Origin of the sequence: Nonomuraea sp. NPDC050227, from assembly GCF_044459705.1 — a bacterium.
GTDB lineage: Bacteria > Actinomycetota > Actinomycetes > Streptosporangiales > Streptosporangiaceae > Nonomuraea.
The window spans coordinates 388,062-444,863 of sequence record NZ_JBITJF010000010.1; the positions used below are offsets into that span (position 1 = coordinate 388,062).

A 56,802-nucleotide genomic window follows, 5' to 3' on the forward strand; every position below is an offset into this window, starting at 1 on the left:
GGAGCGGGCAGGCGAGGACGGGCCGGCCTCTCGCGCGCGGCGCCGGGTTCTGCTTCATGATCCGGCTGGAGATCCTGGACCCGGACGACCTCGCGCTGTGCGAGCGGTTCGTCCGCCTGCACCGCAGCCCGGCGCTGGACGACGACATGGGCCCGGCTTCCCCGCCGCCGTCATCACCGGGAACGCGCTCGCCCTCGACTGCCGGGCCACCGAGCTGAGCCGCCGCCGGCGCGGTCAGCGCCCGGCGTCCCGGGCGACGATGCCGTGCGCCAGCCGGGCCAGGGCGGCGGTGATCTGCTCGGGGGTGAGCCCGCGCCTGCGCTGCTCGGCGTAGACGTCGGGGCCCAGCGGGGCGAGGAGGATGTCGGCCAGCGCCTCGGTCTCCGGGACGCCCGCCTCGCCCAGCAGCACCCGTACGTGCGCCCGCCAGAACCCGTAGGCGCCGGTGGCGTAGCGCAACGCGCCCTGCTCGGCGCCCAGGACGAGCGAGATGTGCTCGTCCAGCAGGCCGACCATCGCGGCGTAGAAGGCGGCGAGCCGGTCGGCGGGGGGCGCGCCGGGGCCGAGCGGCGGGTCGCCGCGCAGCAGGCGTTCCTGCAGCTCGCGCTCGTGCTCGTCCAGCAGGGCCTGCGCGATCGAGACGGTGTCGGGATAGCGGCGGTAGAGCGTGCCCCGCCCGACGCCGGCGGCCTTGGCGATGTCGTCCATGGTCACGCCGCGCGGGTCGCGGGTGGCGAACAGCTCGGCCGCGGCGGCGAGCACCTTGGCGCGGTTGCGGGCGGCGTCGGCGCGCTCGCGCGGGCGGCCCGCCTCCGCCACGGGACGCCCGGTCAGCAACTCGGTACGGGACTCCATGGCGGCGACTCTAACCCACCCCGACATAAGTGGACAACGTGCCCGCTTAGTTGCTACGGTCACCTCGACCGCAAAACGGACGTCATGTCCACTTATTTCGAGGAGCCCCTCCCATGGCCGTTCTGCTGCACCTGGACGCCAGCGCCCGACGCCGTTCGATCAGCCGCGAGCTCGGCGACGCCTTCGCCGAGGCGTGGCGGTCCGCCCACCCCGAGGGCACCTACGTCCACCGCGACCTGGCCGCCGAGCCGGTGCCGCACATCGGGGAGGCGTGGACCGAGCTGTGCGACTACGTCATGGCCAACCAGATCACCGACATCTCCCGCTACCACGAGGCCGCCCGCACCCCGGAGCAGGCCGCCGCCTGGGCGATCGTCGAGCCGCTGCTGTCGCAGCTGGTGGCCGCGGACGTGGTGCTGATCGCCACCCCGATGTACAACTACTCGATCCCGTCGGCGCTCAAGGCCTGGCTCGACCAGGTGACCTTCCCCAAGATGTCCCTGGCCGGGCGGCGTTTCGTGGTCACCACCGCGCGCGGCGGGGCCTACTCGCCCGGCGCCCCCAAGGCCAGGTTCGACTACCAGGAGCGCTACCTGCGTGACTTCTTCGCCGGCCACTTCGCCGTCGAGGACACCACCGTCGTCGCCGCCGAGCTGGCCAACTCCCGCGTCGACCCCGGCCTGTTCCACCTGCGCGCCCAGCACGACGAGCTGTACGCCGCCGCGCTGCGCGGCGCCCGCGACCTGGGGAAGGAGTTCTGACGATGAACTGGCTCATCCTCGGGCTGGCCGGGCTGGTCGAGATCGCCTGGGCGCAGAGCATCAAGCCCACCCAGGGCTTCACCAGGCCGCTGCCCACGCTGATCTGCTTCGTCCTCATGGTGGCCGCGGTCTGGCTGCTGTCGTACTCGATGAAGACCCTCCCGGTCGGCACCGCGTACGCGGTCTTCACCGGCATCGGGGCGGTCGGCGCGATCGCCCTGGGCGTCGTCGTGCACAAGGACCCGATGTCGATCGGCCGGATGGCGGCGCTGGCGCTGATCGTCGGCGGCATCGTGCTGGCCCGCCTCACCAGCCCGGAGTGACCCCTCCCCGTCCGGACGGACGGCCCGGCTCAGCTCGGGCCGAACCAGCGGGCGAGGGCGGCCCTGAGGCCGTCGGGGCCCGCGCCCGCCCAGGCGACGTAGCCGTCGGGCCGGACGAGCAGCGCCGGGGCGGGAGCGTCGGCGGCGGTGGCGGCGGTGGCGGCCACGTGGCGCACCCGGCCGAGCCAGGGCGCGGCGGCGGCGGCCAGGGCGTCGCCGCCGGTCAGGTCCAGGAGCAGGGGGCGGGCGTCGCGCATCAGCTCGGCCAGGCGCCGCGGCCGCCCGTCGCCGGTGGTCAGCGCCAGGGACGGCGCGAACCAGCCGGTGGGCCCGGCGGGCCGCTCCTCCCCCATGTCGTGGCGGACGTCGCCGCCCGCCATCAGCTCGGCGATCATGCGCAGGTTCTCCGTACGGCCCAGGAGCTCGGCGAACAGCCGTCGTAGCGCGGTGACCTCGGCGCCGGGCGCCAGCAGGGCGGTCGCGGCCAGGGTCTGGGTGACCACGCGTTCCGCGCACGCGCGGCGCTCGGTCTCGTAGCTGTCCAGGAGCCCTTCCGGGGCCTGCCCCCGGAGCGTGGCGGCGAGTTTCCAGGCCAGGTTGGCGGCGTCCTGGAGCGCCAGGTTCAGGGTGGGCCCGTGGCTCACCTGGGCGGCGTCGCCGGCGATGAAGACGCGTCCGGCGCGGTAGCGGTCGGCGAGCCGGGTGTTGCGCCCGCACAGCCGGCGCAGCATGACCGGCGCTCCCTCGGGCGGCGGGCTCAGCGGCAGGCGCACCCCGAGGACGCGTTCGACGCTCTTCTCCATCTCGGCCAGCGTCATCGGCGCGCCCGGCCCCGGGAAGCCGCCCGCCGGATGCTCCTCCCACTCGGCGGTGTTGATCAGCGGCCGCCGCGGGTCGTGGGCCAGGAGGGTGAAGACGCCGCGATCGGTGCGGTGGAAGTGGGCGGGGATCTCGCCGAGCCCCTCGATCAGGACGCGCCCGCCGGGCAGGATCCGGACGTGCTCGCTCGGGCCGATGAGGGCCGAGCGGTCCACGACGTGGTCGTCGCTGACGCCGGGGAAGCCGATGCCCGCCGCCTTCCTGACCATGCTGTGGCCGCCGTCGCAGCCGACCAGGTAGCGGGCGGTGAGGGTGGTCTCGGCGCCGCCGGGGCCGCGGGTCACGACCTCGACCCGGTCGGCGTCCTGGCCGAAGGAGATCACCTCCTGGCCGCGCCGCACCTCCGCGCCCAGTTCGGCCGCGCGCGCGGCGAGCACCCGTTCGAGGTCGCGCTGGTCGCAGGGCAGCAGGTACATCGGGTTGGCCTCGCCGAGCGTGTGCAGCGGCAACGGCATCCCGCCGAAGAAGTGGCCCGGCGCCGGCGCCGGGACGCCCCGGCCGCCGCAGCGTTCGAACAGGCCGCGGTGGTCCAGCAGCCGGACGACCTGCCCGGCCAGGCCGTGGGCCTTGTCCGACAGGTCGGGCTCCGGCCGTCGTTCCAGCACCAGCGGCCGCACGCCGGCCAGGCGCAGCTCACAGGCGAGGAAGAGGCCGGCGGGCCCGGCGCCGACGACGATGACGTCGAACATCATGGACGGTCCTTTGGGTACAGGGCTGTATCTAATTCCGGCCACCGTAGAGCGCCGGGATAAGATACGCAAGTGAATCTCAAGCACCCTGCCCCCGGTGGCGCGTCCCGCCGTCGCGGCCCCGCGCTGGAGGAGGCGATCCTCGACGCCGCCTGGCAGGTGCTGGTCGAGCACGGCTACCACGGCTTCACCTTCGAGGCCGTCGCCGCCCGCGCCGGCACCAGCCGCCCGGTGCTCTACCGGCGCTGGCCCCGGCGCGACGACCTGCTGCTGGCCACCCTCGCCAAGTTCTGGCGGCTGATCGACGTGCCCGACACCGGCAGCCTGCGCGAGGACGCCGTCGGGTTCCTGCGCAACGCCGGCGACGACCGCGCGGGCATGCTGACGCTGATGAGCGTGCAGCTCGCCGACTACTTCCGGGAGGCCGGCACCAGCCTCACCGAGCTGCGCGACACCCTGCTGCCGCCCGGCCGGGCGACCGCGTTCGAGACGATCGTGGGCCGGGCGGTCGAGCGCGGCGAGCTGCCCGACGTGCCGCGTTCGTCCAGGGTGGTGAACCTGCCGCTGGACCTGCTCCGGCACGACATGCTCGTCACGATGCGCCGGGTGCCGGAGGAGTCGATCGCCGAGATCGTGGACGAGGTGTGGCTGCCCCTGCTGGGCGCGTCCTCCGGCTGACCGGCGGCCACCAGGGGACGGCCTCCCCGTGGCGGCGAGCCGGTCAGCTCCCGTAGTAGTCGCGGATCTCCCAGAACCTGGACGGGTGCCCGTCACAGGTGTACTGGACGGCCTCCAGGTTGTTGGCGGTGCTGACCCCGCCGGCGATGGTCAGGCACTTGGCGGTCTGCACGTTGCGGAACTCGACGTACTGGCCGACGCGGTTGCCGAGCGCCCAGTAGCGCGAGGGGTGGGTGTCGCAGGTGTACTGCAGGGCGACGACGTTGTTCTCGGTGCTGACGCCGCCGGCGATGGTCAGGCACTTGCCGGTCTGCCGGTTCCTGACCTGCAGGGCCGCGCTGGAGTAGCCCCACACGTCCCAGCGGCGGGAGGGGTGGCTGTCGCAGTCGTACTGGACGGCGTGCACGTTGTTCTCCGTGCTGACGCCCCCGGCGATGGTCAGGCACTTGCCGGTCTGCCGGTTGACGAGCTGGACGTTGGAGGCGGCCCAGACGGACGAGGCCGACGCGGGCGCCGGGGCGGCGGTGAGCGCGAGGACGAGCAGCGGGGCGGCGACGGCCGCCGGGCGAAGGAGGTGTGTCTTCATGCGACCAAGCGTGCGACGGCCGGGCTCGTACGGCCTGAGTAGCGCGTACTCAATGTGCGCCGGCGGGGTTGTGCGCCTGGACGATCATGAATGAGGATCGTGCACATGACAACACAACGGATTCAAGGAAGGGTCTTCGGCGAGGTCGCCGACGAGTACGACAGGGTCCGGCCCGGCTACCCGGCGAAGCTGGCCGCGGACGTGCTGGCCTACGCCGGAGGGCCCGCGCTGGAGGTGGGCGCGGGCACGGGGAAGGCGACGGAGCTGTTCGCGGCGACCGGCGTCGAGGTCGTGGCCACCGAGCCGGATCCGGCCATGGCCGCCGTGCTGGCCCGGCGGACCGCCGGCCGGCCGAACGTGACGGTCACCGTCTCGGCGTTCGAGGAGTACGTCCCGGAGCGGGCGTTCGGCCTGCTGTACTGCGCCCAGGCGTGGCACTGGGTCGACAAGGAGGTGCGCTGGCAGCGGGCCGCCGCGGCGCTGGCCCCGGGCGGCGGGCTCGCCCTGTTCTGGAACGTCGACTGGCCCGCCGACGAGGGGGTGACCGCGCGGCTGCTGGCCGCGCACGAGCGGTTCGCCCCGCACATCAGGCCCAACACCGGCCCGATCGGCAGGCCCATCGGCGAGGAGGCCGGAGCCCGCGAGTGGGCCCGGGAGATGGGGCTGCCGCCCGAGTTCGGCGACCTCGGCACCCGCCTCTACCGGTCGGGACGCACGGTCTCGGCCGCCGACTACGTCGCCCTGCTGTCCACCCAGTCGTCCTACCGCATCCTGGCCGAGGACGTGCGCGAGAACCTGTTCGGCACGCTCCTCGACACGCTCGGCGAGCAGGTCGCCCTGAACGTCGAGACGGCCCTCTACCTGGCCCGCCACCTCCCCTGACCGGCGGCACGGCACGGACGGGCGCACCCCGTCACGGCTGGGCCCTGCCGGTCGCCCACGCCCATCCCGCGATCATCACGCGGTTCCTCGCGCCGATCTTGCGCTGGACCGCGGCGACATGGTTCTTCACCGTCCCCGGGGACAGGAAGAGCTCGGCGGCGATCTCCGCGTTGGTCCGCCCCTGAGCCACCAGGGCCACGATCTCGTCCTCCCGCTCGGTCAGCACCACGTCCGAGACCTCCCGTTCCGGGCCGGTGCCGCGCAGCAGCCGGACGGTGAGCTGGGGGCTGATGAGCATGTCGCCGTTCACCGCCGCCCGGACGGCCTCCACGAGCAGCGCGGGGCCCGAACGTTTCAGCACGAACCCGGCCGCGCCGTGCCTGAGCGCCGCCTGCACGTACTCCTCCAGCCCGAACGTGGTGACGACCACCACGTGGATGCCGGTGCCGGCCAGGGCGCGGGTCACCTCGATGCCGTCGGCGCCGGGCATGCGGATGTCGGCGAGGACCACGTCCGGCCGGACGGCGAGGGCGGTGTCGATCGCGGTGCGGCCGTCGGCCGCCTCGGCCACCACGCTCAGGTCGGGCTGGGCGTCGAGGATCAGGCGGAAGGCGTCGCGGATGCCCTCCTGGTCGTCGGCGACGAGGATGCGGATGCTCACCCGGGAGATTGTCGCAGCGGCAGCCGCGCCGCCAGCGACCACCCGTCCGGCACGGCCCCCGCGACCAGCTCGCCCCCTTGTTCGGCGACGAGCGCGGCCAGGCCGGGCAGGCCCGAGCCGCCGCGCCGGCGGCCCGCCGCGCCGGACGTCCCGTCGTTGGTCAGGGTGATCTCCAGGACGTCGCCCGGCGTCGTGACGGACAGCTCGACGCGGCCGGCCCGCGGCGCGTGCCGCCGGATGTTGGTCAGCCCTTCGATCACGATCCGGTAGGCCAGCGCCGCCGTCTCCGCCGGGACGGCCGCCGCGCGGTCGATCCGCACGCCGACGTGCGCGGATCCGGCGGCGGAGAAGCGCGCGGCGGCCTCGGCGACGCCGTCCAGGTCGCCGGACGGGCCGAGGGGCCGGTCGTGGTGGAGCATGTCGAGCGTGCGGTCGAGCGTGGACAGGGCCCGTTGACCGGCCGCCTCGACGCGTCGCAGGGCCCGCAGCGGATCGCCCGCGACGGCGCCCGCCTGGGCGTGCGCGACCATCTCGCTGATGTCGTGGGCGAGGAAGTCGTGCAGGTCGCCGGCCAGCCGCAGCCGCAGGACGGTGCGGGTGTCGGCCACCGCGCGCCGCTGCCGTACGTCGAGCAGGCGCAGGTAGGCGCCCACGGCGGCGCCCGCCAGCACGCCCGCCCCCCAGAACGCGCACGCCCCCACCGCCTCCAGCGCGGAGGCCGGCGTGAAGACCCGCGGCAGCCAGGTGGCCGCGGCGAGCCCCGCCAGCAGCGCCGCGGGCACGGCCCGGCGGACCGGCGCGTACCGGACGACCAGCCCGGCCGCGACCGTCAGCGCCGCGCTCTCGGCCATGCCCAGCGCGCCGACCCCCGGCGTGGACGGCCCCGCGGCGACCCGCCACAGGGCCGTGACCGCCAGGGACGCGCCCGCGGCCGGCAGGACCAGCCAGGCGAGCCACCCGGCCCTGCTCCCGGTCAGGAACAACCCGATCGCCGCCACGGCGACGGCGACCGCCGCCGGCAGCGCGGCGGCGGCCATCCACAGCACGTTCACCCGGGACACGATATGCGCCCGCGCCGCGCGCCCCCACGTGCCGAACGGCACTGCCGCGGCCCGCGGGAGGTGCCGAACGGCATCTGCCCGTCGTGCGCCCGCGCTGGAAGGCTCGTCGGCATGACGATCTTCACTTCCGGCCGGTACGGGTACGCGGCGGCGCTGTGGGCGGTCGCCTACGGCCTGCTCGGCGCGGCGTGGGCGCTCGGGGCGCCCGGCTACCCCTGGGGGGCCGACGATCCCGACCCCGACGGCGCGCTGTCGATCCTGGCCGGCACGGCGCCGCCGTTCGGCTGGTGGATCGCGGCGTTCTCGGCCCTGGTGGCCGCGACGGCACTGGCCCTGACCCGCCGCAACGACGCCCACCCGGCGAACGCCCCCGGACCGAACGACCCTCCGCCGCTCCGGCCCGGACCGCCGCGCCGACCCGGGACGAGCCCCCGGGGTGGTGAGCGCCCGGCGAAGGGGGTGTGGGGGCGGGTGCCGGTCCTGGCCTGGCCGATCGCCGCGTTGCTGGTGCTGGTGGTTCCGGACTCGCGGCTGATGATGGGCGTCGCCTACACGCCGTTGCTCCTGGCCGCGCCCCTGTTCGGCTGGGGGCTGGGCGGCGCGACGTTCGCCGACGCCTGGCCGTGGCCGGTGCTCAACCAGCTCGTGTGCGTGCTGGGCGGCCTGCTGCTGGCCGCCGCCGCGCGGGACCACGGGCGCGGGCGCGGGAACTGGTTCACCCCGGCGCGCGGGCGGATCGCGGTGTACGTGGCGGTCGCGGTGCCGCTGGTCTACTGCGCCACCCGGTGGGCCTGGGCGCTGGGCATCCCGCTCGGCGTGAGCACGGAGTTCCTGGCCGCGGGCGAGGACGGGCTGTGGCTGGCGGGGGCGTACCTGGCGACGTTCGGGGCGCTGGGCGGCGTGCTGACCCTCGGGCTGGTCCAGCGGTGGGGCGAGGTGTTCCCGCGGTGGATCCCTGGGCTGCGCGGCCGGCGGGTGCCGCCGCTGCTGGCGGTCGTCCCGGCCGGGTTCGTCTCGATCATCGTCACGGTGGCCGGGCTCACCTACATCCGCTGGACCGTGGCCGGCCGGTTCGCCCTGGAGGAGTGGGGAGCCTGGCTGCCGGAGTGCTTCTGGCCGGTGTGGGGCGCCGCGCTGGCCACCGCCACTGTCTGCTACCACCGGCGCCGCCGGGCGAGCCCGCCTCCGGTGGCGGAGGTCAGCCCGCGCTCTGCCGGTCGGGCTCGATGAGCAGGACGACCCGTTCCTCCGCGCGCGAGTAGGGGCCGCCGATGTACTTCGCGGCGATCCGGTCGACGATCTCCCAGCCCGCCGCGCCCTCGACCCACTCCACGACCCTGCCCCGGACGAGCACCGGCCGGAACGGGTCGCCGGGCGGCGTCAGGGAGAGCGCGACCCGCGGGTCGCGCCGCAGGTTGAGCGCCTTGCGGGAGCGCGGGCCGGTGAGGACGGCGACATGGTCGCCGTGCGTGCCGATCCAGACCGGGACGGAATGGGGGGCGCCGTCGGGCAGGACGGTGGCGAGGTGGGCGATCGGGGTGCCGTCGAGCACGCCGCGCACGTCGGGGTCGAGTTTCATGGGTTCTCTCCGGATTCTGGAGTTCCTTGAGGAGACTCCGTAACCGTAGCACCGAGAGTTCCTTCAGGGAACCCCGAAAGGTAGGGTGGGTCCATGCAGCGCACGAACTTCGCGGAGATGGCCTGCTCCATCGCCCGCACCCTCGACGTGATCGGCGAGCCGTGGTCGCCGCTGATCCTGCGGGACGTGTGGGCCGGAGTGCGGCGGTTCGACCAGCTCCAGGCCGATCTCGGCATCTCCCGTAAGGTGCTGACCGAACGGCTCGCCCACCTCGTCGACCACGGCGTCCTCGAACGGCGCCCCTACGACCGGCGGCCGCGCCACGAATACCACCTGACGGCCAAGGGCGCCGAGCTGGTCGACCTGCTCATGGTCATGGCCGGATGGGGTGACCGGTGGCTCGCGGGCCAGGCCGGGCCGCCCGTGCTCTACCGCCACCACGCCTGCGGCGAGATCAGCGCCGTGGAGCTGCGCTGCGCCCACTGCGGCGCGCCGATGCACGCCGGCGACGTCGACCTGCTGTCCGGTCCCGGCGCGGCTGTCGTCCCGGATGAGTCGGCGGTCGGCGGCGCGACCGGCGGGCCCGGGTAAATCGGTGGCCGGGGCCGCGGACGGCCTGGGAGCCTGAGTCATGCCTCCCACGGAACCGGGCCCGTACCGAGCCGGCGGAACGGCGCTCGTGGTCGCGATCCCCGAAGCGGAGCCGCTGGTCGGCCCCTGGCGCTCCCGGCTGGACGCCGCCGCCGCCGACGGCGTCCCCGCGCACGTGACGATCCTCTACCCGTTCCTCGATCGCGACCGTCTCGACGAAGGGGCGCTCGACCGGCTGATCGGCGCGCATCCCGCCTTCGACGTGCGGTTCACCGGATGCGGCAGGTTCCCCGGGGTGCTCTACCTCTCCCCCGACCCCGAGCGGCCGTTCCGGGAGCTGACGGAGGCGGTCGCCGCCCGGTGGCCCGAGGCCCCGCCCTACGGCGGCCGGTTCGCCTCGATCGTCCCCCATCTCACGGTCGCCGACCAGCAGGAGCCGGAGCTCCTCGACCACGTGGAGGCCGAGCTGGCCGCGGGGCTGCCGCTGGCCGCCCGGGTCCGCGAGGTGCGCCTGCTGGTCACCGACGGCCGCCGCTGGCACGCGGACCGGACCTTCGCGCTCGGGCGCCACTTCTGAGCGCCTGACAGGCTTTCGTCACTTACCGTGTCTTTGCCATTCCTTGGCGTTACGATCAGGGCAGATTCCCGTCCCTGATCGATCACGGAGTGCCGCATGGAGCGAACGGTTCTGGCCGCCGTCACCGAACACCCCGACGCCGACTCGGCGCTCGCCGAGCAGATCCGCCGGGTGTGCGCCGAGATGGGCGAGCTCGGCCTCCAGGTGCGCTGGACCCGCCGCACGGCCGACGCCCTGGCGGTGGTCGGGTCCGACGCCTCGCTCACCGCGATCCTGGCGGCCTGGGACGCGCCCGGCGCCGAAGACCTGCTGGCCGCCGTGGCCAAGCGCTTCCGCGGCCTGCCGGTCTTCCTGATCACCCAGGACCAGGAGCTGCCGCTGTGGGTGTACGAGGTCATCCAGGGTTACGTCTTCCCGCTGGAGGACACCCCGCAGTTCATCGCCGGGCGCATCGCGCACGCCGCCGACCAGTACGCCGACCAGATCCTCCCGCCGTTCTTCCGCGCGCTGCTGCACCTGGAGGACCACCACCCCTACTCCTGGCACACCCCGGCGCACGCGGGCGGCGTGGCGTTCCTGAAGTCGCCCGTGGGCCGGGCGTTCTTCGACTTCTACGGCGAGCGGCTGCTGCGCACCGACCTGTCGATCTCCGTCGGGGAGCTGGGCTCGCCGCTCGACCACACCGGCCCGATCGGCGAGGCCGAGCACAACGCGGCCCGCGTCTTCGGCGCCGAGCGCACGTTCTTCGTGGTCAACGGCAACTCCACCGCCAACCGCATCGTCGGGCACCACGCGATCGCCCGCGACGACACCGTCCTGGTCGACCGCAACTGCCACAAGTCGATCCAGCACGCGCTGGCCATCAGCGGCGCGCGGCCGGTCTACCTGGTTCCCGAGCGCAACGGGCTGGGGCTGGCCGGGCCGATCCCGGCCGCCGCGCTGGAGGCGTCCGCCGTCCGGGCGCGGGTGGCCGGCCATCCGCTCGCGGCGGGCGACCCCGCGTACGCGGTCGTCACGAACTCCACCTACGACGGCGTCTGCTACGACGCGGTCCGGGTCGCCGAGCTGCTGGGCGCCACCGTGCCGCGGCTGCACTTCGACGAGGCGTGGTTCGCCTACGGCCGGTTCAACCCGCTCTACTCCCGCCGGTACGCCATGTCGGTCGACGAGCGCACGCTGCCCGGCCCGGGGCGTCCCACCGTGTTCGCCACGCAGTCCACGCACAAGTTGCTGGCCGCGTTGTCGCAGGCGGCGATGTTGCACGTCCGGCCCGCGCCGCGGGCGCCGGTCGACTTCGACGCGTTCAACGAGACGTACCTGATGCACGCCTCGACCTCGCCGCTGTACCCGATGATCGCCTCCCTCGACGTGGCCGCGGCGATGATGGACGGCCCCTCCGGGTCGTTCCTGACCGGCGAGGCGATCGTCGAGGCGGTCCGGTTCCGGCAGGCGATGACCCGGCTGGCCGCCCGCATCCGCGAGGACGGCCGGCGGCCCGGCTGGTTCTTCGGCCTCTGGCAGCCGCCCTCGGTGCTCGACCCGCACACCGGCCGGGCCGTGCCCTTCGCCGACGCCGACCCGGCGCTGCTGAGCTCGGAGCCGCGCTGCTGGGTGCTGGAGCCCGGCGCCGCCTGGCACGGCTTCGACGGCATGCGCGACGACTACGCCCTGCTCGACCCGGTCAAGGTGACGATCACCTGCCCCGGCGCGGACGCGGCCGAGGGCACGCTGGAGTGGGGCATCCCGGCCAAGGTCGTGGCCGCCTACCTGCAGCGGCGCGGCATCGTGGTGGAGAAGACCGGCGACCACACCCTGCTGGTGCTGTTCTCGATGGGCATCACCAAGGGCAAGTGGGGCACGCTGATCGACGCGCTCACCGACTTCAAGAACGCCTACGACGACGACAGGGCGCTGGCGGACGTGCTGCCCGGGTTCGGGCCGTCCGGCGTGTCGTTGCGGGCGTTCTGCGGCGAGGTGCACGCCAAGCTGCGCGACTCGGGCGTGGGCGCGCTGCTCGACCAGGTCTTCACCGCGCTGCCCGAGCCGGTCTCCACGCCCGCCGACGTCTACCAGGCCATGATCCGCTCCCGTACCGAGCGGGTCCCGCTGGCCCGGCTGGCCGGGCGGGTGGTGGCGGCGACCGTGGTGGTCACCCCGCCCGGGATCCCCATGCTGATGCCGGGCGAGGCGACCGGCGCGGCCGACGGCCCGCTGATGCACTACCTGCGCGCCCTGGAGGACTTCGACCGGACCTTCCCCGACCTGGCCACCGACATCCACGGCGCCCACCGCGACGGCGAGGGCCGCTACTGGGTGGAGGTCCTCCGCGCCTGACGGCCGCCCCCGAAGGGCCGTCAGAGCAGGGCCGGCGCGGCGGGCCGGTTCAGGGCAGGGCCGGCACGGCGGGCCGGGCGTCGGTCCGGCCGACCTCGGCCAGGGGGACGGGCTGCCGCACGGTCCCCACGTGGCCTTGGCCGGCTCGGTGGACAGCCGCACGGTCTTCCCGTCGACCGACTCGCTCCGAAGGGTTGTCCGCCGCCTTCCCCCGCTCTCGCGGGCAACCGCCGCCGGCGCCCAGGCGTATAAGGAAGCGTGAAATCGGACAGACAGCCGTGAGCGCCACGGAACACGACTTCGGCGCATTCGTGGCCGCACGCGCCACGAGCCTGCTACGGGTCGCCTACCTCGCCTGCGGTGACGAGGCGGAGGCGGAGGACCTGCTGCAGACCGCGCTGGAGCGCACCTATCGGAACTGGGACCGGGTCCGCCACGCCAGCCCCGAGCCGTACGTGCGCCGCGTCATCGTCAACGCCGCCATCAGCCGGGCCCGCCGCCGGGCGATCCTCAGGATCATCCCGATGCACACCCCGCCGGACACTCCGGACCGGGCGACGGACACCGACCTGCGCCAGGTGCTCATGGACGCGCTGCGCGCCCTGCCGCCCCGGCAGCGGGCGGTGATCGTCCTGCGGTACTGGGAGGACCTCAGCGAGGCACAGACCGCCGAGGTGCTCGGTTGCTCGGTCGGCACGGTCAAGAGCCAGGCGTCGAAGGCGACGGCCAAACTCCGTTCGGCCCTCGGACGGGAGACAGTGGAAGGAGTGATCAGGAATGCCCACGCTTGAGGAGGAGCTCCGCCGGCTCATGACGGAGGAGACCGCCCGGCTGCACGCCGCGCCCGACCTGGTGGAACGGGTGGTGCGCGGGTCCCGGCGCAGGCGGGTGAGGGGCCGGATCGCAGCGTTGTCGGCGTCCGTGGCGGTCGTGGCCGCGCCCGTGGCGTACCTGGGCGCGAGCACGACGACCGCGACGGGCGGCCAGGTGACGATCTCCGTGACGCCGGAGCCGCCCGCCATCGACGACACCCCGCCCCAGCCGTCGGAGCCGCCGAGCCTCGGCGACCTGGGCGACGGGATGAAGTTCGGGCACGTCAAGGTGGGATACCTGCCCGAGCGGCTGAAGTGGTCCGGCTGGTCGGTGGACTTCGGCGACAAGTACACGACCGCCTACATCTACGAGGGCGACGACCCGGGCTCCTACCGGGTGCAGATCTACATGTACGAGGAGGGGGCCGTCCAGGAGCTCGGCGACCGGATCGCGGCCTACCGCGACGAGGGGGACGGCGAGGAGGTGACCGTCGGCGACCGCGGCGGCTACCTGGTCGTCCAGAACGTCGGTGAGGACGGCATGGCGGGCACCCCCACCCTCTTCCTCCGCATGGGCGACAAGCAGTGGGCCGAGATCATGTTCAGCCCGACGTACGCCAAGGAGTTCCGCGACGCCGCGGCCGTGTCCGCCGAGCTGAAGAAGATCGCCGAAGGGCTCGCCCCCAACCCGTGACCGCCTCCTCCTCCACCGCGCCCCCGCGGACGTGCGCGGCACCATACCTCGGGGGGTATATTGGCAGTGGAGGTGGAGCGAATGGACATGAACGCGGCCGTCCTGGCCGAGGCGCTCACCCGGCTCAAGCGGGCCCACGGCCAGCTCGGCGGGGTGATCGCCATGATCGAGAACGGTGACGACTGCGAGCGGGTGCTGACCCAGCTCGCGGCGGTGTCCAAGGCCCTGGACCGGGCTGGATTCAAGATCATCTCCACCGGCCTGCAGCAGTGCCAGGCGGCGCGCGAGCGCGGCGAGGAGCCGGCCATCACGCCGGAGCGGCTGGAGAAGCTGTTCCTGGCCCTGTCCTGATGCGGCACTGATCTCCCCACGGGCATCCGAAGGCGACGAACGAACTAGCACGCCCTCGCATGCCCGTCTTTTTACCTGCTCTATACCCCCCAGGGTATCAATGGGTAGGACGGTCCCTGACCCGGAAACCGGCCGGACCGCGACTGCGACGACACGAAGGCGGCGAAGAAGATGAGCACGATCCACATCGAGGTGGTGGAGACCTCTTCCCTGGGCGACCGCAGCTACCTCGCCCACGACGGCCAGGTCGCCCTGGTCGTCGACCCGCAGCGGGACATCGACCGGATCCTCGCCCTGGCCGGACGTCTCGGCGTGCGCATCACCCACGTGGCCGAGACCCACCTGCACAACGACTACGTCTCGGGCGGCCTGGCCCTGGCCCGGGTGACCGGCGCCGCCTACCTGGTCGCCGCCGACGAGACCGTGCGGTTCGACCGCCGGCCGGTCTCCGACGGCGACGAGGTCACGCTGTCCGGCGCCATGAGCGTCCAGGCGGTGGCCACGCCGGGCCACACCTTCCATCACCTGTCGTACATCCTGACCGGCCCGGACGGCCCCGAAGGCGTCTTCACCGGCGGCTCCCTGCTCTTCGGCACCACCGGCCGCACCGACCTGCTCGGCGCCGAGCACACCCACGACCTGGCCCACCGCCAGCACACCTCGGCGCACCGCCTGGCCGACCTGCTGCCCGACGGCGCCCACGTGTGGCCCACCCACGGCTTCGGCAGCTTCTGCTCGGCGACGCAGGCCGACGCCCCGGCCTCCACGATCGGCCGCGAGCGGCAGGCCAACCCGGCGCTGCGCCTGGAGGCCGACGACTTCGTCGCCCAGACCCTCGCCGGTCTCGACGCCTACCCCGCCTACTACGCCCACATGGGCCCGCGCAACTCCGAGGGCGGCGGCCCGATCGACCTCACCCCCGTACGGACCGCCGACCCCGAGGAGCTCGGGAAGCGGATCGCGGCCGGGGAATGGGTGGTGGACCTGCGCTCCCGCAAGGCGTTCGCCAGCCGCCACCTGACCGGCACCCTCAGCTTCGGCCTGGACGGCCCGATGTCCACCTGGCTCGCCTGGATGGCCCCGTGGGGCGCGCCGATCACCCTGCTGGGCGAGGACGCCGCGCAGGTCGCCGCCGCCCAGCGCGAACTGGCCCGCATCGGCGTCGACCGCCCGGCCGCCGCCGCGACCGGCGACCCCAACCGGTGGGCCGGCGGCCACGACGACCGGCTGGGCGAGCTGGCGGTGGCCACGTTCGCCGACCTGGCCGCCGTCCGCGCCGGGCGCGCGCCCGCCCACCTGCCCGCCCCGGACGTCGTGCTGGACGTGCGCATGACCAACGAATGGCGGGCCGGCCACGTCGCGGGCGCCACCCACATCCCGCTGCCCGACCTGCCGCACCGCCTGGCCGACGTCCCGGCCGGCACGGTGTGGACGCACTGCGGCTCCGGCTACCGGGCGGCCGCCGCCACCAGCCTGCTCGCCCGCGCCGGACGCCGCGTGGTGCACATCGACGACGCCTACGCGGCGGCCGCCGAGGCGGGCCTGACCATCACCGACGACTGACCCGGCGAGCTCGCCGCCGCGCACGTCCCGGGCTCCCGCAACGTGCCGGTCGACCTGCCGCGCGCGCACCACACCACCCCGGCGCCCGGACGCGCGCCTACGGTCAGGAGCCGGCGTGGCGGTCGAGGCCGAGGGTGGAGATCAGGTCCTCGTGCAGCTCGAACCAGACGCGGTGACAGGAGTCGACGTCGGTGCGGTCGACCCAGGCGCCCTCCCCGTTGCGGGCGCGGGCCAGGGCCGCGGCGAAACGCGTGTCGTACCCGCCGAACCGGGCCAGGACGCCGGTCAGCCGGTCGGCGAGCGGCTGGAGGGCGCGGCCGACGACGGTGAGCTCGTGCAGGATCCGGGCGTCCCAGGCGGGGTCGGAGTGGTCGTTGGCGGCGAGCCGGTCGCGGCCGTCCGGGCGCAGCTGCCAGTCGGTGCACGCCTTGAGCAGCAGGGCGTTCAGCGGGAGGAACTCGCGGTGGACGTCGCGGACCTCCTCGGCGCCGCCGGCCTGGTCGAGCTCGGCGGCCAGGCGCCGCTCGTCCTCGGCCCGGCCCGTCTCGGTGAGCGACCAGCCGCCGGTGCCGGCGAACTCGGAGCGGCTCACCCAGCCGCGCGCCTCGGCGTCGAGCAGCTCCTCCTCCGTCTCGGCCACGCCCAGCTCGTACCGGCGGGCGAGCACCGGGGTGTCGGCGAAGCCGGTGACGCGTACGGCGTGCAGCGCCAGCAGGCCGGGCGCGGACTGCCAGGTCATGAGCCGGCCTCCTGACGGATGGTCAGGCGGGTGTAGTGCTGCTGGCACGCCTGCGGCGAGTTGAACCCCATCGCCTCCGCCATCTGCGCCCAGGTCAGCCCGGCGCTGCGGGCGGTGAACAGCAGGGCGGACTCGATCGCCTCGACCTCGGCGCGCGCGGCGGGCAGCAGGGCCAGCGCCCCCAGGATGTCCGCCGGCTCCAGGCCGGCGTTGCGCCAGACGGCGAACCGCGTCAGGTCGACCGCCGACGGCGGGACGGGCGGGGGTTGCCACGGGCGCGGGTCGAGCAGGTCGGCGCCCAGGGCCATGAGCCGCCGGCGGGCCTCCGTCTCGCGCTGGGCGTGGAGCTGGTCCGCGTTCGGGACGGGGTCGTGGTTGCGTTGCATGCGGGCCATGATTCACAATCGGCGGGACATCGTCAACATTTTGTTGAAGGGCGGGCGGATGATCGTACCCCTTGAGGAGGCCGCGGCCGACACCTGCGGGGGCAAGGGCGGCGCGCTCGGCGCGCTGCTGCGGGCCGGGCTGCCGGTCCCGGACGGCTTCGTGGTGCCGTTCGCCGCCTACCTCGCCGCAGTCCGCGGTCTGGACCTCGGGCGGCACACCGCCGGACCGGACGACCTGGCCGCGGCGCGGCGGGCGATCGAGGCGCTCACGCTCGACGCCGGGCTGGCCGCGGCGCTGGCTCGGGGGCTCGGCGCGCTCGGCGACCCGCCCGTCGCCGTGCGGTCGTCGGCGGCCGACGAGGACACCGGCCTGAGCTCGGCCGCCGGCCGGTACGAGAGCTTCCTCGCCGTGCGCGGCGCGGGCGGGGTGGCCGAGGCGGTGCGCGCCTGCTGGGCCTCGCTGTTCTCGCCGCGCGCCGCCGCCGGCCGCGGGTCCGGCGACGGCAACGGCGACGGCGGGTCCGGCGACGGCGGCGGGTCCGGCGACGGCCCGGCGATGGCCGTGGTCGTCCAGCGCCACCTGGACGCCGAGGCGTCCGGGGTCATGTTCACCCCCGGCGGGCCGGACGAGCCCACCGGGATCGAGGCGTCGTGGGGGCTCGGGCCCAGCGTCGTGGGCGGCACGGTCACCCCCGACTCCTACCGGGTCGCCGCGGACGGATCGGTCGTGCGCGCCGTGGCCGACAAACGCACCCGCCTCGACCGGGAGGGCGCGCGGCTCGTCGTGCGGAACGTGCCCGACGACGTCCGGGAGCGGGCGGCGATCGACGACGCGACCGCCGTGCGGCTGGCCGGGCTGGGCGCGCGGATCGCGGCCCTGCGCGGCGGGCCGCAGGACGTCGAGTGGGCCGTCGCGGGCGGCCGCGTCTGGATCCTGCAGGCCCGCCCGATCACCGCCGCTCCCCCGCCCGCCGGCCCGCCCGCCCCGGCGGCGGACGTGCCTGCCGGGGCGCTCGTCGGGACGCCGGGCAGCCGCGGAGCCGTGACCGGCACCGCGCGGATCGTGCGCGGGCCGCGCGACTTCGCCCGCGTGCTCCCGGGCGACGTGCTCGTCTGCCCCTTCACCGACCCGGCGTGGACGCCGCTGCTGCGCATCGTCGCCGGGGTCGTCACCGAGACCGGCGGCGTGCTGTCCCACGCCGCGATCGTGGCCCGCGAGCACGCCATCCCCGCCGTCCTCGGCGTCCCGGACGTGACCAGCAGGCTCCGGGACGGCGCGCTCGTCACCGTCGACGGCACCGCCGGTACCGTCACCGCCACCTGACCCTGGGAAAGGAGAGGGGAGCGGCCTGCGACACGCCGCTCCCCGACCACCTATGTCGCTACGACGCCTCTACCTGGCCCGCCACGGCGCGGCCGACGCGTTCGGGCAGCTCACCGACGCCGGGCGGCAGCAGGCGGCCCTGCTCGGCGAACGGCTGGCCAGGATGCCGGTCGGCGCGGTGTGGCACTCGCCGCTGCCGCGTGCCGCCGAGAGCGCGCGCGAGCTCGCCCGGCGTCTGCCCGGCGTGCCGGTGGCCGCGGCCGACGAGCTCGTCGACCATGTGCCGTACGTGCCCGCTCCCGCCGAGACGCCCGCGTCCTGGGCCGGCTACTTCGACGGCTTCGACCAGGCGGAGGCGGAGGCGGGCCGCGCGCTCGCCGACGCCCTGGTCGCCCGGTTCGCGAAGGTCCCCGACGAACCCGCGTCCGACGTGCACGAGGTGCTGGTGACGCACGCCGGTCAGATCGCCTGGCTGGTGCGGCACGCGCTGGACGCGCCGCCGCCGCGGTGGCTCGGCCTGAACAGCGCCAACACCGGCCTGACGATCATCGAGTACCGCACCGGCCTGCCGCCCACGATGGTCATGTTCAACGACCTGAGCCACCTCCCGTCCGGCCTGCGCTGGACCGGGTTCCCGCAGGACATGTGGCCGTGAGCGGCGGGCCGGGCGCGTCAGGAGGTGACGTCAGGGGATGCCGCGTCAGGAGATGCTGCGTCCCTCCACCGCGTCGAGCACCAGGGGGCTCGGGCCGGGGTCGCCGCGCACGCCGAAGCCGTAGCGGTAACCGGCCCTGACCTCGGGGTCCGACAACGCCGGCAGGTGTTCCAGCGTGGCCGCGGTCACCAGTTCCCAGCCGGAGCCGGTGTCGGCGTACATGGCGGCCCGCTCGCCCACCAGCGACAGCGCGAAGCGGCCGCCGTCGGGGACGGTGACGCCCTGCTTGACGCCGAAGACCGCGATCCCGCCCGGCACCTGCGGGCCGCGCACCTCGAACCCGGCGAACCTGTGGCTGTTGACGTAGAACGCCGCCACGTCCGTGCTGCCGTCCTTGACCAGGCCCGTGTAGACGGTGTCCATGTCGGTGGAGTCGCCCTGGAACCTCCTGATCGTGATCGCCGTGGCGAACGCCGGGTTGCGCGGCGAGACGCCTGACGACATCAGCCCGAACCAGGACGCCGACGGGTGCCCGGCCGACAGCGCGCCGCCCGCGTACGTCACCTGCGGCAGCTCCTTGTCCTCCGGCTGGACCCGGTGGGCCTGGTAGTCGCCGGCCCGGTCGAAGCCGTCGGCCAGCTCCTGGTTGGCGAAGGCGTCGGGGGCGGGCGGCACGTACGCGGCCTGCGGCGGCAGCCGGAACGTCACCCGGTCCGTGTGCCCGAGGTAGGACGCGCACACGACCGGATACTCCTGGTTCGCGGGCGCGTACGCGGTCAGCGTGGTCTCCGTCGTGCGGCTCGCGCCCGTGCGCAGGCCGGTCACCGGCAGCGCGGGCGGATCGACGGCCACGCCGTCGCAGGCGGACAGCGTGACCCGGCCGGCCATCGGCAGCACGTCCCGGTTGGTGACGGTGAAGGTGACCTTGGAGCCGAGCCGGCCGCGCTCGGCGGTGGACGCGCTCACCTCGACGTTGCGCCGGGCGAGGCCGGGCAGCGCCGCCGCGGCCAGGCTCAGCCGGTCGAGGTCGTACGAGCCCGCCCAGTCGGAGCCGGCCGAGCCGCGTACCCACACCTTGACCCGGGAGATCGCGGCGCGCGGGGCCCAGCGGGACAGGTCCAGCGTGAGCCGGTTCCAGCCGAGCTCGGGGTCGACCGTGCCGACGCCCTCCGCGACCGCGCCGCCGCGCCCGTAGACGCGGACCTTGGCGGTGAAGACGTTGCCCGGCTTGAAGCCGTCGTCGGCCTCGGGCGGCACCCGGACCGACACCGACAGCGACGGCGTGCGCGAGGCGTCGAGCGGCTTGCCGAACAGCACGTCGGCGCCCTTGTACGACTTGGCGTACCGCGACCAGCCGGGCAGGTCCCGGTCGAAGCGCACACGCAGCGCGTGCCCGCCGTCCACGGCCACCGGCTCCACGGCGGCGGCGTTGTCCGAGGGCCGCCAGCCGTCGGCGCCGGTCTCGAAGCCGGAGATCACGCGCTCGGCCACCGGCCTGGCGTCGAGCTGCGTGCCCACCGTGGCGGGCGGCTTCCTGACGGCCAGCTCGGCGGGGTCGAAGCCGGGGATGACGTCCTTCCAGTCGGAGATGCCGATGATCTTCTTGGCGAACTCGGTCACCTCCAGCGACCGGTCGGTGTCGATGGCGGCGAACACCTCGTGCAGGGGCTTGCGCTCCCCGGCGTTGGAGGGCGCGCTGTGCTCCTCGTCCCACGTCCACAGGCCGAGCCGCAGGCCGCCCTCCTGCTTGTGGTCGACGTGCCGGTGCAGGATGAAGGAGTCGATGCCGTCGGCGAAAGCGATCTTGTAGTAGGCGTACGCGTAGGCCGCGGCCTGCAGCTCCAGCTCCTTGGCGGAGTAGTCCTGGGAGTTCAGGCCCTGTTCGGAGAGGATCACCCGCCGCCGTTGCCCGTGGTAGGTCAGGTCGTCCTGGGCGAGGTAGCGCGGCAGCAGCTCGATGTTCTTGAACGTGATCCGCAGGGTGTCGAAGCCGTCCGTGGCGGTCTTGTCGTTCCAGAACGCCGGGTTGAACAGGTTCTCCGGGTAGGGGTGGTAGGCGATGTTCCAGTCGAAGTCGCCCTGGCGCTTGGTGAGGGCGTTGAGCCCGTCCACAACGTCGCGGCCCTTGTAGGTGTACTTCGGGTCGTCGTTGGCCGCGCCCGTCCAGAAGTGCGTCAGCGAGGTGTAGACGCGGGCGGCGGCGTCGGCCTTGCGCACGGCCTGCCAGGTCAGCCGCATGGCGCGGGCGTACTGGTCGAGGAAGGCGTCACGGTCCTGGCGGCCCATGTTGTACCAGAACTGCTGGGCGTCGATCTCGTTGCCGACGATCCAGCCCCACGCCCGGCCGTAGCGGCCGTCGGCCTGGCTGTAGCGCTGGGCGAAGAACTCCATCGCGGCGGTGAAGTGCGCCTCGCCCTCGGCCGTCTTGGTGTTGAACGCGTACACCGTGCCCTTGCCCAGCTCGGCGTCGGGGTGGATGAGCGTGCGCGCGGCGGAGTTGGGCGCGCCGCTGTTGTAGACCAGCACGATCATGTTGACCAGCACGCCGTTGTCCGACAGCGGCTTGACCTGGGCGTCGAGCCCGGCGACGGCGCCGCGGTCGAAGTAGTACGTCTTGCCCTGCGAGACGAACTCGATGGTGTTGCCCGGGGCGCCCGGCCCGGCCGTCATGACCGAGTCGAGGGCCAGGTTGATGCCGGCGTGCTGGACGCCGATCTCCTCGGCGTCGTCGGTCATCTGTACCTGTAACCCCTTTTTGCCCGACATTTCGGGATAAGGGGTCTGGTTGGCCGACGGGAAGCTCAGCTTGTCGGCGTAGTGCACCTCTCCCAGCGGGCCGTCCGCGCCCACCGCGAGGAACTTGTCGTAGAGCCGGTCCTGGTCACCGTCCATCCGGGGCACCTCGACGCGGAACGGGCCCGCCTCGACGGACGCGACCGGCTGCTCCCCCGCGGGCGAGTCCTGCCAGGTGTCCAGCGCGTACAGCTCGGCCGGGCCGGGGGCGAGGCCGGTGACGGTGATCGTGTCCCCGCCGACCTCGACGCCGCTCACCCCGCCGGCCGCCGCCGCGCGCGCGGGCAGCGCCTGCGCCGGGAGGGCCAGCATCGGGACGGCCAGCGCCAGGGCGATCAACAACCGCATGTCATCTCCTCCTACTTCGCCCAGTCCTCGTCGCCCCAGGCGTTCTTCTTGATCCCGGCCTCGATGCCGCGCTTCCACCACTTGTCCAGGTCGGCCAGCTCCTCCTCCAGGGAGCGCCGGCCGAGCAGATAGCCGTCGAAGACGTCGCGGAAGGAGGTGCCCTCCGGGCCGCCCGGCAGAGCCACCACCCGGAACGGCTTGCCCCACTCGCCCTCCAGCAGCCCGGCGGTCTCGGCCGACGGCTCGACGCCCTCGACGGCGGGCAGGCCGCCGGTCGCGTCCAGCCAGGGCTTTATCGCCGGCGAGCTCATGTACTGCAGGAACTTGACCGCCGCCGCGTACTTCTCGCCCTTGACGGTGGAGGGGATCATGTAGCTGGTGCCGCCGATCGAGGCGCCGTAACGGGCCGGGGCCTCCGACGACAGCGGCGTGCTGGCCTTGGTGATGGTCGGGAACGGCATCGTGCCGAGCGCGAACTTGGCGTCCGCCTTCAGCGCCTCGACGGCGAAGTCGGTGCCCCACGACATGGCGGCCTTGCCCGAGACGAAGTCGCGGTAGCCCACGGTCGCGCCGCCGTCGGCGACGCCCGTCCAGTTGGGCGTGCCGCAGTCGAAGAACTCCTTGTAGATCTTCAGGGACTCGGCGACCTCGGGCGTCCTGGTGGTGAGCGTGCCTTCCTTGATGACCCTGCTCATCGACTTCTCGGTCACGGTCGGCGCCTTGCCCGGCTTGCCGGTGGCGTCGAAGAGGTTCCAGTCGTCGTGGTACTTGTCGATGAGCTGGGTGCTGACCGCCTCCCACGTCCAGCCGGCGGCCAGGCCGCCCTTGTCGAGGGCGACGGGGTCGAAGCCGGCCGCCTTGAGCTTCCCGCAGGCGCTCCTGAACTCCTCCCAGGTGGCGGGGGGCTGGTCGACGCCCGCCTTGGCGAAGGCGTCCTTGTTGTAGAACAGGCCGATGGCGACCAGGTTGAAGGGGACGTACTCCAGCTTGCCGCTCTCCTTGCTCAGTGCCTTGGAGACGGCGGGGCCGTAGTACTCCTTCCTGAACACGTCGATCCAGCGCTGGTTGCCCGGCACGTACGGGTTGGGCTTCTGCAGCTCGGCGTCGAGCGCGTGCACCTCGTGGGCCTTGTGCGGCGGCTGGTTGAAGACCAGTTCGGGCGCGGTGCCGGCGGCGAGCTGGGTGGTGATCGTCTGCATGAAGCCGTCGAGGGGCAGCACCTGCGTCCTGACCTCGATGCCGGGCTCGCGCTTCTCGAAGGCGTCGACCAGCGCCTCCCAGGCCGGTCCGAAGCTGCTGCCGCTGGCGTTCCACTGGTTGGGGCCGGCCAGCGTGATCGTCACCTTGCCGCCGCCGTCCTGGGCGGACGTGCCGCCGGTGCCGAGCAGGCCGCAGCCTGTCAGCGAGAGCAGCGCGGCCAGCGCCGCGAGCCCGCTCTTGGGGGGTGTTCTCATCGGGGTACGGGTCCTTTCCTATTGATACGTTTCAATCGCGAGCGCCGGCTCACTTGCCGGACACGATGCCGCCCTGGATGCCCGCCAGGAACCACTTGGACAGGAACGTGAACAGCACCACCAGCGGCAGGCTGGCCAGCACGTAGCCGGCGAACAGCGGGCCCCACTGCTGCGCGTTCTGGTTGGCGAAGAAGGCCAGCCCCGCGGGGATCGTCCGGTAGGCGTCGGTCTGCACGGTGAGCAGCGGCCAGAAGTAGTCGTTCCACACGCCGAGCACCGTCATCAGCGCGACCGTGCCGATGACCGGCCGGGCCAGCGGCAGCATGAAGGCCAGGAACAGCCGGACGCCGCCCGCCCCGTCCACCCGCGCCGCCTCGAAGATCTCCTCGGGGATCTGCGCCATGTACGTGCGCATGACGACGATCCCGAAGACCGTGTTCGCGGTGACGTGCGGGATGATCAGCACCAGCCGGCTGTCCAGGATGCCGAGGTCGCGCATCAGCACGAACAGCGGGATCAGGCTGGTGATCGAGGGCACCATGAGCAGCGCCGCGACCAGCCCGAACAGCGCGTTGCGCCCGGGGAAGCGGTAGCGGGCGAACACGAACGCCGCCGCCGGGGCCAGCAGCATCGTGCCGGCGATGGCCAGCGCCGCCACCACGAACGAGGTGAACAGGTACGGGCTGACCTGCTCCCAGGCCGCCGCGTAGTTGTCCAGGTGCACCGGCCAGGCCGGCGACCAGTAGCTGCCGAAGAACTGCTCGTTGTCCTTGACCGAGGCGGCCAGCATGAACAGGTACGGGAACAGCCCGGCGAAGGCCAGCACCGCCAGCACGCCGCCGGCCACCAGGTCGGTCCTGCGGGTCCGGCTCACGATCCCGACCTCCTGCCGAGCGCCAGCGCGCCCAGGCTCACGCCGAGCGTCAGGGCGAACAGCACGGTGCCGAGCGCGGCCGCGTACCCCCAGCTGGTGTCCACGAAGGCGGCGTCGAGCATGCGCAGCACCGGCACCTGCGTGGCGTTGTCGGGGCCGCCCTTGGTCATGATGTGGGCCTGCATGCCGTACTGGAGCACCGAGATCACCGCCAGCACCAGCAGCAGCTTGACGTCGCGGAACATCATCGGCAGGTCGATGCTCCAGAAGCGGCGCAGCCGGCCGGCGCCGTCCACCTCGGCGGCCTGGTAGATCTCGGCCGGCACGTTCTGCAGCGCCGACAGGAAGACCAGGAACGGCAGACTGGCCACCCACGGGAAGCCGATCGTCATCAGCGCGGCCAGCGCCGTGGCGGGGTCGCCGATCCAGTTGCCCGCCAGCCCGTCCAGGCCGAGCGCGCGCAGCAGGCTGTTGACGACGCCGTCGCGCGGGTCGTACATGAACTGCCACAGCAGCACGTTGACCACGGCCGGGAAGGCCAGCGGCAGGATGAGCAGGGTGCGGAAGACGAACCGCAGCCGCTCGCCGGACAGCGACATCACCAGTTCGGCGGCCAGCAACGGGAACACCCACATGAGGGTGACGGCCCAGACGAAGATGATCCCGGCGTTGCGGAAGGAGGCCCACCACAGGTCGTCGCCGAGCATCGTGAGGTAGTTGTCCAGGCCGACGAACGGCGAGCCGAAGCCCGGCCGCCACTCGTACAGCGAGTGCAGCATGCCGTTGAGCGCCGGGTAGTAGGCGAACGCCGCGAGCAGGGCGAAGGTGGGCAGGAGGACGAGGTAGACGCCCCACGGGATCCGGCGGCGCGCTTTGGTGCTGGTCACGATCGTCAATGCCTCTCAGCGGGGGTGCGGAACGCGTACGAGCCCGAGCCGACCCGGTAGACCGCGGCCCCGCCGTCGAGGCGGTCGAAGGTCACGCCCTCCGCCTCGGCCGCCGGCCGGCCGCCCTCGGTCACCCGGTCCGGCGGCGCGGGCACGTGCACCTCGGCGCGGGTGTTGGGCGGCACGACGACGTCCAGGGCGAGGCCGCCGTCCGTCAGCCGCCAGGAGATCTCCACCTGGCCGTGCCGGGTGCGGTGGGCGGTCCGCGCCCAGCCGATCCCGCCGCCGGGACGGGGGCGCACGACGATGTCGGCGTAGCCGGGCGAGCCGGGGGCCAGGCCGCCGACCGTCCGGTACATCCAGTCGCCGACGGCGCCGTAGGCGTAGTGGTTGAAGGAGTTCATGCCGGGGTCCTGCAGCCCGCGGTGGTGGCTCCAGGAGTCCCAGCGCTCCCACATGGTCGTCGCGTCGCCGTGCACGACAGGGTAGAGCCAGGACGGGAAGGTGTCCTGCGTCAGCAGCCGGTAGGCCACGTCCAGCCGTCCGGTCGAGGTGAGCGCGTCCAGCAGGTACGGCGTGCCGAGGAACCCGGTCGACAGGTGGCCGCCGCGCGCCTCGACGTCACCGGCCAGCCGGGCCGCGGCCCTGGGCAGCTCGTGCTCCTCCAGCAGCCCGGCGGTGACGGCCAGCACGTACGCGGTCTGCGTGCCGCTCGCCACCACGCCGGGGCCCTCGACGAAGGCCGCGCGGAAGGCCCGGCGCACCCGTTCGTACAGCTCCAGGCAGGAGCGCCGGTCGGCGTCGCGGCCGAGCGCGGCGGCGAGCCCGGCCAGCTGCCGGGCCGACAGCGCGAAGACCGCCGTGCCGACGAGCCGTTTGGGGGTGTCGGCGCCGATCGACAGCCAGTCGCCGAACCCCTCGTCGGGGAAGATCCCGTTCTCGGAGCGCCGGTCCAGGTAGGCCAGCCAGCGCAGCATCGGCTCGAAGCAGGCGGCGACCACGCGGGCGTCGCCGCGCAGCCGGTGCAGCGCCCACGGCAGCATGATCAGCGCGTCGCCCCAGCCGGGCGAGCCGGCCTCCTTGGGGTTGGGCGACAGGCCGCGGCCCGACAGCACGTCGGGCACCACGTGCGTGACCGCGCCGTCGTCGCCCTGGGCGTCGACCACGTCGGTCAGCCAGCTCCGCAGGAAGGCGGCGGCGTCGTAGTTGAACAGGGCGGTCGGGGCGAAGGCCCAGATGTCGCCGGTCCAGCCGAGCCGCTCGTCCCGCTGCGGGCAGTCGGTGGGGACGGCCAGGAAGTTGCCGCGCTGCCCCCACACGATGTTGCGCTGCAACCGGTCGAGCCGCTCGTCGGAGCAGGTGAACTCGCCGGCCGGCTCCATCGCGGCGTGGGCCACCCTGGCCGTGATCGACTCGGGGGCCGCGCGCAGGCCGGACACCTCGGCGTACCGGAAGCCGTGGAAGGTGAACCTCGGCTCGAACGTCTCGGCCTGCTCGCCGCGGGGCAGGAACTCGTCCGTGGCGCGGGCCGAGCGCAGGTTGGCCAGGTGCAGCCCGCCCTCGTGGTCGAGCACCTCGGCGTGCCGCAGCACCACCGGGCGGTCGCGGCCGGCGCGGCCGGTGAGCCGGACCCAGCCGACCAGGTTCTGGCCGAAGTCGGCGATCCACACGCCGGGCCGCTGCTCCCACACCCGCACCGGCTCCACCTCCTCGTGCACCCGGATCGGCGGCGCGACGGAGGCGGTCACCCGGCCGGCCGGCGGGCTCACCGGCACCGCGGGCGCCCAGCCGGAGTCGTCGAACCCGGCGGCCGTCCAGCCGAGCGGCTCGGCCGCCAGGTCCTGCCGCTCGCCGTTCTGCAGGTCGGCGTAGCGGATCGCGCCGGAGCCGGCGCGCCAGTCGGAGTCGGTGCTCAGCCGGGTGCGGGTGCCGTCCTCGTGCAGGATCTCCAGCTCGGCGCGGAAGGCCAGGCGGCGGCCGTACTGGAAGGAGCCGAACCAGCTGATGTTGCCGGCGTACCAGCCGTCGGCGAGGACCGCGCCGATCGTGTTGCGTCCCTCCGACACCAGCGCCGTCACGTCGTAGGTCTGGTACGTGACGCGGTGGCGGTAGTCGGTCCAGCCGGGGGCCAGGTGGTCGGCGCCGACCCGGGCGCCGTTGAGGTGGATCTCGTAGACGCCGAGCGCGGTGGCGTACAGCCTGGCCCGGCGCACCGGCGACGGCACGCCGAACTCGCGCCGCAGGTACGGGCTCGGCCGGTCGCCGACCGGTTCACGGCCCAGCGGCGGGTCGCCGTGCAGCCCGACCTCCTCGGCCAGCCGCCAGCCGGAGTCGTCGAAGCCGGGCTGCTCGAAGCCCTCGCCCGGCCGGTCCTCGGCCCGCCACCGGCCGCCGGAGGTGACGGTCACCGTGCTCTCGCCCGCCACCGGGACGAGCTGCGGCAGCGCGGGCCGCCCCTCGACCACGACCTCCAGCCGCACGCACAGCCCCGGCCCGGCGGCCCTGATCGCGAGCACGTTCTCGCCCGAGGCCACCAGGTCGCCGGCGTCGGCCACGAAGGCGCCCGCCCGCCGCTCCCCCGCGACCCGCACCCCGTTGACGTACGCCTCGACCGACTCGGCCGGCCCGGCTGCCTGGACCGCCTGGACCGACCCGGCCGGCCCGGCCGTCTCGGTCCGGCCGCCGTCGCCGATCACCAGCCACGCCGACAGCGGCCTGGCCCCGCCCGGCACCGAGAACCGCGTCCGGAACGCCCCGGTCGGCGCCCCGGACGGGCCGAGCGGGCCGGCGACCCAGATGCGCGGCACGTTCTCCAGCGACGGCAGCCGCTCGGAGCCGGGCACCATGGGGGTGCCGATCCAGCCCGCCATCCAGCCGCCGGCCTCGCCGAGCCCTGTCTCGAACCAGTGGGCGGGGCTCCAGCCGGACCATTCGCCGTGCTCGTCGGCCACCTTGACCCGCCACTGGTAGCGCGTCCTCGGCCGCAGCGCGGCGCCGCCGTACGGGACGTCGAAGGTCGCGGCCGAGTTCACCACGCCGCTGTCCCAGACGGATTCGGCCTCCTCGTCGGCCGGATCGCCCTCCCGGGCCACGACCAGCCGGTACGCGCTCTGCGCCCGTCCACGCCCGGCCCCGGTGATCCGCCAGGAGAACTCCGGCGTGTCCACGTCGAGGCCGAGTGGTTCGGCCAGTCCTTCGACGCGCAGGTCGGTCACGGCGAGATGCGACAAGGGTACTCCTGGCTAGTTGAAACATTTCAAGCAATGCGCACCGTAGGCACCGTGAGGTACATCCGTCAATGCCCCCGGTTCCAGATGTGCAGCGCGGGTTCGTTTGGCTGAAACATTTCAACCAGTAGACTGGCCCTCTCTGCCAGGTGACCAGAAGGGCTGTCCACCGGTGACCGACATCCACAAGCCGGCCGAGCGCCGCCGGCTCAGCATGGTCGACGTCGCGGCCCATGCCGGCGTGTCCGTGGGAACGGTCTCCAACGTGCTCAACCGGCCCGAGCTGGTGGCCGAGCGCACGTTGCGCCGGGTGCGCGCCTCCATCAAGACGCTCGGCTTCGTGCCCAGCGCGCCGGCCCGGCAGCTGCGCGGCGGCTCCGGCCGCTCCGTCGGCGTGATGGTACGCGACATCGGCAACCCGTTCTTCAGCGAGGTGCTGCCGGGCATCGAGACCCGGCTGTCGCAGGAGCAGCTGCTCCTGGTGCTGTGCAGCTCCGGCGACTCGGTCGAGAAGGAGGCCCACTACCTGCAGATCCTGGAGCAGCACCGGGTGCCCGGCATCCTCATCACGCCCGCCGGGCCCGACATCTCCCACCTGGTGGAGCTGCGCCGGCGCGGCATCGGCATGGTGCTGCTCGACCGGCCGGGCGCCGACGCCCAGCTCTGCGCGGTGGCGGTGGACAACGTCCGGGGCGGCGAGCTGGCCGGCGCCCACCTGCTCGCGCTCGGCCACCGGCGCATCGCCTTCCTCAACGGGCCGCCGATCGTGCGCCAGTGCGCCGATCGGCGCGAGGGGCTGGCCAGGGCGGTGCGGGCCGCCGGGCTCGACCCCGACGAGGTGATCACCGAGGTCACGCTGCCCGCGCTGACGCCGCGCGAGGGCGAGGCGGCGCTGGAGCGGCTGCCCGCGCGCAAGGGGCCGACGGCGCTGTTCTGCGTCAACGACACGGTGGCGCTGGGCGCGCTGCGCGGGCTGGAGCGGCGCGGGGTGCGCGTCCCGCACGACATGGCGGTGCTGGGCTACGACGACGTCGAGTTCGCCGAGCTGCTGTCGCCGTCGCTGACCTCGGTCCGCCAGCCCAAGCACCAGCTCGGCCAGGCGGCCGCGGAGCTGCTGCTCACCGACGCCCGGGGCGACGCCAACCACTGGCACCAGGAGATCGTCTTCCAGCCGGAGCTCATGGTCAGGGCGTCGACCGTTCCTCAGTGACGTTTCAAGTCGGTCCGCCGCAGCGAATCGGGTCTTGCCTGGCCGCCTTCGGGGCCTCATTGTTGAGACGTTTAAATCCAGGAGGTCCCATGGGTTGGGTTGCCCGCATCGCCGCCGTCCTCTTACTTCTCCTTCCGGCCGCTCCGGCCGCCGCCGTCACCACCGCCGCCGCTCTGCCGTACCCGGTCAGGTCCGACTACCGCATCAAGGGCCTGCAACCGGACTTCTGGCCCGACAAGAACGAGATCGCCGGCAACAACGCCGGCGGCGTCGCCATGAACCTCATCTGGGCCGACTGGGAGCCCAGCGTGAAGGCGCCGCCGTGCGCGGCGGGCGCGCAGGAGTTCGGCGGCCGCTGCTTCACCGTCGGCTCGGCCGTCGACGCCGCCATCAGGGACTGGACCGCCCGCGGTCTCGTCGTCACCGCCGTCGTCTACGGCACTCCGGGCTGGGCCCGCGGGGCCCGTCCCTGCACGCCCGCCGCCCCCGGGTTCGAGAAGTTCTGCGTCCCGAACGACCCGGCCGACTACGGCCGCTTCGCCGGCATGCTGGCCCAGCGCTACGACGGGCAGCACGGCAACGGCCGCATCGCGGACTTCGTCGTCATGAACGAGGTCAACAGCAACACCTGGTTCGACATCGGCTGCGGCCAGGGCACGGCCTGCGGCACGACCGCCTGGCTGGACGCGATCGCCGCGAACTACAACGCCGCCTACGACGCCGTCATGGCCCAGCAGCCCACCGCGAAGGTGCTCACCTCGCTCGACCACCACTTCGGCACCGCCTACGACCAGCCGGCCGCCTCCGAGGCGATGTTGTCGGGCATGACCGTGCTCAAGGGCCTGGCGGCGCGGGCCGGCAACCGGGCCTGGCGGGTCGCCTACCACCCCTACCCGCCGAACCTGCTGGCGCCGCAGTTCTCCGCCGACGACTTCCCGAAGGTCACCTACGGCAACATCGGCGTGCTGGTCGGCTGGCTGCGCCAGCAGTTCCCGAACACGCCGTCGGCCTGGCAGGTGCAGCTCACCGAGAGCGGCGTGAACTCGTTGTCGCCCTCGTCGGAGGCCGCGCAGGCGTCGCAGTTGTGCAACTCCTTCCGCAACGTCCTCGGCACGCCGGGCATCGAGAGCTACGTCTGGCACCGCATGAGCGACCATCCGGACGAGACGGCGGCCGGCCTCGGCGTGGGGCTGCGCCGTACCGACGGCTCGGCCAAGCCGGCCTGGGCCACGTGGGCGCTGGCCAACCGGAACGACCTGTCGCCCCCGCAGTTGTCGTGCGGCTTCGAGCTGCTGCCCCACACCCAGCTGCGCCGCGGCTACCAGTCGAGCAAGGGGCACGTGGCCAGCTCCCGGCTGCTGCCGCCCGGCTTCACCCAGGAACGCGTGTGGAAGCTGCTGCGCGACCAGGCGGCCGGCACCGTGCCCCTGTACGAGTGCAAGGTCGGCGCGCACACCATGCTCACCCGCGACCCCGGCTGCGAGGGGCAGTTCCCGATGGGCCCGGTCGGGCACGTCTACACCAGCCAGGTGCCCGGATCGGTGGCGCTGCACCGGTGCCGGGCCGCGAGCGGCGACCACCTGGTCACGGACCAGGCGGGCTGCGAGGGCCTGATCCACGAGCAGGTCCTCGGCTACGCGCTGCCCTGACCCCGTCCCGGACCGGTGGCCGTCCAAGTGACGGCCACCGGCCCGGCGGCTGCCGGCGGCCGTCCGCGTGGGAGCCACCGGCCCGGCGGCTAACGGGCCCGCTTCGCCGGCGTCCTGGCCGCGGCGCGGACCAGGGTGAAGTCGTCGACGTCGAAGTTCGCGCCGGTGAACACCAGGTACAGCCGGGCCGCGCCGGAGGGCACGCCGGTCAGCGCCGTGGAGACGTCGGCGTAGGACTCCCAGCCGCCGGTGCCCGGCACGGTGACGGCGCCGAGCACCGGCCCGGCCGGCGAGCCGGTGCGGATCTCGAAGCCGCCCGACGGCCCCGGCGAGGCCACCCGCGCCCGGAACGCGGTGACCCCGGTGAGATCCACGTCGTAGGCCGCCCAGTCGCCCGGGTTGACGTAGCCGAGCACGGTGCCGCCGTGCGCGGGCGCGTGCGAGTAGGTGGCCACGCCCGACGCCTGCGCCCAGGTCTCGGCCTGGACGACGGAGTCCCCGGCAGGCGGGCCGAGCTCCTTGATCCGGATGTTGCGGAAGGACGCCTGGTCGGCGTCGCTGTGGTTCTGGATGCCGATGTGCCCGTTCTTCAGCGAGCGGGCCGGGTCGGTGTTGGTGAAGTCGTTGATCTTGGCGCCGTTGAGGAACACCTGGAGGCGTTCGCCCTCGACCCGGATCTCGTAGGTGTTCCACTCCCCCGGCGGGTTCAGCGCGGCGTCGCGGGCGGCGATGTCGGCGGCCTTGAAGCCGTAGACCGAGCCGGTGGTCCGGTCCGGCGCGTCGGTGGCGTCGATCTGGATCTCGTAGCCGTTGTTCACCGCCGAGGACGGGTCGGTCGAGGGCGGGAAGCCGACGAAGACGCCGGAGTTGTCGTCGCCGGCCAGCTTCCAGTCCAGCTTGAGCGAGTAGGAGGTGGTGTACTCCTTGGCCTTGTACCAGAGCAGGCCCATGCCGCCCTGCGAGGTCAGCGTGCCGCCGGCGTTGGCGAACCCGCCCGGCCCGGCCTGCTCCCAGCCGGTGGTCGAGCCGTTGTAGAGGGTGGTGTAGCCGGTCTCGGGACGGCAGTCGGCCTTGGCCTGGCCGGTGGCGTAGGCCAGGCCGCCGCGCAGGTGCTGCCGGAAGGCGGGCTCGGCGAAGGACTCCGCGGTGTGCCCGCCGCCGGTGTAGAAGGAACGCCCCCCGTCGTACGGCTTGCACCAGGCGATCGGGTGGTCGGCGCCCATCGTGCCGCCCGAGTACGTCGACTCGTCCAGGGTGGCCAGCACGTGGGCGCCGGTCCTGGCGTTGGTCCGGTAGTCGTACCACTCGTCCGTCCGCGGCCAGGTGGCGTCGAGGTGGGCGGTCGCCGGGTGGGCGCGGTCCTCGACCTTGACCGTCGCCTTCTGCACCGCGGGGTGGGCGGCGAACCAGGCGCCGACGAGACCGCCGTACCAGGGCCAGTCGTACTCGGTGTCGGCGGCCGCGTGGACGCCGGCGTAGCCGCCGCCCGCCTTGACGTACGCCTCGAACGCGGCCTGCTGCGCGGCGTCGAGCACGTCACCGGTGGTGTTGAGGAAGACCACCGCCTTGTAGGCGGCCAGGTTCGCCGAGGTGAACGCGGCCGGGTCCTCGGTGGCGGTCACGCCGAACCCGAGATCCCTGATCGCCTGGACGCCCGCCGCGATCGAGTCGTGCCGGAACCCCGCCGTCCGGGAGAAGACCAGGACGGCGGGGCCGCCGGCGGCCGGGGTCGCGGTGGTGAACCTCTGGGGCGTGCCGCCGTTGCACGTCCTGATGACGAGCTGGGCCGGGTCGGTGGCGTCGAGGCACTTGCCGAGCGCCTTGAGCGCGCCGCCCTCGGCGGTCCACTTCTGCGCGCCCGTGCCGTTGCAGGTCCAGATCTGCACCTTGGTGCCGTCGGCGCTGCTCGCCCCGGCCACGTCGAGGCACTTGCCGAGCGCCTTGACGGTCTGGCCGTCGATGGCCCAGTTCTGGGCGTTCGTACCGTTGCAGGAGTAGAGCTGCACCTTGGTGCCGTCGGCGGTGCCGGCGCCCGCGACGTCCACGCACCTGCCGTCGGCGGCGCGGATCGTGCCGATCGCCGTCGCCTCCTTGGCCAGGGTGAAGTCGTCGAGGTCGAACAGCGCCCCGGCGCCCCCGGTGAAGACCAGGTAGAGCGTGGTGGACGCGGCGGTCGCGCCGGTCAGCGGGGCCTGCACGTCGGTGAAGGTCTCCCAGCCGCCCGTCACCGGGACGGCGGCCTTGCCGAGCAGCGGCCCGGTGGGCGAGCCCGCGCGCACCTCGATGGAGCCGCCGACGCCGCCCGAGGAGACCCGCGCCCGGAACGTCCTGGCGTCGTCGAGCCGGTAGGGGGTGAAGGCGATCCAGTCGCCGTTGTGCACGTCGCCGACCGTCCTGCCGCCGTGCGCGGCCGCCTTGGAGATCTGCGAGACGCCGGACATCGTCGCGTAGTGCTCGGCCTGGCGGTGGCGGGGCTGCAGGACGTGCTGGGTGTGGGTGGTCAGGCCGCCCTTGTCGGTGTACTCGGCGTCGAAGACGGCGAAGATGTTGGCCGCGTCGTCGTGCTCGCCGTCGGCCGGGATCGTCAGCTCGCCCGCGCAGCCGTTCTTCGAGGTGATCTGGTGGCCGTGGCTGTCGTGGCCGAGCACGTACGTCATCCTCACCTTGGCGCAGTCGATCTGCGTGTCCTCGGGGTCGGTCACCCCGATCGTGAAGGGCACGGTGTCGCCCCAGGTGAACAGCGTCCCGGGGGCGGGCGTGCCGATGCTCACGGCGGGGGCGGTGTTGCCGGCCGTGATGACCACGCCGGCGGTGCCGGCGTTGCCCTGGGGGTCGCGCACGGTGAGCGTGGCGGTGAACTCCCCCTCGGTGGTGTAGGTCTTGGTGGGGTTCGGGGCGGTGGAGGTGGTGCCGTCGCCGAAGTCCCAGGCGTAGGTGAGCGCGCCGCCCTCGGGGTCGGCGGAGCCGGCGCTGGAGAAGGCCACGGTGAGCGGGAGTTTCCCGGACGTCCTGTCGGCCTTGGCGACCGCGACCGGCGAGCGGTTGCGGTCCTTGATGTACTCGACGCGGTAGAGGGCGGAGTTGGCGTCGCCGCCGAAGTAGCCGGAGCCGTAGTCGAGGACGTAGAGCGCGCCGTCGGGCCCGAAGGCCAGGTCCATGACCTGCGTGCCGGTCCAGGGGAAGGCGGCGATCTCGCCGCGCGTGCCGTCGGCGGCCACGTCGATCGCCTTGATCCACTTGCGGCCGAACTCGCCGGCGAAGAAGTGCCCGTCGAGGTCCTGGGGGAACTTGACGGCGGAGTTCAGGGCGGCGTCGTAGCGGTAGATCGGGCCGCCCATCGGCGACTCCGAGCCGCTGCCGAACTCGGGCGGCGAGCCGGCGTCGCCGCCGTACCTGATCCAGGCGGGCTTGGCGGGCGGGAGCTTGGCCAGGCCGGTGTTGCGCGGCGAGTCGTTGGCCGGGCCGCCCGCGGCGCAGTCGTACTTCTGGCCGGAGGGGCCCGAGGGGAAGGTGTAGTCGTTGTAGGTCTCGGCCAGAGTGTTGGTGCCGGTGCAGTACGGCCAGCCGTAGTTGCCGGGGCCGGTGACGCGGTCGAACTCGACCTGCCCGGCGGGCCCGCGGTTGGGGTCGGTGCTGCCGGCGTCGGGGCCGTAGTCGCCGACGTAGACCACGCCGGTGGCCTTGTCCACGGTCATCCTGAACGGGTTGCGGAAGCCCATGGCGTAGATCTCGGGCCTGGTCCGCGCGGTGCCCGGCGGGAAGAGGTTGCCCGCGGGGATCGTGTACGTGCCGTCCGCGGGGTTCACCTTGATGCGCAGGATCTTGCCGCGCAGGTCGTTGGTGTTCCCGGCGCTGCGCTGGGCGTCGTAGACGGGGTTGCGGTCGGGGCGCTCGTCGATGGGGGCGTAGCCGGCCGAGTCGAAGGGGTTGGAGTCGTCGCCGGTGGACAGGTAGAGGTTGCCCTGGGCGTCGAAGTCCATGTCGCCGCCGACGTGGCAGCACATGCCGCGGTCGGCGGCCACGTCGAGCACGGTCCGCTGGGAGGCCAGGTCGAGCGTCCAGTCGGGCTTGAGGGTGAACCGGGCCAGGCGGTTGACGCCCTGCCAGGCCGACCAGTCGGCGCCGGTGGCGGGCGCGTCGCCGGCCGGCGTGCTCAGGCGGGGGGCGTAGTAGAGGTAGACGGTCCGGTTGGCGGCGAAGCCGGGGTCCACGGCGACGCCCTGGAGGCCCTCCTCGTCGTGGGTGTAGACGGGCAACGCGCCGACCACGGTGGTCAGTCCCTGGGCGTCGGTGCGGCGCAGCGTCCCGTCGCGCGCGGTGTGCAGCACCGACAGGTCGGGCAGCACGGCCATGGTCATCGGCTCGCCCATCTCGGCGACGCCCTTGGCCAGCTCGACGCGCTGGTAGTCGGCGGGGTCGACGGCGGCGTGGGCGCGGGCGGGCGGGGCGGCCACGGGGAGCACGACCGCGCTCGACATGGCCAGGAGGACGGCGCTGACCCGCGCCGTCCATCGGGAGGCACGGGTGGGCCTGCTGGAAGGCATCGCGGAGGTTCCCTTTCCGTGGGGGGTGGACCGGGAAGGAGGGTTCCATTGGCGGACGATCGAAGAACCTTCGTAGATCGCGACAGTAGATCCGACTTTTGATGATTGTCAACGAAAGTCTGTTAAGTCCTAGACGAAACGGTTTCGGCCCGTGGCCGGAACGACGAAGCACCCCGCCTGCGCGGGCAGGCGGGGTGCTTCGCGGACGAGCTCAGCCGGCCAGGGCGCTGTCGACCGCCTCCGGAGCCAGGACGTGCTCCAGCACCATGACGGCCGCCCCGATGACGCCCGCCCGGTCGCCCAGCTCGCTGACCTGGATGCGCAGGTGCTGGGTGGCCAGCGGCAGCGAGCGCTTGTAGATGGCCTCGCGCACCCCCGCGAGCAGGTGTTCGCCGGCGTCGGCCAGGTCGCCGCCGATCACGATCGCGGCCGGGTTGAAGAAGTTGACGATCGTGGCCAGCACGTCGCCGATCTCGCGCCCGGCCTGGCGGACGAGCTGGGCGGCGTCGCGGTTGCCGGCGCGCAGCAGCGCGACGACGTCCCGGCCGCCCGCGGCGGGCACGCCGGTCGCCGAGATGCGGGCGGCCAGCGCGGCCCCGCCGGCCAGGGCCTCCAGGCAGCCCACGTTGCCGCAGTGGCACAGCACGCCGTCGTCGGCGGTGGCGACCCGGATGTGGCCGATGTCGCCGGCCGCGCCCTGCGCGCCCCGGTGGAGGCGGCCGTCGGAGATCACGCCGCAGCCGATGCCGGTGCCGATCTTGACGAAGACGAGCTGGCCGGTCGCCTGCCGCCCGGCGCGCTGCTCGCCGAGCGCCATGATGTTGACGTCGTTGTCCACGAAGACCGGCACGCCCAGCCGCTCCCCCAGCCACTCGGGCACCGGGAAACGGTCCCAGCCCGGCATGAGGGGCGGGTTGACCGGGCGCCCCGTCGGGTACTCGACCGGGCCCGGCAGGCCGATGCCCGCCCCGCACACGTCGGCCAGGTCGCGCCCGCTCTCGTCGAGCAGGTCGGCGAACGTGCGCGCGAGCCGCCCGAGCGTCGCCTCGGGGCCCTCGTCGATCGGCGCGTCGGCGGTGCGCTCGGCCAGCACCGTGCCGCCGAGGTCGGTGATCGCCACCCGCTCGTGCGTGACGCCCAGGTCGGCGGCCAGGACGAGCCGGGCGGTGCGGTTGAAGGCGAACATGGCCGCGGGCCGCCCGCCCGAGGAGATGGCCTCGTCGGCGGGCAGCACCCAGCGGTGGCGGAGCAGCGCGTCGAGGCGCAGGGACACGGTGGACCGGGCCAGGCCGGTGAGCTGGACCAGCTCGGTCCGGGTGCGCGGCGGCCCGTCCCGCAGCAGGGAGAGCAGCGCGCCGGCCCCCGCCGTCGCGCCGTTGAGCGTGTCCAGAGTCAACACCAGCCTCTCCGCCGATGACGGCAGCCACTTCAGAGGAGCCCAAGTCTATCTTCGCCGAATGGCGCACGACTTATGGCTGAGCATCGACATAAGCCCGCCGATCCCGCGGACGATCACGTCGCCAGCGGGAGCCTCAGGACGAAGCGGGCGCCACCCGGGTGGTCGGCCACGAACAGATCGCCTCCGTAGGCGTGGGCGATCTCGCGGGCGATCGGCAGGCCGAAGCCGGAGCCGCCCGCGTCCAGCGAGCGCGCCTGCTCCTGCCGGTACAGCCGGTGGAAGATGCGCTCCCGCTCCTCGGGCGGGATGCCGGGCCCGTCGTCGATGACCTCCAGGACGGCGTACGGCGGCGCGGCGGCGACCACGAACTCGATCCTGCTGGTGGTGTGGCGTTCGGCGTTGGCCACCAGGTTGGACAGCAGCCGGGCCAGCCGGACCCGCGAGGCCCGGACCACCACGTCCTGCTCCAGCCGGGTGTGGACGGACGCGCTCGGCGGATGCGCGTCCAGCTCCTCCACCACCAGGCGGGCCAGGTCGACGAGGTCGGCGCCGGGCGGCGGGGCGGTGTAGAGGCGGGCCAGGGCGAGCAGGTCGCCGACGATGTCGTTGAGCCGCTCGGCGTCCCGGTGCAGGCTGCGCAGGGTCCGGCGGAGGTCGGCGCCGGGGTCGGACAGGGCCTCCTCCAGCTCGGTCAGCAGGCCGGTGATCGGGTTGCGCAGGTCGTGGGCGGCGTCGAAGACGAACCGCTGCTGGTGCTCGATCGTCTCGTGCAGCATGGAGACCTTCTGCTGCTCCTGGCGGTAGGCCTGGTGCAGCAGCGCGTCGGGCTTCAGGGGGCCGGAGGCGCGGCCGTCGGGGCGGGCGGCGGGCCGGGGTTCGAGCGACCCGGTGACGTCCCCGAAGACGACGACGATCTCCGTCACCTCGCCCGACGGGCCGAGCACCGGGGCGTTCGCCAGCCGCCAGTGGCGCCGGCCGGGCGGATCCCAGTCGTCGCGCAGCAGCGGCACGACGTCGCCGGCGGCGGTGGCGGCCACCCGCTCCAGCGAGGCGCCCACCTTCGCCGCCCCCGACCCGCTCAGGCCGCCCAGCACGGGGGCCGCGCCGAGCAGGGCGCGGCCGACGACCTCCGCCCGGTCCTGGCCGGTCATCCGCAGGTAGGCGTCGTTGACGGCGAGCACGACCTGACTCCGGGTGAGCAGCATGCAGGGACACGGCAGCGCCTCGAACGCCGCCTGGTATCCGACCGTCGCTCCCATCACCGGGTCCCCCTCGGGCGTCACATACCCCCATAAGGCCACTGACATGCGGAAATGCCGCAGCCGTGTCATTCTCATTCTCGATAGTGATAACGTGTGAAACGTGACGACCTCGACAGAGCGCTGGGCCGAGCTGGCGCTGCATCCCGTGCGCATCCGCATCCTGCGCGCCGTCGCCGGGGGCCGCCGTACGCCCTCCGACCTGGCGGGCCTGCTGCCCGACGTGCCGCAGGCGACGCTCTACCGGCAGATCGCGACGCTGGCCAAGGCCGGGATGCTGGAGGTGGTCGAGGAGCGCAAGGTCGGCGGGGCGACCGAACGGGTCTACGCAGTGCCCGAGGGCGGCCTGACGCCGTCCCCCGAGGCGCTGGCCGCCGCGTCGGCGGAGGACCACGCGCGGTGGTTCACCGCGTTCGCCGGCAGCCTGCTGTCGGAGTTCGCGCGCTACCTCGACCGGGACCGCGTCGACCTGGCCGCCGACGGCGCCGGATACCAGCAGGTGGTCCTGCACCTGGACGACGAGGAGTTCGTCGCCTTCGCCACGGGGTTCGCCGAGCTGGTGCGCCCTCTGCTGGCGAACGAGCCGGGAGAGGGGCGTACGCCGCGCTTGCTGGCGACCGTCCTGCTTCCCCTGAAGGAAGGCTGAACTGTGGCAACGGTATGGGTGGACGAGGGTCAGGTCACGATCGAGTTCGGGCGCTGGGAGCGGTTCCTCACCGGTCACGGCCGGTACGCGTGCCCGGTCGCGTCCGTGCGGGAGGTGCGGGTCGCGGGCGAACCGCTGCGCGTCCCGCGCGGCGCGCGCAAGGGGCTGAGCGTGGCGGGCCACGTCAAGATCGGCGTGTGGGGCCTGTTCGGCGGGCGGCGGCAGCTCGTGTCGGTGACCGGTGACACGCCGGCGGTGCACCTGCTGCTCGATCGTGCCGCGTCCGGCGGCGAGTTCGACGAGGTGGTCGTCTCGGTCCCCGACGCCGGCCGGGCCGCCGCCGCGGTCCGGGCCGCGGTGCGGGCGGCGGTCGCGTGACCGGCGTCGAGGTCACCGGCCTGACCAAGCGGTACGGCGCGCTGACCGCCGTCGACGACCTCAGCTTCACGGTCCGGCCCGGGGCGGTCACCGCGTTCCTCGGCCTCAACGGCGCCGGGAAGACCACGACGATGCGCATGATGGTCGGCCACGTCACCCCCACCCGCGGCGGCGTGACGATCGGCGGCCGACGCTACCGTGACCTGCCGCGACCGACCACCGTGGTGGGCGCGACCTTCGACGCCGCCTCCTTCCACCCCCGTCATTCGGTCCGCGACCATCTGCGCGTCTACGCCGCGATGGGCGGCCATCCCGATCGCCGGGTCGGCGACCTGCTGGGCCTGGTGGGCCTGGCCGGAGCCGCCGGGCGGGCGACCGGCGCCCTGTCCACCGGGATGCGGCAGCGGCTCAACCTGGCCACCGCCCTGCTCGGCGACCCCCGGGTGCTGCTGCTGGACGAGCCGGGCAACGGCCTGGACCCCGAGGGGGCGGCGTGGCTGCGCTCGTTCCTGCGCGAGATGGCCGCGCAGGGCCGGGCGGTGCTGGTCTCCAGCCACGTGCTGGCCGAGGTGGAGCAGGTCGCCGACGACGTGGTGGTCATCGGGCGGGGGCGGCTGCTGGCCGCCGGCCCCCTGCGCGAGCTGTGCGGCACCGAGCCGGACGTGCTGGTGCGCACCCCCGACGCCGCCGCCCTGCGCACGGCGCTGGCCGCCGAGGCCGCGCAGGTGGACGTGGCCGGCCCGCACGACCTGCGGGTCCGCGGCCTCGATCCGGCGCGGGTCGCCGCCCTGGCCGCGGCGCACGGGCTGCCGGTGCACGGCCTGACCACCGAACGCCCCACCCTGGAACGGCTCTTCCTCGGCCTCACCGGCCAGACGGCGGGCGTGCGGGAGCGGGCGGGCGCGGGCGGGGAAGCGGCGGGCGCGCCGGATGAGGCGGGCGCGGACGGGGAGGCGGCGGCATGACCGGGTTCGTGCGGGCGGAGTTCCGGCGCCTGCTGGCCACCAGGATGTGGTGGGGCATGCCGCTGGCGGCCGTCCTGCTCGGGGGCGGTCTGATCGGGCTGCTGGCCCTGGTCGGGCCGGAGAACTTCGAGCCGCCGATGCCGGGGCTGGACACCGAGGCGGGGGTGCGGGCCGTCCTGGGGTTCCTCGGGTTCACCGCCTTCGTGCCGGCCGCCGTCGGGACGCTCGCCGTCACGTCGGAGTACCGGCACCGCACGGTGAACTTCACCTTCCTGTTCGCGCCGGACCGGTGGCGGGTGCTGGTGGCCAAGCTCGTCGCCTACGCCGTGGCGGGCCTGGCGTACGGGCTGGTGCTGGCCGGGACGGCCGGGGCGGCGCTGTTCGGCGTGGCCGCGGCCCGCGGCGTCGAGCTGGGCCTGCCCGCCGGGACGATCGTGGCGCTGCTGGCCCGGCTGGGGGTGGCGATGGCGGTCTACGTGGTGCTGGGCGTGGGCATGGGCGCGCTGATCCGCAACCAGGTCGCGGCGCTGTGCGTGGTGATCGGCTACCTGTACGGCGGCGAGCTGGCGCTGATCATGATCCCCGGCGTGCGGGAGTTGTACCCGTGGCTGCCCGGCGGCGCGACCTCGGCGCTGACCGACTTCACCGCCGTGGCCGACGCGCTGGCCGCCCAGTTGTCGAGCGAGCCGGTCCGGCTGCTGTCACCGGCCGCCGGGGCGCTGGTCCTGCTGGCGTACGCGGCGCTGGCGAGCGCGGCCGCCGTCCTGCGGCCGCTCCGCCGCGACGTGGCCTGACCCGGCCCCGGCCCGGCCGGTGGCGCCTTGCCGATGCGGGCCCGGCCGGTGACGGCCTTACCGGTGAAGGCCCGCCCGGTGACTGCCTTGCCGGTGCGGGCCCGGCCGGTGGCGGGCGGGAACATTCGTACAAGCCGGCGGGGCGGGTGGCCCGCGACAGTGTGGCCATGATGACTTCCCAAGAGGTCCGGACCCCGGCCCGCCCGGCGGCCGGGCGGCGCGCGAAGGGCCGCGGCCGACGTCGTCGCGTCGTGGCGGCCGTGCTGCTCGCGGTCGCCGTGCTGCTCCTGGCGAACACGCTGGTGGTGTCGGGGCAGGAGGCCGCGGGCGAGTCGAACGTGCCCCTCGACGGCGGCGGCCTGTACGTCCGCCAGGACGGCCCCGCCGGCGCCCCGGCGCTCGTGCTGATCCACGGCCTGGCCGGCTCGACCCGCTGGTGGGACCCGGTGGTCCCGGAACTGGCGCGGTCGCATCGCGTGATCCGCATCGACCTGCTCGGGCACGGCCGGTCGGCCAAACCGGCCGGCGGCGGCTACACCGTCGCCGAGCAGGGACGGCGGGTCGGCGCGGCGCTGGACCGGCTCGGCGTGCGGCACGCGGTCGTGGCCGGCCACTCCACCGGCGGCTCGGTCGCCACCGCGCTCGCCGAGCAGCGAGGCGACCTGGTGACCGCGCTCGCCCTCGTCGACTCCGGGCCCGGCCTGGACGCCTTCGTCTCCGACGGGTTCGTCGGCGAGCTGCTGTTCGTGCCCGTCGTCGGGCAGCTGCTGTGGCGGTTGCGCACCGACGGCCTCCTCCTGCGGGGCCTGGAGACCGCGTTCAGCCGCCCCGGCTACCGGATCCCGCCCGAACTGGTCGAGGACGTGCGCGGCCTCACCTACCACTCGCTCACCACGACCTCGAAGGCCGCCGAGGAGTACCTGCGGCAGCGCACGCTGCCCGACCGGCTGGCCGTGCTCGGCAAGCCGCTGCTGGTGATCTTCGGCCAGGACGACCGGAGATGGCGTTCGTCCTCGGCCGCCGGCTACCGGGCGGTCCCCGGCGCGGCCGTCGAGCTGCTGCCCGGGGTCGGGCACTCCCCCATGCTGGAGGACCCGGCCCGGACGGCGGCGTCCCTGCTGGCCTTCGCCACGGCCCACGACGTGCCGCCGGACGCGGCGGCCGGATGACCACCGCGTCCGGAGGACCACCGCGTCCGGCGGGTGAGCCCCGGGCGCGGGGACCTGGTTCGGTCCGCGTGCCCGGGGCCGGGGATCAGAAGAAGCCGCCGAGGAAGTCGTCCAGGCCGCTCTGGTCGATCCATCGGGTGACCCGGGCGCCGGTCTCGGCGATCGTGCCCGTCCGGGTGTTCTCCGGCTCGATCTTCTCCGGTTTGAAGATCTGCTTCTCCGCCTGCCCGGAGCCCTGGGGCCTGGTCAGGCTGGGTGGCGGCGGCCCGTCCGGGTACATCTTGCCGTCGCGGTAGACGGTGTAGGACTGGGTCGGCTGCGTGGTGCCGTCGTTCCGGTAGACCTGGCTGGGTCTCGGCTGCGCCGGCTGCCTGGCGGCCTTCGGCGGCGACTGCCGTTGCACCGCCCGATGACTGGTCGGACGCTGTGCCGGGCGCCGCGCCGCCTGGGCGCGGCGGGCCTGGGCCGCCCGGTAGCGGTTGCGCGCCCGCGCCGCCTGCGTGGCCCGCCGCTTGGCCGCCGCCTCGGCGGCCTTCCTGCGTGCCTCCCTCTTGGCCGCCGCCGCGGCCCGTCTCTTGGCCGCCGCCGCGGCCGCCTTCCTGGCCTTCTCCGCCGCCTTCTTCCTCGCCGCGGCCAGCGCCCTGCGCTTGGCCGCCGCCGCGGCCTTCTTCTTGGCCGCCTCCAGCGCCTTCTTCCTGGCCAGCGCCGCCGCCCGCCGCTTGGCCGCCGCGATGGCCGCGCGCCGCGCCGCCGCCCGGGCCGCCGCGAGCGCCGCCCGCCGGGCCGCCGCCTGCGCCAGCTTCCTGGCGATGATCCGCGCCGCGATGCGCGCCGCGATGCCGACGGCGATCCAGAACAGCTGGCCGTCGGGGTCGCTCATGCTGACGGGGCTGTTGTTGGCGTAGGCGTAGGCGTTGAGCTGCTGCGGGTCCTCCTCGTCGATGATGGGGTCGACCGACAGGAAGCGGCCGTTCTTCGGGTCGTACTCGCGCGCGCCCAGGTGCACGAGCCCGGTCGTCGGGTCCTTGGTGCCGCCGACGAACGACCGCTGCCCCGGCCACCATGGCGGCGGCGATCCCCGGTCCTCGCCGAACGGCGTCATCCGCCGGACGGCCAGCTCCCCGGTGCCGCCGTTCACCGCGGCCTGCGCGGTGCCCTGGTGGTCGGCGGCCAGGAAGTAGACCTGGTTGTCGGGCGTGCGGACCGCGATCGGCTCGCCGTTGATGGTGTAGTAGCGGGTCTGCTCGACGGCGTCCTTGGCGAAGTCGAAGCGCAGCTCCATGTCGTCCACGTACAGGGTGGCGTCCGTGGCGGTCTTGCGCAGCAGCCGGTCGCCGTCGGCGTCGTAGAGGAACGACGTCGTCTTGCCGGCCTCCGTGACCGACTCCAGGTTGCCCTCGGCGTCCCAGACGAGGGTCTGGTCGGACGTGCCGACCTTGCGCCTGGTGGTGTTGCCGGCCTCGTCGTAGGCGAACAGGTCGGCCCCGATGCTCTGCACCGCGTGCGGCTGCTTGGCGCCGGCCGCCGGGTAGACCGAGGTGCGCACGGTCTCGGCCGCGCCGCCCCAGGCGTGCTTGGTCTCCTTGACCCGGTTGCCGGTGGAGTCGTAGGCGTAGCTGACCGCGTACGGCGCCACGCCGCCGATCTTGTCGGAGGCCGGCGTGCCGCTGGCGCAGTCGTCGTTGGCCGTCCACGCCGAGGTCATCCGGCGCAGGTGGTCGTAGGTGAAGCACTGCGTGTCCTGGCCGCCCGCCCGTTCGGCGATCTTGGTGATGTTGCCGGCGGCGTCGTAGGCGTAGTTGAGGTCGAGGTCGGTGGCGGCGGCGCCCTCCCGGTCCAGCCGCATCCTGGTCAGCCTGCGGGTGGACTCGTCATGGGTGTAGGTGAGCCAGGTCTTCTTGCCGCCGGAGCCCAGCTCGTACTGCAGGGTCTCGCCGAGCTTGGAGTAGCGGGTCGCGGTCACGTACGACGACAGCCCGCTGACCTTGGTCGGCTGGCTGAGCTCGTCGTAGGAGTAGACCACCGACTCGGCCTCCAGCCCGCCCCCGGCCGGGAAGCTGACCGACTGCACCTGGTCGTCGAGGGTGTAGCGGGTGTTGAGCACGTACGAGCCGGCCAGCTTGCCCTCCCGCTCGGGGACGGTCACCGTCTCGCGCAGCGTGCGGTAGTCGGAGTCGATGGCGTTGATCTCCGCCTTGTACGCCTGCCCGCCCGCGTACCGGATGCTGGCGTTCATGTGGCCCTTGGCCAGCGCGTCGTACTTCCACTCGGCCAGCAGCGCGCCGGTGGCCGAGCCGTCGCGCAGCTCCTTCTTGCGGCCGAGCTCGTCGTAGACGTACCAGAGGGTCTTGCCGCGGGCGTCGGTGGTGCTCACCAGCTCGTCGGCGTCGTTGTACGTCATCGTGGTGACGCCCTTGTCCGGGTCCTCCGTCTTGATCTCCCGGCCGCGCACGTCGTAGTGGTGGCGCCACACGTTGCCCGCGGCGTCGGTCACCGTGGACAGGCGGCCGGCGGGGTCGTAGGTGTACTTGGTGGACTCGTACGGGCCCGTCGGGGTGGCGCCCTTGTACTGGCGCAGCTCGATGAGCCGGTCGTCGGCGTCGCCGATGCGGGTCGTCGCGGTGCCGCCCGCCGGCGGCGTGATGTTGACGCGGTCGCCCTGCTGGGTGGCCGAGACGCGGTACTTCTCCACGCCCTTGGCCTTGAGGATCTGGGCGTTGACCTCGCCGGCGCCGTCGAAGACCGACACGACCTGCGTGGGCACGTCGGTGTCGGCGACCGCGAGCAGCTCGGTGGCGGGGGTGCCGGTGGCGAAGTAGCCGGTGTTGGACTTGCTCACCTCGCCGAGCGAGTTGTAGAAGGTGTCGGTGATCGTGCGCCCGTCGCGCAGCGCCGGGTCCTGCGTCTGGTCGTCGCGGGGGGCGGGTTCCTGCGTCTGGCGCTCGCGCATCAGGCCGTCGTACAGCTCGTGGCTGACGGTGTAGCCGCCGTCGGCGCGCAGCGTCTTGGTGGTGACGACGCTGGGGCCGTCGGTGCGCATGGTGTAGGCGTACTCGGTGCTGGGCGACTGGCCGGCGGCCTTGCTGCGGTCCGGCTGCCAGACCTTGACCAGGCGGCCGAGCGCGTCGTGCTCCATGTCGGTGCGCCGGCCGTTGGCGTCGACCTCGGCGACCGGCTCGCCCCAGGCCGGCTCGACGAGGGTGCGCTCGACGTGGCCGAGCTGGTTGGTCTCGACGATCTCCGTGGCCTGGGCGCCGGTGGCCGGGCTGTAGGTGATGGTGGACTTCGTCCCGACCGGGCCGGTCTCGCTGGTCTCGCGGCCGTAGACGTCGTAGGTGTGGGTGCTGTCGGTGACGGTCGACCCGTCGGCCGCGCCGAGCTGCTGGACGGTGGTCACGTCGCCCTTGGTGGGCGCCTGGCCGTAGGCCTTGTTGTCGTACTGGACCCGTTCGTCGGAGATCACCTCTCCGGCGGCCAGGGCCGAGACGGCGGTGCCGCAGCCCGCGGCGACCTTCTGGATCCTGCTGGCGTAGTCGAGCATCCAGGCGGTGTCGTTGCGGGCGTAGGTGTAGCGGGTGCACTGGTCGTCGTCGGCGGTGGCCAGGTCGCCCTTCTCCTCCACCTGGGTGAGCAGGCCCTTGGCGTCGTACGAGCGCTCCTCGCCGGTACGCCGCCACGCCCCGCCCGCCAGCGCCGTGCGGGTCACCATCGACTTGGGCTCGACCACGTAGGCGGTCTTGGTGACGCCGCCCTGCGTGGACTCGGCGGTCTTGAGCGACCAGGGCTCCTCGGCGGTCGCGGTGAGCACCGTCGCGCTGTCGCCGTCGTAGAGGATCTCCTCGCGTTCGAAGCCGGACAGCTGGTCGAGGTCGTCCAGCTTGCCGCCCTCGGTGTCGACGACCTGCGCGACGCGCTTGGAGCCGTCGGCCTGCTTGTCGCCGTGCATGCCGCGGAAGTACCTGAACTCGGTGAGCGTGCGCCGGGTGTCCTGCCCGTCGCCCTCACGCACCCGGACGCGCCCGAACCCGCGCCAGTCCGACCAGGTGCGCTGCTCGGGCTTGACGAGGATGTTGTCGGCGTAGTGCCAGGCCGCGCCGTCGAGGTACTCGTAGTCGGTGACCACGTTCGGCGAGCCGGCGACGCGGTCCACCTCGACGGTCTGGGTGACGACGTACTTGTGGAACCAGTCGGTGACCTCGCCCTCGTCGGGCGGCGCCCAGCGCTGCGGGAAGCACAGCCGGTTGTTCTTGTCGGCCGCGGCGGGCACGTCGCCGGGCTTGCAGTCGGCCGCGGCGTAGTTGACCCGCAGCTCGCCGCCGGTCTCGTTGTTCACCGCCTGGACCCGCCACTTGACCAGCGGCGCGCGTCCCTCGTTGGCGTCCACCCGGTTGGGCAGCTGCACGCCGCTGAAGGTGATCTTCGGCATGGTGAGGGTGCCGCCCACGTGGCCGCTCTGCTGCACCGAGGCCAGCCACAACGACGGGCTGAGGCCGTCGCCCGTGGCGGGGAACTGGTGGGTCAGCGTCCACGAGTCGACCGGGCTGTACTGGCCGGAGGCGTTGAGCACCTGCGTGGTGACCTTGGCCAGGCGCTTGCGCGAGAAGAACGTCGGCGACAGCCGGTCGGTGCACTTGACCCCGGCGTCGCAGATCTGGTCGAACGGCACGTCCGGCCAGGACGCCGCGGTCTCCTTCTTGAGCTGGTCGGCGGCGCAGGTGACGGTGCCGGAGGGCAGGCAGCGCTCGGCCACGTCGAAGACCACCCGGGCGGCCGGGGCCTTGGTGAACAGCTCGTTGCTCAGGTAGCCGTAGTCGACGCGGGTGAGGTACGCGCCGCGCACGTACACGGTGCCCAGCTCGGGCTTCATGCTGCGGCCGTAGTAGTTCTTCTCGTTCTCGTACCAGTACGTGGTGGCGTTGCCGTGGGTGTCGACCGCGTAGTCGAGGTTCCACCGGTAGGCCTGCTGGCACCAGGCGTCGGCGGGGGTGCTGGAGTAGCACGGCTCGCCGCTGTTGTTGCCGAACACCGGCACGGTCTGCACCGACTTGGTCTCCGGCTTGCCGGTGACCCAGCCGGGCAGGCGGTTCAGGCCGAAGCTGTACTGGGTGCCGTCGGCGGTGGTGACCCGCCAGTACTCGCCGTTGTTGTCGCCGTTGGCGGCTCCGGTGAGGTACTCGATGCGGGTGCCGTCGTCGCGCTTGGGCCGCCACTGCTTGGTGGTGGCGTCCTTGACCAGCTCGACGGCGGAGTTGCCGAGCGACAGGGTGGCGTTGTCCTGGTCCCAGCACAGGTCGCCGGTCTTCTTGCCGTCGATCATGCATGCCTTGTAGCGGCGTTCGACGTAGCCGCTGGGGTTCAGCTCGAAGCCCTCCCCCACCCAGGACGGCTGGTTGTTGGTGGAGACGGTGCGGCCGTCCACGCTCTGGGAGGAGTAGTCGAGCGACAGGTCGGGCTCGTCGCCGCCCAGGGCGGGCGGGGTGCGCAGGTCGTAGCTCCAGGAGAAGTCGCCGGACTGGTTGCCGACGCTCCAGCTCGCCGAGGCGGCCAGCGAGGTGGCGGCGTGATCGCCCGACGGGCCGGAGGCGGCGGCGGTCACGGCGTACAGGCCGGTGGTCTCGACCTCGGCGGTCAGCTTGCCCGCCTTGGCGTCGTTGTCGCTCCTGACCGGCCGCGGCGCGGCGCAGGTGGCGGCGGCCTTGGCGTCGAGCGCGCACTCGTCGAGCTTGACCATGCGCAGCCGGGCGCCGTAGTCGCCGCCGAAGGCGTACCGGAAGCCGGAGTAGTCGATCTCCAGCCGGGTCTTGCCGGACGCCTTGGCCGCCGTGACGCCCTGGCCGGGCGAGACGCGCATCGCGACGCCGAGCAGGTCGGTCCTGAGCAGCTCGACCTTGACCGGGACGGCCTCGGCCGCGGCCACGCCCTTGGCAGCGGGGGCCAGCCGCACCGGGAACCCGGCGGAGAGCGTGGCGGCACTCTCGGCGCCGCCCAGCTCGGCGGTGCCGGCGGCGGGCCAGGCGACCTTGGGCGGCGCCTTCCACGCCTGTTCGGCGGCGGGATCGGCGAGCGGCGGCAGGACGGGCACCTTCCCGCCCTTGACCGGCGTCTCCTTCTGCACCGTGGGCGCCTTGCGGGGCGCGGCGGAGGCGGGCATCGCGTACGCCATGGGCGCCAGGAGCACGACCGTGAGCACGGTCGCCAGCCTGCGCGGCCAGGCGGTCTCGGGCTTGACGCCCTCGAAGCGGTTCCAGCGGGGGTCGGGGGCGTCGGGCTCGGCGGCGGGCTGCTGAAAACGATTCCAGTTGGGCTCTGGCAGGTCTAACTCACTGTCCACGGATTCTCCCAGGGAGGGGCTACTGGGCTGCTAGCTGGGCTATCTGCTCGGCGCTGAGCACGCCGTCGTACGTGCGGACGTCGTCGACGGTCCCCGGCCAGTAGCCGGTGAAGACGCCCGCGGTCTTGCTCCGGCCCAGTTGCAGGGGGCCGGTGGCGGTCCAGGTGCTCACGTGGGGGGTGACGGTGGTGGCCGACAGGCGGCCGTTGACGTAGACGCGCAGCTCGCCGGCCAGGGCGTCGTACACGCCGGCGACGTGCGTCCATTCCAGGGGGGCGGGGACGGCGTCCGAACGGGTGCGGACGAGGGCGGCGGTGTCGGTGTCGGCGGCGGCCATGCCCAGGGCCCACCGCCCCTGTTCCTTGTCGAAGCCGAGCTGGAACCCGGCCGCCCTGGCGCCCGGCTGGGCGACGGCGGCGGTGTCCTTGGCGGGCAGGTAGTCGAGCTGGGTCCAGACGGCGACGGTGAACCCGGAGCCGGTGGCGACGGCGGGCGCGGCGGTCTGGGCGTAGCCGGTCGCGCCGTCGAGCGCGAGGGCGCCGTCCAGCCAGCCGTCGGTCCAGCCGGCGGCGCCGGCCAGCGCGGCGGGCGTGGCCCGGCCGGAGGAGTCGGCCGCCGACAGGCCGCCGTCCTCGTCCAGCTTCCAGTGGCCGACCAGCGTGGCGGCGCTGTTGACCAGGTCGGCGACCTCGTCGGCGAACATGGCGCGGCCGTAGAGCCGCACGTCGTCCACGTCGCCGGGCCAGAAGTCGGCCGCCGCGCCGGTCGCCTTGCCGCGGCCGATGGTCAGCGGGCCGGTGGCGTTCCACGGCGCGGGGACGGCGGCCGAGGACTCCAGCCGGCCGTTGACGTAGAGGGAGATCTGGCCGGACGCCGAGTCGTAGACGCCGGTCAGGTGGGTCCACTCGTTCAGCCGGGGCGCGGCGGCCGACAGCGCGCGCACGGCCGTGGCGGCGTCGGCGTCGGCGCTGGTGACGGCCAGCGCCCAGCGGTTGTCGGCCTTGCTGTACTGCAGGGAGAACGCGCCGGTCCGGCCGCCCTCCTGGGTGACGGCGGTGGCGGAGGCGGCGGTGCCGGTCAGCCGGACCCAGGCGGCGACGGCGAAGTTGCGTCCGGTGTCGGCGACCGGGCCGCCGGTCTGGGCATAGGCGCCCGCCAGTCGCAGCGCGCCGCCGGTCCGGCCCGAGGTCCAGGTGGCGCCGTACAGGGTGGCGGGGTGGGCGCCGGCGGCGTCGGCGGCGGTGCCGCCCTGGCCCTCGTCCATGGGCCAGTGGCCGGCCGGTCCCCGTCCGGCGTTGACGTTGAAGACGTACGTGCGGATCGGGCCGAGCTGCCCGGCGCGGTCCTTGCTGCGCACCGACAGGACGTTGGGGCCGTCGTGGCGCGGGGTGAGGGTGATCGCGGCCGTGCCGTCCTGGGCGGGCGGGACCTCGGTCTTGGGGGTGGTGTCCAGGCCGTAGACGTAGGCGGCGACGTCGGTGACGCCGTTGGGCGCGAAGGTGAACCGGCCCGCCAGGCCGACGCCGTCGCTCCAGCCGTTCTCGGCGAACCGGTCGGAGGACACCTCGGGCTCCCGGCCGGGCGCGGTGGCGTCCACGGTGGCCTCGCACCAGGGGCTCCAGGCGCTGTTGGCCTTGCCGTCCTCGGCGCGGACCCGCCAGCGGACCAGCGCGCCGTCGGCGTACAGGCTCTGCGGGACGAGGGCGGAGAAGGCCGTGCCGGTCGAGCCCACGGGGGTCAGGTACTCCCCGGCCTTGGTCCCGTCGGCGCGGTACCACTCGAAGCGGCCCCTGACGGAGTTGTCGGCGTCCTTGAGCCGGGCCCAGAGCTTCGGCGTCGGCGTGCTGATGACCGGACGGTCGTCGCCGGAGACGCACGGGCCGCCCGGGTCGGACCAGGCGTCGGCCGCCACCGGGTCGGCGGGCAGCGAGTTGTACTCGATGACCAGGCTCGGGTTGTTGCGAAACTTCTTCCAGGCGTACTGGTCGGTCTCGCTGGTGGCGCGGAGGCCGACGGTGATGTTGGCCCACTTGTTGGCGGCGGCGTCGGCGACCTGGGAGGTGACGTCGAACTCGACGCCGCCGGGCAGGCAGGCCGAGCCCCAGCCCTTGGCCACGTTCACCGTGGACAGCTTCTTGACCCACTTGGGCTGGTTGCTCCAGGTGGTGCTCTTGCTGATCGTGTTGGTGGACCACGCCTCGACCGCGCGGGCGCTGCACGAGTACGACCAGGTCTCGTACGTGCGCAGCGTGCCCTTGATGATCTGCTTGCCGTGGATCGTGGAGCCGGTGTTCATCTGGAAGAACGAGCGGTTGGTCTGCGAGTTGACGTGCCCGACGCGGGCGACGTCGCTGGAGTTGAGGTAGTTGGAGCTGGGCCAGTTGCTCCACACGGCGGTCCAGGCGCCGCGGGCGGCCGAGAAGTACGGGTCCAGGAACACCGGGTACCGGGTCTTCGGGTCGCTCATCATCGCGCGGTCCGGCCGCAGCCGCAGCTTCCTGCCGTCGAGCGAGACGCCCATGGTGGCCTGGCGGGCCTCGGGCGCGCGGCCCTCCTTGACCGCGGTCTCGCCGGCGCCGGTCGAGTCCCACATCGTGGGGGTGGGCGCGATGAAGATCGTGCCGCCGGTGCGGTCGACCGCCTCCAGGTTGCCCGCCTTGTCGGCGGTCAGCGACAGGCCGCTGACCGACAGCGGGAAGTCCAGGTCGGGCAGGGCTCTGGCGGCGGCCCGCGTCTTGACCACCAGGACGTGGGAGAACCCGTCCACGTCGGCGGTCACCCGCAGGTCCACGCCGGGCAGCACCTCGGGGTAGGTGGCGGTGTCGCCGTCGAGCGAGGGCCTGGGCAGCGTGCCCGGCCAGGTCAGCTCCAGGGCCTTGCCGCCGCGGTACAGGCGGGCGAGCGGGCCGCCGCCCCCGCCGGAGAAGGTCAGCCCGGCCGCCGTCGCCACCGGCTCCACCGCGCCGTCGGGACGCAGGCGGAGCGTGGTGTCCACGGGCACCCAGCCGGCGGCCTGGCGGACGCGGACGGGACGGGCGTGCTGTTCGAGGGTGAAGGTGCCGTCCGGGCGGGCGAAGACCTGGCGGGTCTCGCTGCGCATCGACTCGATCTCGACCGGCCGGCCGGTGCGCCTGGCCGTGGCGGTCGCGGCCGTCTCCGGCGCGAGAGGCGCGGAGAGCGCGGCGGGCGCGGGGGGCGCGCTCGCCGCCGGAGGCGCGCCTGCCTCCGGCGGCTCCGCGCCGGCGGGCGGCACCGCCGGGATCGTGAACGCCAAGACAGCCGCGACCAGCCCACGCCCAACCCGCATCGGTCCTCGCATGTCGACCAGAGGTCCGCGCGGGACCAGGCGATCTTCGATTGACGAACGGATTGTCACCCGCGTAATGCCGTACGTCTAGATCTTCTGGCGAAATTCGCCATAAGTTGGGACATGTCTGGAAGGAACCGCCGTCAGCCGTTCGCGGACCCCGTCACCGGGGCGCGGCGGCGAGTTCGGCGACCGCCGCGACGACCAGGTCCACCTCCTGCTCGGTGTTGTAGTAGTGCGGCGACAGGCGCAGGCACCAGTCGACGTCCTTGTCCCCGAAGTCGAACTGGGCGAAGTGCCGGAAGCTGAGCGCCGAGTTGACGCCGCGCGCGTCCAGCGCCGCCTTGAACGGCTCCGCCTGCCGGCCCTCGACGGCGAAGGTGACCAGGGCGCCCAGCCGCCGTCCCCGGTCGAGCACGCGCACCCCGGGCAGCGCGGCCAGCCCGGCGCGCAGGCCGGCGGCCAGGGCCGGGGTGCGCCGTGCATGTCGATGAACAGCGGCTCGTAGCCGGCGTCCAGGACGCGGTCGGCGACGTACAGGAAGCCGGAGCCGCGCGGGCCGCGCAGGAACTTGCGGCACGTGGCGGTGAGCAGGTCGCAGCCGATCTCCTCGACGTCGACCGGGTACTGGCCGACGGACTGGCAGGCGTCCACCAGGTAGAGCAGGTCCAGCTCGCGGCAGTGCCGGCCGATCTCGGCGACCGGCTGGACCAGGCCGGAGTTGGTGGGGATGTGGGTGGCGGCCACCAGGCGCGGGCGGTGCCGGCGCATCAGCGCGGCCATGGCGGCCACGTCCACGCCGCCCTCGGGCAGGTCGGGCGCGTGCACGACCCGTATCCCGAACCGCCTGGCCAGCGACAGGAAGGCGATCTGGTTGGAGATGAAGTCGTTGCGGGTGGTCAGGACGACGTCCCCGGCCGCGAACGGGATCGCCGACAGCGCGGTGGAGAAGGCGTGGGTGGCGCTGCCGGCGAAGGCGACGTTGCGGGGAGCGCAGTTGATCAGGGCGGCGGTCTCGGCGTAGAAGTCGGCGACCTGCGCCGCGCGGGCGGCGGCGGCCTCGTAGCCGCCGAGGTGCGCCTCCAGCCGCAGGTGGTCGACCATCGCGGCGAGCACCGGAGCGGGCAGCAGGCCGCACCCGGCGTTGTTGAAGTGCACGACCTCCTCAGCGCCCGGGGTGTCGGCGCGCAGGGCCGCGACGTCCAGAAGCGATTCTGCCGAAGCGCTGGAAGCGCTATCATGGATTCTCATGTCCGACAGTAGCAGTTCGGCCGAGCTGGCGACCAGGATGCGCACGATGATCGACCGGCTCTCGCCCGGCGACCGGCTGCCGAGCAGCAGGGAGCTGATCCGGCGCTACAAGGTCGGCCCCGCCACCGTGTCCCAGGCGATCGCCGCGCTGGCCGCCGAGGGCGTGGTGGTCACCCGTCCCGGCAGCGGCACCTACGTCGCGGCCCCGGCGCGGCGGCGCGCCGGCGTCCCCGACACCGCGTGGCAGAGCGTCACCCTCGCCGACCGGGCCGTGGACACCCGCAGCCTCACCGGCGCCGTCGGCGCGCTGCCCGAGGGCACGATCCTGCTGGACGGCGGCTACCTGCACCGCTCGCTCCAGCCCACCCGCGCCCTGACCGCCGCGCTGGCCCGCGCGGCCCGCCGTCCCGACGCCTGGGACCGCGCCCCGGCCGCCGGCCTGGCCTCCCTGCGCGGCGTGTTCGCCACGATGGCGGGCGGCGGCGTGAGCGCCGAGGACGTCCTGGTCACGGCCGGCGGGCAGAGCGCCCTTTCCATGGCGTTCCGGGCGATCGCCGGGCCGGGCGACCCCGTCCTGATGGAGTCGCCCACCTATCCCGGGGCGATCGCCGCGGCCCGCGCGGCCGGCCTGCGCCCGGTGCCGGTGCCGACGGACGCCGACGGCCTCAAGCCCGACCTGCTGGCCGACGCCTTCGCCCTGACCCGCGCCCGCCTGCTCTACTGCCAGCCGACCTACCACAACCCGACCGGGGCGGTGCTGGCCCCGGGCCGCCGGCGCCAGGTCCTCGACACGGCCCGCGCGGCCGGCGCCTTCGTGATCGAGGACGACTTCGCCCGCCACCTCGGCCACGGCGCGCCGGTGCCGCCGCCGCTGCTGGCCGACGACCGCGACGGCACGGTCGTGCACCTGACCTCCCTCACCAAACCGGCCGCGCCCAGCCTGCGCATCGGCGCCCTGACCGCCCGGGGCCCGGTCATGGAACGCCTGCGCGCCGTGCGGCTGGTCGACGACTTCTTCGTCGGCCGCCCGCTGCAGGAGGCGGCGCTCGACCTGCTCACCTCCCCCGCCTGGGAGCGGCACGTCCGGTCGCTGGGCTCGGCGCTGCGGGAGCGGTGCGCGACGCTGGCCGCCGCCGTCCTGGCCGAGCTGCCCGGCTGGACCCTCGACCGCGTGCCCGCCGGCGGCCTGCACCTGTGGGTGCGCCTGCCCGGCGGCGCCGACGACGCCGTGGTCGCCGACGCGGCCCGCCGCGACGGCGTCGCCGTCAGCGCCGGCAACCGCTACTTCGCCACCGAGCTCCCGGCGGCCTTCCTGCGTCTCGGCTTCGCCGCGACCGCCGGGCACGCCGAGCTGACCGAGGCCGTGCGGCGGCTCGCGGAGGTGGACCGCGCTCTGACGGCGTCCCGGTAGCGCTTCTGGGTCAGCCCTGTACACAGGCGGTCGCCGTCCAGGTCAGCGCGTGCGTGGCGGCGGACTTGCGGAGCAGCCTGAGGTGGACGACCTGGTGGTCCTCCGTGACGACGCACAGGCCCATGCCCGTCCGCATGCGGGCGAAGGTGAGCGAGGAGCCGAGCGGGTTCAGGTTCACCGCGTCCACGCAGGCAGCGGGCCAGCGGCCCGGCCAGGGCGGGCGGGCATCCGCGCAGGTCGGGCTACTCGTTGGCGATGCGGTAGAAGAGCACGTCCGCCGGGCCCTCGCCGAACGCGGGCCGTCCGGTCAGGGCGAAGACGGCGAGCTGGCCCAGCGCGAACACGTCCGTGGCCGAGGTCACCGGCAGGCCCCTGACCTGTTCGCGGGTCATGAACGCCGGGGTGCCGACGCGCATGCCCGTGTGGGTGAGGCAGGTGGCCTCCACGGCGCGGGCGATGCCGAAGTCGATCACCTTGGGCCGGTCCTCGGCCGGCAGCACGTTCGAGGGCTTGAGGTCCCGGTGGACCAGCCCGGCGGCGTGGATGCCGATCAGCGCCTCGGCGACCCCCGCGATCAGCCGCCGGACGGTGGCCGGCGGCAGCGGACCGTGCTCGGCCACGGCCTGGTGCAGCGAAGGCCCGCAGATGTGGGCCGTGGCCAGCCAGGGGACGGCCGCGTCGGGGTCGGCGTCCACCACGGGGGCGGTGAAGGCGCCCTGCACCCGCTGCGCCGCCTGCACCTCGTGGCGGAACCGGCGGCGGAACTCCGGGTCGGCGGCGTACTCGGGCTTGACGACCTCCAGGGCCGGTACGGGGGTCGTCCGCGTGGAGCCGGGGGCGGCCGATCGGGCCCGCCCCGGCGTCGCACGGGCTCATTGTCGGCCCGTCGAGGCGTACGGCGCCTGTCCCGCATTCGTCCCACACCGTGTGGTGCGGGCGGCCGTCAGCGGACGGCGATGGCCTCCTCCACGAGCGCCACGGCGGCGCGCGGGTCGGCGACCTCGATCACGAGCCGGGCGTAACGTTCGTCGGCCAGCTCGATGACCACGGCCTTGGCGGCGTCGTGCACGTCCCAGAAGACCTTCTCACCATTGAGGTGGAACGTTCCGGCCGTGATGACGCCGGGCAGGTGGGCGCCGGGCGCGCGCACCCCCTTGGGGTCGCCGACGATCCCGGGGTCGGCGGTGGCGCCGCGCACGTTGGCCAGCGGGATGACCAGCCGGCTCTTCAACGCCCACAGTTTGTCCAGGCCCTCGATCTCCACGACCAGCGCCTGTCCGTCAATGCTGATCCTCGCCATGTCATGCTCCTTGGTGGTGGTGGTTGAGCCGGTGGGCCAGAGCGGCGCCGGCCCGGTCGATGTCGGTGTTCGCGGTCCCCGCCCTGGCCCGCAGCCGCAGGCCGAGCAGGGCCGCGGTGAGCGCGAAGGCCAGGCCGTCCTCGGCGCCCTCGCTCCCGGACGCCGCCGTGGCGGCCTGGTCGAACGCGGCCAGCACGGCGGCGAGCCGGTCGGCGACCTCGCGGTCGACCGGCGCGCGTTCGACGGCGGCCAGCAGCAGCAGGTTGAGGCCGACCTCGGCGTCCGGCTCGGCGGCGGCCACGCGCAACGCCTCGGCCAGGTCGCCGGCGGCGGCGATCCGGTCGATCAGCGGGTTGACGTCGTGCTCCAGGGACCAGCTCAGCGCGGCCTGGTAGAGACCGCGCTTGCTGCCGAAGGTCTTGTACAGGCTGTTGCGGTGGACGCCGAGATGGGTCACCAGCTCGTCCATGGAGATGCCGTCGTAGGACCGGGTCGAGAACAGCTCCGCCGCCGCCCGTACCACGGTGGCCTCGTCGAATCCTCTTGGTCGTCCCATGCCTCGATCGTAGACAATAAAGGAACGTTCAGTCAAGAACGTTCATTCCTAAACCCTTTCCGATAGGTTT

Annotated in this window: 46 protein-coding genes; 23 read left to right on the forward strand and 23 right to left on the reverse strand. The window is 73.7% G+C overall.

The annotated features are described in order from the left end of the window. Window positions 1-56: 56 nt before the first annotated feature. Complete coding sequence (locus tag ACIBK9_RS35350; protein WP_397163001.1) at window positions 57-218, forward strand: hypothetical protein; 162 nt, start codon at window positions 57-59, stop codon at window positions 216-218. Between the two features lie 16 nt (window positions 219-234). On the opposite strand, the gene ACIBK9_RS35355 is transcribed toward ACIBK9_RS35350, so the two are convergent. Beyond that, complete coding sequence (locus tag ACIBK9_RS35355; protein WP_397163003.1) at window positions 235-855, reverse strand: TetR/AcrR family transcriptional regulator; 621 nt, start codon at window positions 853-855, stop codon at window positions 235-237. Window positions 856-968: 113 nt separating this feature from the next. Between ACIBK9_RS35355 and ACIBK9_RS35360 the strand changes: the two genes are divergently transcribed. Both ACIBK9_RS35360 and ACIBK9_RS35365 read left to right on the forward strand, forming a co-directional pair. After that, window positions 969-1,616, forward strand: a complete 648-nt coding sequence (locus ACIBK9_RS35360; protein WP_387680862.1) for an FMN-dependent NADH-azoreductase — start codon at window positions 969-971, stop codon at window positions 1,614-1,616. A gap of 2 nt (window positions 1,617-1,618) precedes the next feature. Then, window positions 1,619-1,939, forward strand: a complete 321-nt coding sequence (locus ACIBK9_RS35365; RefSeq protein ID WP_352360314.1) for a multidrug efflux SMR transporter — start codon at window positions 1,619-1,621, stop codon at window positions 1,937-1,939. A 29-nt stretch (window positions 1,940-1,968) separates the two neighbouring features. On the opposite strand, the gene ACIBK9_RS35370 is transcribed toward ACIBK9_RS35365, so the two are convergent. After that, the gene (locus tag ACIBK9_RS35370) at window positions 1,969-3,510 is read right to left on the reverse strand and encodes an FAD-dependent monooxygenase (RefSeq protein WP_397163004.1); all 1,542 of its coding nucleotides are present in this window, start codon (window positions 3,508-3,510) and stop codon (window positions 1,969-1,971) included. 69 nt (window positions 3,511-3,579) lie between these two features. Here ACIBK9_RS35370 and ACIBK9_RS35375 point away from each other — a divergent pair, with 69 nt between their 5' ends. Then, window positions 3,580-4,185: a TetR/AcrR family transcriptional regulator gene (locus ACIBK9_RS35375; RefSeq protein WP_397163005.1), complete on the forward strand. Its 606-nt coding sequence runs from the start codon at window positions 3,580-3,582 to the stop codon at window positions 4,183-4,185. A 43-nt stretch (window positions 4,186-4,228) separates the two neighbouring features. On the opposite strand, the gene ACIBK9_RS35380 is transcribed toward ACIBK9_RS35375, so the two are convergent. Further along, window positions 4,229-4,771, reverse strand: a complete 543-nt coding sequence (locus ACIBK9_RS35380; protein WP_387680869.1) for an RICIN domain-containing protein — start codon at window positions 4,769-4,771, stop codon at window positions 4,229-4,231. A 105-nt stretch (window positions 4,772-4,876) separates the two neighbouring features. On the opposite strand from ACIBK9_RS35380, the gene ACIBK9_RS35385 reads away from it, so the two are divergent. Next, the gene (locus tag ACIBK9_RS35385) at window positions 4,877-5,653 is read left to right on the forward strand and encodes a class I SAM-dependent methyltransferase (protein ID WP_397163007.1); all 777 of its coding nucleotides are present in this window, start codon (window positions 4,877-4,879) and stop codon (window positions 5,651-5,653) included. A 31-nt stretch (window positions 5,654-5,684) separates the two neighbouring features. Here ACIBK9_RS35385 and ACIBK9_RS35390 read toward each other — a convergent pair whose 3' ends face one another. Together ACIBK9_RS35390 and ACIBK9_RS35395 are read right to left on the reverse strand one after the other, a co-directional pair. Further along, window positions 5,685-6,314, reverse strand: coding sequence for a response regulator (locus tag ACIBK9_RS35390; RefSeq protein WP_397163008.1), 630 nt, complete (start codon window positions 6,312-6,314; stop codon window positions 5,685-5,687). Further along, the gene (locus ACIBK9_RS35395) at window positions 6,311-7,366 is read right to left on the reverse strand and encodes a sensor histidine kinase (RefSeq protein WP_397163010.1); all 1,056 of its coding nucleotides are present in this window, start codon (window positions 7,364-7,366) and stop codon (window positions 6,311-6,313) included. Before ACIBK9_RS35395 ends, ACIBK9_RS35390 begins: the two co-directional genes overlap by 4 nt. A 120-nt stretch (window positions 7,367-7,486) precedes the next feature. On the opposite strand from ACIBK9_RS35395, the gene ACIBK9_RS35400 reads away from it, so the two are divergent. Further along, window positions 7,487-8,605 carry a hypothetical protein gene (locus tag ACIBK9_RS35400; protein WP_397163012.1) on the forward strand — a complete coding sequence of 373 codons (1,119 nt, stop codon included), beginning with the start codon at window positions 7,487-7,489 and terminating at the stop codon, window positions 8,603-8,605. Here the strand turns inward: ACIBK9_RS35400 and ACIBK9_RS35405 are convergent. Continuing rightward, window positions 8,574-8,954, reverse strand: coding sequence for a PPOX class F420-dependent oxidoreductase (locus ACIBK9_RS35405; RefSeq protein ID WP_397163013.1), 381 nt, complete (start codon window positions 8,952-8,954; stop codon window positions 8,574-8,576). The genes ACIBK9_RS35400 and ACIBK9_RS35405 overlap by 32 nt on opposite strands. Before the next feature lie 93 nt (window positions 8,955-9,047). On the opposite strand from ACIBK9_RS35405, the gene ACIBK9_RS35410 reads away from it, so the two are divergent. The 7 genes from ACIBK9_RS35410 to ACIBK9_RS35440 all read left to right on the forward strand — a co-directional run bounded on the left by ACIBK9_RS35410 (window position 9,048) and on the right by ACIBK9_RS35440 (window position 15,876). Beyond that, window positions 9,048-9,545 (forward strand): winged helix-turn-helix transcriptional regulator, encoded by a 498-nt coding sequence (locus tag ACIBK9_RS35410; protein ID WP_397163015.1) that lies wholly within the window; start codon window positions 9,048-9,050, stop codon window positions 9,543-9,545. A 40-nt stretch (window positions 9,546-9,585) separates the two neighbouring features. Beyond that, window positions 9,586-10,122 (forward strand): 2'-5' RNA ligase family protein, encoded by a 537-nt coding sequence (locus ACIBK9_RS35415; RefSeq protein WP_397163016.1) that lies wholly within the window; start codon window positions 9,586-9,588, stop codon window positions 10,120-10,122. 96 nt (window positions 10,123-10,218) lie between these two features. Next, window positions 10,219-12,456: an Orn/Lys/Arg decarboxylase N-terminal domain-containing protein gene (locus ACIBK9_RS35420; RefSeq protein ID WP_397163017.1), complete on the forward strand. Its 2,238-nt coding sequence runs from the start codon at window positions 10,219-10,221 to the stop codon at window positions 12,454-12,456. 278 nt (window positions 12,457-12,734) lie between these two features. After that, window positions 12,735-13,247 (forward strand): SigE family RNA polymerase sigma factor, encoded by a 513-nt coding sequence (locus ACIBK9_RS35425; RefSeq protein ID WP_397163019.1) that lies wholly within the window; start codon window positions 12,735-12,737, stop codon window positions 13,245-13,247. Further along, entirely contained in the window at window positions 13,234-13,962 is a 729-nt protein-coding gene (locus tag ACIBK9_RS35430; RefSeq protein ID WP_397163020.1) for a hypothetical protein, read from the forward strand. The genes ACIBK9_RS35425 and ACIBK9_RS35430 overlap by 14 nt, the downstream gene beginning before the upstream one ends. An 81-nt stretch (window positions 13,963-14,043) precedes the next feature. Then, window positions 14,044-14,313, forward strand: a complete 270-nt coding sequence (locus tag ACIBK9_RS35435; protein ID WP_352328991.1) for a metal-sensitive transcriptional regulator — start codon at window positions 14,044-14,046, stop codon at window positions 14,311-14,313. A gap of 171 nt (window positions 14,314-14,484) precedes the next feature. Then, window positions 14,485-15,876, forward strand: coding sequence for a rhodanese-like domain-containing protein (locus tag ACIBK9_RS35440; RefSeq protein WP_397163022.1), 1,392 nt, complete (start codon window positions 14,485-14,487; stop codon window positions 15,874-15,876). A gap of 103 nt (window positions 15,877-15,979) precedes the next feature. On the opposite strand, the gene ACIBK9_RS35445 is transcribed toward ACIBK9_RS35440, so the two are convergent. Together ACIBK9_RS35445 and ACIBK9_RS35450 are read right to left on the reverse strand one after the other, a co-directional pair. After that, window positions 15,980-16,615, reverse strand: a complete 636-nt coding sequence (locus tag ACIBK9_RS35445; RefSeq protein ID WP_397163024.1) for a transcriptional regulator — start codon at window positions 16,613-16,615, stop codon at window positions 15,980-15,982. Further along, a complete protein-coding gene (locus ACIBK9_RS35450; RefSeq protein ID WP_397163025.1) occupies window positions 16,612-17,001 on the reverse strand; it encodes a DNA-binding protein in 390 nt (129 codons plus the stop codon). The genes ACIBK9_RS35445 and ACIBK9_RS35450 overlap by 4 nt, the downstream gene beginning before the upstream one ends. A 58-nt stretch (window positions 17,002-17,059) precedes the next feature. On the opposite strand from ACIBK9_RS35450, the gene ACIBK9_RS35455 reads away from it, so the two are divergent. Both ACIBK9_RS35455 and ACIBK9_RS35460 read left to right on the forward strand, forming a co-directional pair. Further along, the gene (locus ACIBK9_RS35455; protein WP_397163027.1) at window positions 17,060-18,325 is read left to right on the forward strand and encodes a PEP/pyruvate-binding domain-containing protein; all 1,266 of its coding nucleotides are present in this window, start codon (window positions 17,060-17,062) and stop codon (window positions 18,323-18,325) included. Window positions 18,326-18,377: 52 nt separating this feature from the next. After that, window positions 18,378-18,980, forward strand: coding sequence for a histidine phosphatase family protein (locus tag ACIBK9_RS35460; protein WP_397163029.1), 603 nt, complete (start codon window positions 18,378-18,380; stop codon window positions 18,978-18,980). A 45-nt stretch (window positions 18,981-19,025) separates the two neighbouring features. On the opposite strand, the gene ACIBK9_RS35465 is transcribed toward ACIBK9_RS35460, so the two are convergent. From ACIBK9_RS35465 to ACIBK9_RS35485, 5 genes are read right to left on the reverse strand one after another with little or no spacing between them, the layout of a single operon-like run. Next, window positions 19,026-22,121 (reverse strand): DUF5722 domain-containing protein, encoded by a 3,096-nt coding sequence (locus tag ACIBK9_RS35465; protein WP_397163030.1) that lies wholly within the window; start codon window positions 22,119-22,121, stop codon window positions 19,026-19,028. 11 nt (window positions 22,122-22,132) lie between these two features. Continuing rightward, on the reverse strand, window positions 22,133-23,575 hold the full coding sequence (locus tag ACIBK9_RS35470; RefSeq protein WP_397163032.1) for an ABC transporter substrate-binding protein: 1,443 nt from the start codon (window positions 23,573-23,575) through the stop codon (window positions 22,133-22,135). A 49-nt stretch (window positions 23,576-23,624) separates the two neighbouring features. After that, entirely contained in the window at window positions 23,625-24,449 is an 825-nt protein-coding gene (locus tag ACIBK9_RS35475; protein ID WP_352360359.1) for a carbohydrate ABC transporter permease, read from the reverse strand. Then, entirely contained in the window at window positions 24,446-25,336 is an 891-nt protein-coding gene (locus tag ACIBK9_RS35480; RefSeq protein ID WP_387680913.1) for a carbohydrate ABC transporter permease, read from the reverse strand. The genes ACIBK9_RS35475 and ACIBK9_RS35480 overlap by 4 nt, the downstream gene beginning before the upstream one ends. A gap of 5 nt (window positions 25,337-25,341) precedes the next feature. Continuing rightward, window positions 25,342-28,566: a family 78 glycoside hydrolase catalytic domain gene (locus tag ACIBK9_RS35485; RefSeq protein WP_397163034.1), complete on the reverse strand. Its 3,225-nt coding sequence runs from the start codon at window positions 28,564-28,566 to the stop codon at window positions 25,342-25,344. A gap of 169 nt (window positions 28,567-28,735) precedes the next feature. On the opposite strand from ACIBK9_RS35485, the gene ACIBK9_RS35490 reads away from it, so the two are divergent. Together ACIBK9_RS35490 and ACIBK9_RS35495 are read left to right on the forward strand one after the other, a co-directional pair. After that, a complete protein-coding gene (locus ACIBK9_RS35490; protein ID WP_387680919.1) occupies window positions 28,736-29,773 on the forward strand; it encodes a LacI family DNA-binding transcriptional regulator in 1,038 nt (345 codons plus the stop codon). An 89-nt stretch (window positions 29,774-29,862) separates the two neighbouring features. Then, window positions 29,863-31,422, forward strand: coding sequence for a DUF5722 domain-containing protein (locus tag ACIBK9_RS35495; RefSeq protein WP_397163035.1), 1,560 nt, complete (start codon window positions 29,863-29,865; stop codon window positions 31,420-31,422). An 89-nt stretch (window positions 31,423-31,511) separates the two neighbouring features. Here ACIBK9_RS35495 and ACIBK9_RS35500 read toward each other — a convergent pair whose 3' ends face one another. The 3 genes from ACIBK9_RS35500 to ACIBK9_RS35510 all read right to left on the reverse strand — a co-directional run bounded on the left by ACIBK9_RS35500 (window position 31,512) and on the right by ACIBK9_RS35510 (window position 38,624). Next, on the reverse strand, window positions 31,512-35,966 hold the full coding sequence (locus ACIBK9_RS35500; RefSeq protein WP_397163037.1) for a ThuA domain-containing protein: 4,455 nt from the start codon (window positions 35,964-35,966) through the stop codon (window positions 31,512-31,514). A gap of 211 nt (window positions 35,967-36,177) precedes the next feature. After that, window positions 36,178-37,365 carry an ROK family protein gene (locus ACIBK9_RS35505; protein ID WP_397163038.1) on the reverse strand — a complete coding sequence of 396 codons (1,188 nt, stop codon included), beginning with the start codon at window positions 37,363-37,365 and terminating at the stop codon, window positions 36,178-36,180. A 113-nt stretch (window positions 37,366-37,478) separates the two neighbouring features. Further along, window positions 37,479-38,624 carry a sensor histidine kinase gene (locus ACIBK9_RS35510; RefSeq protein ID WP_397163040.1) on the reverse strand — a complete coding sequence of 382 codons (1,146 nt, stop codon included), beginning with the start codon at window positions 38,622-38,624 and terminating at the stop codon, window positions 37,479-37,481. Between the two features lie 103 nt (window positions 38,625-38,727). Here ACIBK9_RS35510 and ACIBK9_RS35515 point away from each other — a divergent pair, with 103 nt between their 5' ends. From ACIBK9_RS35515 to ACIBK9_RS35535, 5 genes are all read left to right on the forward strand, one after another. Then, on the forward strand, window positions 38,728-39,270 hold the full coding sequence (locus tag ACIBK9_RS35515) for a helix-turn-helix domain-containing protein (protein WP_397163042.1): 543 nt from the start codon (window positions 38,728-38,730) through the stop codon (window positions 39,268-39,270). Window positions 39,271-39,273: 3 nt separating this feature from the next. Beyond that, window positions 39,274-39,648: a hypothetical protein gene (locus tag ACIBK9_RS35520; RefSeq protein ID WP_397163043.1), complete on the forward strand. Its 375-nt coding sequence runs from the start codon at window positions 39,274-39,276 to the stop codon at window positions 39,646-39,648. After that, window positions 39,645-40,613, forward strand: a complete 969-nt coding sequence (locus tag ACIBK9_RS35525) for an ABC transporter ATP-binding protein (protein ID WP_397163045.1) — start codon at window positions 39,645-39,647, stop codon at window positions 40,611-40,613. The genes ACIBK9_RS35520 and ACIBK9_RS35525 overlap by 4 nt, the downstream gene beginning before the upstream one ends. Continuing rightward, the gene (locus tag ACIBK9_RS35530; protein ID WP_397163046.1) at window positions 40,610-41,407 is read left to right on the forward strand and encodes an ABC transporter permease; all 798 of its coding nucleotides are present in this window, start codon (window positions 40,610-40,612) and stop codon (window positions 41,405-41,407) included. Before ACIBK9_RS35525 ends, ACIBK9_RS35530 begins: the two co-directional genes overlap by 4 nt. Window positions 41,408-41,574: 167 nt before the next feature. Further along, window positions 41,575-42,576, forward strand: coding sequence for an alpha/beta fold hydrolase (locus ACIBK9_RS35535; RefSeq protein ID WP_397163047.1), 1,002 nt, complete (start codon window positions 41,575-41,577; stop codon window positions 42,574-42,576). 85 nt (window positions 42,577-42,661) lie between these two features. Here ACIBK9_RS35535 and ACIBK9_RS35540 read toward each other — a convergent pair whose 3' ends face one another. From ACIBK9_RS35540 to ACIBK9_RS35550, 3 genes are all read right to left on the reverse strand, one after another. Continuing rightward, on the reverse strand, window positions 42,662-48,907 hold the full coding sequence (locus ACIBK9_RS35540) for an RHS repeat domain-containing protein (RefSeq protein ID WP_397163048.1): 6,246 nt from the start codon (window positions 48,905-48,907) through the stop codon (window positions 42,662-42,664). Window positions 48,908-48,926: 19 nt separating this feature from the next. Then, window positions 48,927-52,214 (reverse strand): LamG-like jellyroll fold domain-containing protein, encoded by a 3,288-nt coding sequence (locus tag ACIBK9_RS35545; RefSeq protein WP_397163050.1) that lies wholly within the window; start codon window positions 52,212-52,214, stop codon window positions 48,927-48,929. 87 nt (window positions 52,215-52,301) lie between these two features. Next, window positions 52,302-53,465: an aminotransferase class V-fold PLP-dependent enzyme gene (locus ACIBK9_RS35550; RefSeq protein WP_397163051.1), complete on the reverse strand. Its 1,164-nt coding sequence runs from the start codon at window positions 53,463-53,465 to the stop codon at window positions 52,302-52,304. Between ACIBK9_RS35550 and ACIBK9_RS35555 the strand changes: the two genes are divergently transcribed. Then, window positions 53,464-54,876 carry a PLP-dependent aminotransferase family protein gene (locus ACIBK9_RS35555; protein WP_397163053.1) on the forward strand — a complete coding sequence of 471 codons (1,413 nt, stop codon included), beginning with the start codon at window positions 53,464-53,466 and terminating at the stop codon, window positions 54,874-54,876. The two genes, ACIBK9_RS35550 and ACIBK9_RS35555, sit on opposite strands and share 2 nt — an antisense overlap. 10 nt (window positions 54,877-54,886) lie before the next feature. On the opposite strand, the gene ACIBK9_RS35560 is transcribed toward ACIBK9_RS35555, so the two are convergent. The 4 genes from ACIBK9_RS35560 to ACIBK9_RS35575 form a co-directional block, all read right to left on the reverse strand. After that, on the reverse strand, window positions 54,887-55,063 hold the full coding sequence (locus tag ACIBK9_RS35560; protein WP_397163054.1) for a hypothetical protein: 177 nt from the start codon (window positions 55,061-55,063) through the stop codon (window positions 54,887-54,889). Between the two features lie 55 nt (window positions 55,064-55,118). After that, window positions 55,119-55,679, reverse strand: coding sequence for a serine/threonine-protein kinase (locus tag ACIBK9_RS35565; protein WP_397163091.1), 561 nt, complete (start codon window positions 55,677-55,679; stop codon window positions 55,119-55,121). Window positions 55,680-55,819: 140 nt separating this feature from the next. Further along, the gene (locus tag ACIBK9_RS35570) at window positions 55,820-56,176 is read right to left on the reverse strand and encodes a hypothetical protein (RefSeq protein ID WP_352366240.1); all 357 of its coding nucleotides are present in this window, start codon (window positions 56,174-56,176) and stop codon (window positions 55,820-55,822) included. 1 nt (window position 56,177) lies between these two features. Beyond that, window positions 56,178-56,732, reverse strand: a complete 555-nt coding sequence (locus ACIBK9_RS35575; RefSeq protein ID WP_358300309.1) for a helix-turn-helix domain-containing protein — start codon at window positions 56,730-56,732, stop codon at window positions 56,178-56,180. Window positions 56,733-56,802 lie beyond the last annotated feature (70 nt).

Coding starts and splice junctions, on each gene's coding strand:
- ACIBK9_RS35385 (WP_397163007.1), top strand. CDS start 4,877: ATGACAACACAACGGATTCAAGGAAGGGTCTTCGGCGAGGTCGCCGAC.
- ACIBK9_RS35455 (WP_397163027.1), top strand. CDS start 17,060: ATGATCGTACCCCTTGAGGAGGCCGCGGCCGACACCTGCGGGGGCAAG.
- ACIBK9_RS35370 (WP_397163004.1), bottom strand. CDS start 3,510: ATGATGTTCGACGTCATCGTCGTCGGCGCCGGGCCCGCCGGCCTCTTC.
- ACIBK9_RS35500 (WP_397163037.1), bottom strand. CDS start 35,966: ATGCCTTCCAGCAGGCCCACCCGTGCCTCCCGATGGACGGCGCGGGTC.
- ACIBK9_RS35460 (WP_397163029.1), top strand. CDS start 18,378: ATGTCGCTACGACGCCTCTACCTGGCCCGCCACGGCGCGGCCGACGCG.
- ACIBK9_RS35415 (WP_397163016.1), top strand. CDS start 9,586: ATGCCTCCCACGGAACCGGGCCCGTACCGAGCCGGCGGAACGGCGCTC.
- ACIBK9_RS35575 (WP_358300309.1), bottom strand. CDS start 56,732: ATGGGACGACCAAGAGGATTCGACGAGGCCACCGTGGTACGGGCGGCG.
- ACIBK9_RS35550 (WP_397163051.1), bottom strand. CDS start 53,465: ATGAGAATCCATGATAGCGCTTCCAGCGCTTCGGCAGAATCGCTTCTG.
- ACIBK9_RS35450 (WP_397163025.1), bottom strand. CDS start 17,001: ATGCAACGCAACCACGACCCCGTCCCGAACGCGGACCAGCTCCACGCC.
- ACIBK9_RS35355 (WP_397163003.1), bottom strand. CDS start 855: ATGGAGTCCCGTACCGAGTTGCTGACCGGGCGTCCCGTGGCGGAGGCG.
- ACIBK9_RS35350 (WP_397163001.1), top strand. CDS start 57: ATGATCCGGCTGGAGATCCTGGACCCGGACGACCTCGCGCTGTGCGAG.
- ACIBK9_RS35535 (WP_397163047.1), top strand. CDS start 41,575: ATGATGACTTCCCAAGAGGTCCGGACCCCGGCCCGCCCGGCGGCCGGG.
- ACIBK9_RS35495 (WP_397163035.1), top strand. CDS start 29,863: ATGGGTTGGGTTGCCCGCATCGCCGCCGTCCTCTTACTTCTCCTTCCG.
- ACIBK9_RS35555 (WP_397163053.1), top strand. CDS start 53,464: ATGTCCGACAGTAGCAGTTCGGCCGAGCTGGCGACCAGGATGCGCACG.
- ACIBK9_RS35435 (WP_352328991.1), top strand. CDS start 14,044: ATGGACATGAACGCGGCCGTCCTGGCCGAGGCGCTCACCCGGCTCAAG.
- ACIBK9_RS35570 (WP_352366240.1), bottom strand. CDS start 56,176: ATGGCGAGGATCAGCATTGACGGACAGGCGCTGGTCGTGGAGATCGAG.
- ACIBK9_RS35420 (WP_397163017.1), top strand. CDS start 10,219: ATGGAGCGAACGGTTCTGGCCGCCGTCACCGAACACCCCGACGCCGAC.
- ACIBK9_RS35445 (WP_397163024.1), bottom strand. CDS start 16,615: ATGACCTGGCAGTCCGCGCCCGGCCTGCTGGCGCTGCACGCCGTACGC.
- ACIBK9_RS35465 (WP_397163030.1), bottom strand. CDS start 22,121: ATGCGGTTGTTGATCGCCCTGGCGCTGGCCGTCCCGATGCTGGCCCTC.
- ACIBK9_RS35365 (WP_352360314.1), top strand. CDS start 1,619: ATGAACTGGCTCATCCTCGGGCTGGCCGGGCTGGTCGAGATCGCCTGG.
- ACIBK9_RS35530 (WP_397163046.1), top strand. CDS start 40,610: ATGACCGGGTTCGTGCGGGCGGAGTTCCGGCGCCTGCTGGCCACCAGG.
- ACIBK9_RS35380 (WP_387680869.1), bottom strand. CDS start 4,771: ATGAAGACACACCTCCTTCGCCCGGCGGCCGTCGCCGCCCCGCTGCTC.
- ACIBK9_RS35400 (WP_397163012.1), top strand. CDS start 7,487: ATGACGATCTTCACTTCCGGCCGGTACGGGTACGCGGCGGCGCTGTGG.
- ACIBK9_RS35430 (WP_397163020.1), top strand. CDS start 13,234: ATGCCCACGCTTGAGGAGGAGCTCCGCCGGCTCATGACGGAGGAGACC.
- ACIBK9_RS35405 (WP_397163013.1), bottom strand. CDS start 8,954: ATGAAACTCGACCCCGACGTGCGCGGCGTGCTCGACGGCACCCCGATC.
- ACIBK9_RS35440 (WP_397163022.1), top strand. CDS start 14,485: ATGAGCACGATCCACATCGAGGTGGTGGAGACCTCTTCCCTGGGCGAC.
- ACIBK9_RS35410 (WP_397163015.1), top strand. CDS start 9,048: ATGCAGCGCACGAACTTCGCGGAGATGGCCTGCTCCATCGCCCGCACC.
- ACIBK9_RS35510 (WP_397163040.1), bottom strand. CDS start 38,624: ATGGGAGCGACGGTCGGATACCAGGCGGCGTTCGAGGCGCTGCCGTGT.
- ACIBK9_RS35545 (WP_397163050.1), bottom strand. CDS start 52,214: ATGCGGGTTGGGCGTGGGCTGGTCGCGGCTGTCTTGGCGTTCACGATC.
- ACIBK9_RS35470 (WP_397163032.1), bottom strand. CDS start 23,575: ATGAGAACACCCCCCAAGAGCGGGCTCGCGGCGCTGGCCGCGCTGCTC.
- ACIBK9_RS35360 (WP_387680862.1), top strand. CDS start 969: ATGGCCGTTCTGCTGCACCTGGACGCCAGCGCCCGACGCCGTTCGATC.